Annotated in this window: 54 protein-coding genes (1 of these 54 running past the window's edge); 31 read left to right on the top strand and 23 right to left on the bottom strand. The window is 67.4% G+C overall.

Annotated elements, in window-relative coordinates:
• From AC07NY_RS10465 to AC07NY_RS10455, 3 genes are all read right to left on the bottom strand, one after another.
• Positions 1–1,529 carry the start of an acyl-[ACP]--phospholipid O-acyltransferase gene (locus AC07NY_RS10465; RefSeq protein WP_494584665.1) on the bottom strand. It extends 1,879 nt beyond the left edge of the window, so the window shows 1,529 of its 3,408 coding nt (coding positions 1–1,529); the start codon lies at positions 1,527–1,529; the stop codon falls past the left edge of the window.
• Between the two features lie 107 nt (positions 1,530–1,636).
• Positions 1,637–1,915, bottom strand: a complete 279-nt coding sequence (locus tag AC07NY_RS10460) for a YiaA/YiaB family inner membrane protein (RefSeq protein ID WP_494583779.1) — start codon at positions 1,913–1,915, stop codon at positions 1,637–1,639.
• Positions 1,916–1,951: 36 nt separating this feature from the next.
• Complete coding sequence (locus tag AC07NY_RS10455; protein ID WP_494583778.1) at positions 1,952–2,647, bottom strand: PspA/IM30 family protein; 696 nt, start codon at positions 2,645–2,647, stop codon at positions 1,952–1,954.
• A 121-nt stretch (positions 2,648–2,768) separates the two neighbouring features.
• Here AC07NY_RS10455 and AC07NY_RS10450 point away from each other — a divergent pair, with 121 nt between their 5' ends.
• Positions 2,769–3,380, top strand: coding sequence for a TetR/AcrR family transcriptional regulator (locus AC07NY_RS10450; RefSeq protein ID WP_494583777.1), 612 nt, complete (start codon positions 2,769–2,771; stop codon positions 3,378–3,380).
• Positions 3,381–3,444: 64 nt separating this feature from the next.
• Here AC07NY_RS10450 and AC07NY_RS10445 read toward each other — a convergent pair whose 3' ends face one another.
• The 7 genes from AC07NY_RS10445 to AC07NY_RS10415 form a co-directional block, all read right to left on the bottom strand.
• Entirely contained in the window at positions 3,445–4,260 is an 816-nt protein-coding gene (locus AC07NY_RS10445; protein ID WP_494583776.1) for an ABC transporter permease, read from the bottom strand.
• Position 4,261: 1 nt separating this feature from the next.
• Positions 4,262–5,176, bottom strand: coding sequence for an ABC transporter permease (locus tag AC07NY_RS10440; RefSeq protein WP_494583775.1), 915 nt, complete (start codon positions 5,174–5,176; stop codon positions 4,262–4,264).
• Positions 5,173–6,312: an ABC transporter ATP-binding protein gene (locus tag AC07NY_RS10435; RefSeq protein WP_494583774.1), complete on the bottom strand. Its 1,140-nt coding sequence runs from the start codon at positions 6,310–6,312 to the stop codon at positions 5,173–5,175. The genes AC07NY_RS10440 and AC07NY_RS10435 overlap by 4 nt, the downstream gene beginning before the upstream one ends.
• Complete coding sequence (locus AC07NY_RS10430; protein ID WP_492287692.1) at positions 6,309–7,370, bottom strand: ABC transporter substrate-binding protein; 1,062 nt, start codon at positions 7,368–7,370, stop codon at positions 6,309–6,311. The genes AC07NY_RS10435 and AC07NY_RS10430 overlap by 4 nt, the downstream gene beginning before the upstream one ends.
• A gap of 170 nt (positions 7,371–7,540) precedes the next feature.
• Positions 7,541–8,839 (bottom strand): NAD(P)/FAD-dependent oxidoreductase, encoded by a 1,299-nt coding sequence (locus AC07NY_RS10425; protein WP_494583773.1) that lies wholly within the window; start codon positions 8,837–8,839, stop codon positions 7,541–7,543.
• Positions 8,840–8,860: 21 nt separating this feature from the next.
• Positions 8,861–10,354, bottom strand: coding sequence for an aldehyde dehydrogenase family protein (locus AC07NY_RS10420; RefSeq protein WP_494583772.1), 1,494 nt, complete (start codon positions 10,352–10,354; stop codon positions 8,861–8,863).
• Positions 10,351–11,457, bottom strand: coding sequence for a mandelate racemase/muconate lactonizing enzyme family protein (locus tag AC07NY_RS10415; RefSeq protein WP_494583771.1), 1,107 nt, complete (start codon positions 11,455–11,457; stop codon positions 10,351–10,353). The genes AC07NY_RS10420 and AC07NY_RS10415 overlap by 4 nt, the downstream gene beginning before the upstream one ends.
• 133 nt (positions 11,458–11,590) lie before the next feature.
• On the opposite strand from AC07NY_RS10415, the gene pdxR reads away from it, so the two are divergent.
• From pdxR to AC07NY_RS10385, 6 genes are all read left to right on the top strand, one after another.
• Positions 11,591–13,132 carry a MocR-like pyridoxine biosynthesis transcription factor PdxR gene (gene pdxR / locus AC07NY_RS10410; RefSeq protein WP_494583770.1) on the top strand — a complete coding sequence of 514 codons (1,542 nt, stop codon included), beginning with the start codon at positions 11,591–11,593 and terminating at the stop codon, positions 13,130–13,132.
• Between the two features lie 57 nt (positions 13,133–13,189).
• Positions 13,190–14,800 carry a GMC family oxidoreductase gene (locus tag AC07NY_RS10405; RefSeq protein ID WP_494583769.1) on the top strand — a complete coding sequence of 537 codons (1,611 nt, stop codon included), beginning with the start codon at positions 13,190–13,192 and terminating at the stop codon, positions 14,798–14,800.
• 209 nt (positions 14,801–15,009) lie between these two features.
• Positions 15,010–15,201 carry a Rid family hydrolase gene (locus tag AC07NY_RS10400; RefSeq protein WP_494583768.1) on the top strand — a complete coding sequence of 64 codons (192 nt, stop codon included), beginning with the start codon at positions 15,010–15,012 and terminating at the stop codon, positions 15,199–15,201.
• A gap of 92 nt (positions 15,202–15,293) precedes the next feature.
• A complete protein-coding gene (locus AC07NY_RS10395) occupies positions 15,294–16,661 on the top strand; it encodes a glutamine synthetase family protein (RefSeq protein ID WP_494583767.1) in 1,368 nt (455 codons plus the stop codon).
• Between the two features lie 45 nt (positions 16,662–16,706).
• Complete coding sequence (locus AC07NY_RS10390; protein ID WP_494583766.1) at positions 16,707–18,089, top strand: aldehyde dehydrogenase family protein; 1,383 nt, start codon at positions 16,707–16,709, stop codon at positions 18,087–18,089.
• Positions 18,089–19,234, top strand: coding sequence for an iron-containing alcohol dehydrogenase (locus AC07NY_RS10385; RefSeq protein ID WP_494583765.1), 1,146 nt, complete (start codon positions 18,089–18,091; stop codon positions 19,232–19,234). The genes AC07NY_RS10390 and AC07NY_RS10385 overlap by 1 nt, the downstream gene beginning before the upstream one ends.
• Before the next feature lie 15 nt (positions 19,235–19,249).
• Here the strand turns inward: AC07NY_RS10385 and AC07NY_RS10380 are convergent, their stop codons facing one another.
• The 4 genes from AC07NY_RS10380 to AC07NY_RS10365 are packed head-to-tail and all read right to left on the bottom strand — an operon-like array spanning position 19,250 to position 21,866.
• Complete coding sequence (locus AC07NY_RS10380; RefSeq protein WP_494583764.1) at positions 19,250–19,891, bottom strand: CDP-alcohol phosphatidyltransferase family protein; 642 nt, start codon at positions 19,889–19,891, stop codon at positions 19,250–19,252.
• Between the two features lie 3 nt (positions 19,892–19,894).
• Positions 19,895–20,284: a hypothetical protein gene (locus AC07NY_RS10375; RefSeq protein WP_494583763.1), complete on the bottom strand. Its 390-nt coding sequence runs from the start codon at positions 20,282–20,284 to the stop codon at positions 19,895–19,897.
• The gene (locus tag AC07NY_RS10370; protein WP_494583762.1) at positions 20,281–21,231 is read right to left on the bottom strand and encodes a phosphatidate cytidylyltransferase; all 951 of its coding nucleotides are present in this window, start codon (positions 21,229–21,231) and stop codon (positions 20,281–20,283) included. Before AC07NY_RS10370 ends, AC07NY_RS10375 begins: the two co-directional genes overlap by 4 nt.
• On the bottom strand, positions 21,228–21,866 hold the full coding sequence (locus AC07NY_RS10365) for a lysophospholipid acyltransferase family protein (RefSeq protein ID WP_494583761.1): 639 nt from the start codon (positions 21,864–21,866) through the stop codon (positions 21,228–21,230). Before AC07NY_RS10365 ends, AC07NY_RS10370 begins: the two co-directional genes overlap by 4 nt.
• Positions 21,867–22,014: 148 nt before the next feature.
• Between AC07NY_RS10365 and AC07NY_RS10360 the strand changes: the two genes are divergently transcribed.
• Positions 22,015–22,731 carry a GntR family transcriptional regulator gene (locus AC07NY_RS10360; protein ID WP_492287705.1) on the top strand — a complete coding sequence of 239 codons (717 nt, stop codon included), beginning with the start codon at positions 22,015–22,017 and terminating at the stop codon, positions 22,729–22,731.
• A gap of 6 nt (positions 22,732–22,737) precedes the next feature.
• Here AC07NY_RS10360 and AC07NY_RS10355 read toward each other — a convergent pair whose 3' ends face one another.
• From AC07NY_RS10355 to AC07NY_RS10335, 5 genes are all read right to left on the bottom strand, one after another.
• Positions 22,738–24,258: a tripartite tricarboxylate transporter permease gene (locus AC07NY_RS10355; protein WP_494583760.1), complete on the bottom strand. Its 1,521-nt coding sequence runs from the start codon at positions 24,256–24,258 to the stop codon at positions 22,738–22,740.
• Between the two features lie 3 nt (positions 24,259–24,261).
• A complete protein-coding gene (locus AC07NY_RS10350) occupies positions 24,262–24,756 on the bottom strand; it encodes a tripartite tricarboxylate transporter TctB family protein (RefSeq protein ID WP_494583759.1) in 495 nt (164 codons plus the stop codon).
• A 171-nt stretch (positions 24,757–24,927) separates the two neighbouring features.
• Positions 24,928–25,878, bottom strand: coding sequence for a Bug family tripartite tricarboxylate transporter substrate binding protein (locus AC07NY_RS10345; protein ID WP_494583758.1), 951 nt, complete (start codon positions 25,876–25,878; stop codon positions 24,928–24,930).
• 105 nt (positions 25,879–25,983) lie between these two features.
• Positions 25,984–26,916 (bottom strand): methylisocitrate lyase, encoded by a 933-nt coding sequence (gene prpB / locus AC07NY_RS10340; protein WP_494583757.1) that lies wholly within the window; start codon positions 26,914–26,916, stop codon positions 25,984–25,986.
• A gap of 6 nt (positions 26,917–26,922) precedes the next feature.
• Complete coding sequence (locus AC07NY_RS10335) at positions 26,923–28,374, bottom strand: bifunctional 2-methylcitrate dehydratase/aconitate hydratase (protein ID WP_494583756.1); 1,452 nt, start codon at positions 28,372–28,374, stop codon at positions 26,923–26,925.
• Between the two features lie 212 nt (positions 28,375–28,586).
• Between AC07NY_RS10335 and AC07NY_RS10330 the strand changes: the two genes are divergently transcribed.
• The 3 genes from AC07NY_RS10330 to AC07NY_RS10320 are packed head-to-tail and all read left to right on the top strand — an operon-like array spanning position 28,587 to position 31,545.
• Complete coding sequence (locus AC07NY_RS10330; RefSeq protein ID WP_494583755.1) at positions 28,587–29,558, top strand: Bug family tripartite tricarboxylate transporter substrate binding protein; 972 nt, start codon at positions 28,587–28,589, stop codon at positions 29,556–29,558.
• Between the two features lie 42 nt (positions 29,559–29,600).
• Positions 29,601–30,026, top strand: coding sequence for a tripartite tricarboxylate transporter TctB family protein (locus tag AC07NY_RS10325; protein ID WP_494583754.1), 426 nt, complete (start codon positions 29,601–29,603; stop codon positions 30,024–30,026).
• Position 30,027: 1 nt separating this feature from the next.
• Positions 30,028–31,545, top strand: coding sequence for a tripartite tricarboxylate transporter permease (locus tag AC07NY_RS10320; protein ID WP_494583753.1), 1,518 nt, complete (start codon positions 30,028–30,030; stop codon positions 31,543–31,545).
• An 18-nt stretch (positions 31,546–31,563) separates the two neighbouring features.
• Here the strand turns inward: AC07NY_RS10320 and AC07NY_RS10315 are convergent, their stop codons facing one another.
• A complete protein-coding gene (locus AC07NY_RS10315; protein ID WP_494583752.1) occupies positions 31,564–32,268 on the bottom strand; it encodes an SDR family oxidoreductase in 705 nt (234 codons plus the stop codon).
• A gap of 131 nt (positions 32,269–32,399) precedes the next feature.
• Between AC07NY_RS10315 and AC07NY_RS10310 the strand changes: the two genes are divergently transcribed.
• Both AC07NY_RS10310 and AC07NY_RS10305 read left to right on the top strand, forming a co-directional pair.
• Positions 32,400–33,338 carry a LysR substrate-binding domain-containing protein gene (locus AC07NY_RS10310; protein ID WP_494583751.1) on the top strand — a complete coding sequence of 313 codons (939 nt, stop codon included), beginning with the start codon at positions 32,400–32,402 and terminating at the stop codon, positions 33,336–33,338.
• Positions 33,339–33,443: 105 nt separating this feature from the next.
• Positions 33,444–34,607: a M20 aminoacylase family protein gene (locus AC07NY_RS10305; protein ID WP_494583750.1), complete on the top strand. Its 1,164-nt coding sequence runs from the start codon at positions 33,444–33,446 to the stop codon at positions 34,605–34,607.
• A 159-nt stretch (positions 34,608–34,766) separates the two neighbouring features.
• Here AC07NY_RS10305 and AC07NY_RS10300 read toward each other — a convergent pair whose 3' ends face one another.
• Complete coding sequence (locus AC07NY_RS10300; protein ID WP_494583749.1) at positions 34,767–35,405, bottom strand: Vgb family protein; 639 nt, start codon at positions 35,403–35,405, stop codon at positions 34,767–34,769.
• Between the two features lie 34 nt (positions 35,406–35,439).
• On the bottom strand, positions 35,440–36,660 hold the full coding sequence (locus tag AC07NY_RS10295; protein WP_494583748.1) for a helix-turn-helix domain-containing protein: 1,221 nt from the start codon (positions 36,658–36,660) through the stop codon (positions 35,440–35,442).
• Between the two features lie 116 nt (positions 36,661–36,776).
• On the opposite strand from AC07NY_RS10295, the gene AC07NY_RS10290 reads away from it, so the two are divergent.
• The 18 genes from AC07NY_RS10290 (at position 36,777) to AC07NY_RS10205 (ending at position 54,702) form a co-directional block, all read left to right on the top strand.
• Positions 36,777–37,556 (top strand): DUF899 domain-containing protein, encoded by a 780-nt coding sequence (locus AC07NY_RS10290; RefSeq protein WP_494583747.1) that lies wholly within the window; start codon positions 36,777–36,779, stop codon positions 37,554–37,556.
• 146 nt (positions 37,557–37,702) lie between these two features.
• Positions 37,703–38,374, top strand: a complete 672-nt coding sequence (locus AC07NY_RS10285) for a DUF2182 domain-containing protein (RefSeq protein ID WP_494583746.1) — start codon at positions 37,703–37,705, stop codon at positions 38,372–38,374.
• Positions 38,375–38,509: 135 nt separating this feature from the next.
• Positions 38,510–38,986, top strand: coding sequence for a hypothetical protein (locus AC07NY_RS10280; protein WP_494583745.1), 477 nt, complete (start codon positions 38,510–38,512; stop codon positions 38,984–38,986).
• A complete protein-coding gene (locus tag AC07NY_RS10275) occupies positions 38,983–39,564 on the top strand; it encodes a peroxidase-related enzyme (RefSeq protein ID WP_492287722.1) in 582 nt (193 codons plus the stop codon). The genes AC07NY_RS10280 and AC07NY_RS10275 overlap by 4 nt, the downstream gene beginning before the upstream one ends.
• A gap of 1 nt (position 39,565) precedes the next feature.
• Complete coding sequence (locus tag AC07NY_RS10270) at positions 39,566–40,522, top strand: LysR family transcriptional regulator (protein ID WP_494583744.1); 957 nt, start codon at positions 39,566–39,568, stop codon at positions 40,520–40,522.
• The gene (locus AC07NY_RS10265) at positions 40,519–41,973 is read left to right on the top strand and encodes a SidA/IucD/PvdA family monooxygenase (RefSeq protein WP_494583743.1); all 1,455 of its coding nucleotides are present in this window, start codon (positions 40,519–40,521) and stop codon (positions 41,971–41,973) included. The genes AC07NY_RS10270 and AC07NY_RS10265 overlap by 4 nt, the downstream gene beginning before the upstream one ends.
• The gene (locus AC07NY_RS10260; protein WP_492287725.1) at positions 41,973–42,947 is read left to right on the top strand and encodes an ABC transporter permease; all 975 of its coding nucleotides are present in this window, start codon (positions 41,973–41,975) and stop codon (positions 42,945–42,947) included. Before AC07NY_RS10265 ends, AC07NY_RS10260 begins: the two co-directional genes overlap by 1 nt.
• Positions 42,944–43,846, top strand: a complete 903-nt coding sequence (locus tag AC07NY_RS10255) for an ABC transporter permease (protein WP_494583742.1) — start codon at positions 42,944–42,946, stop codon at positions 43,844–43,846. Before AC07NY_RS10260 ends, AC07NY_RS10255 begins: the two co-directional genes overlap by 4 nt.
• Positions 43,843–44,832, top strand: coding sequence for an ABC transporter ATP-binding protein (locus tag AC07NY_RS10250; protein ID WP_494583741.1), 990 nt, complete (start codon positions 43,843–43,845; stop codon positions 44,830–44,832). Before AC07NY_RS10255 ends, AC07NY_RS10250 begins: the two co-directional genes overlap by 4 nt.
• On the top strand, positions 44,829–45,854 hold the full coding sequence (locus AC07NY_RS10245; protein ID WP_494583740.1) for an ABC transporter ATP-binding protein: 1,026 nt from the start codon (positions 44,829–44,831) through the stop codon (positions 45,852–45,854). The genes AC07NY_RS10250 and AC07NY_RS10245 overlap by 4 nt, the downstream gene beginning before the upstream one ends.
• The gene (locus tag AC07NY_RS10240; protein WP_494583739.1) at positions 45,851–47,422 is read left to right on the top strand and encodes an ABC transporter substrate-binding protein; all 1,572 of its coding nucleotides are present in this window, start codon (positions 45,851–45,853) and stop codon (positions 47,420–47,422) included. Before AC07NY_RS10245 ends, AC07NY_RS10240 begins: the two co-directional genes overlap by 4 nt.
• 22 nt (positions 47,423–47,444) lie before the next feature.
• On the top strand, positions 47,445–48,725 hold the full coding sequence (locus AC07NY_RS10235) for an acyl-CoA thioester hydrolase/BAAT C-terminal domain-containing protein (protein ID WP_494583738.1): 1,281 nt from the start codon (positions 47,445–47,447) through the stop codon (positions 48,723–48,725).
• 165 nt (positions 48,726–48,890) lie between these two features.
• On the top strand, positions 48,891–49,928 hold the full coding sequence (locus AC07NY_RS10230) for an ABC transporter ATP-binding protein (RefSeq protein WP_494583737.1): 1,038 nt from the start codon (positions 48,891–48,893) through the stop codon (positions 49,926–49,928).
• A gap of 53 nt (positions 49,929–49,981) precedes the next feature.
• Positions 49,982–51,274: an ABC transporter substrate-binding protein gene (locus AC07NY_RS10225; RefSeq protein WP_494584663.1), complete on the top strand. Its 1,293-nt coding sequence runs from the start codon at positions 49,982–49,984 to the stop codon at positions 51,272–51,274.
• 10 nt (positions 51,275–51,284) lie between these two features.
• Positions 51,285–52,163 carry a carbohydrate ABC transporter permease gene (locus AC07NY_RS10220; protein ID WP_257735620.1) on the top strand — a complete coding sequence of 293 codons (879 nt, stop codon included), beginning with the start codon at positions 51,285–51,287 and terminating at the stop codon, positions 52,161–52,163.
• Positions 52,160–53,023, top strand: coding sequence for a carbohydrate ABC transporter permease (locus AC07NY_RS10215; protein WP_494583736.1), 864 nt, complete (start codon positions 52,160–52,162; stop codon positions 53,021–53,023). The genes AC07NY_RS10220 and AC07NY_RS10215 overlap by 4 nt, the downstream gene beginning before the upstream one ends.
• A gap of 15 nt (positions 53,024–53,038) precedes the next feature.
• The gene (locus tag AC07NY_RS10210; protein WP_494583735.1) at positions 53,039–53,881 is read left to right on the top strand and encodes an endonuclease/exonuclease/phosphatase family protein; all 843 of its coding nucleotides are present in this window, start codon (positions 53,039–53,041) and stop codon (positions 53,879–53,881) included.
• Positions 53,878–54,702 carry an inositol monophosphatase family protein gene (locus tag AC07NY_RS10205; RefSeq protein WP_494583734.1) on the top strand — a complete coding sequence of 275 codons (825 nt, stop codon included), beginning with the start codon at positions 53,878–53,880 and terminating at the stop codon, positions 54,700–54,702. The genes AC07NY_RS10210 and AC07NY_RS10205 overlap by 4 nt, the downstream gene beginning before the upstream one ends.
• 171 nt (positions 54,703–54,873) lie before the next feature.
• Here AC07NY_RS10205 and AC07NY_RS10200 read toward each other — a convergent pair.
• A partial coding sequence (locus tag AC07NY_RS10200) for a DNA translocase FtsK (RefSeq protein WP_494583733.1) occupies positions 54,874–55,751 on the bottom strand: 878 nt, incomplete at its 5' end.

Here is a 55,751-nt window from a genome sequence, read left to right as displayed (position 1 = left end):
GAACGCGTCGCCAGCGGGCGCGAGGGATCGAGCGGCATGGCGCGCGTCAGCTTCAGGAAGGGCTTCACCCACCAGCGCTGGGCGATGCCGTGGTCGATGGCGAAGACCGGCTCCTTGTCGAGGATCGAGAGCGCCAGCGCCGCATCGAGGAAGGAGACGTGGTTCAGCGCGATGATGGCGTTGTCGCCGGCCTTGGTGATGTTCTCGCGGCCAGTGACCTCGACGCGGTAGAAGGCGCGGAACAGGATCGAGAGGAAATCGCTGAGCGGATTGGTCGGCAGCGTCCGGAAGATCCAGATGGAGGCCGCGATGGTCAGGGCGCCGATCAGCAGGAAGAGATGGCTGAGCGTCAGGCCCGCCGCCTGCAGCACGGCGACGACCGCGGCGCCCGCGACCATGAAGGCGGCCGAGAGCACGTTGACGGCGGCGACGACTCGGGCGCGTTTCTCGGCAGGTGCCCAGGCCTGGGTTGCGGCGAAGGAGGGCACGATGAAGATGCCGCCGGCGATGGCAAGGCCGGCAAGGTCGATGCCGACGCGCCAGGCGGAGGAACTGCCGAAGAAGACGCCGATATCCTGCGCCGGCTGATGGGCGACGAGGCCGGACACCGCCCAGCCGAGATCGAGCGCGAACAGGCCCATGACGATGCCGGCGACCGGCACGGGCAGGAGCACGATCCGCCCGCTCGCCAGGAAGGAGCCGATGCCGGAACCGACGGCGATCGCGATGGCAAACGTCGCGAGATAGGCCGAGACGACCATTTCCGTGCCGCCCATGCCGTTCTTCACCAGTGCCGGCAGCAGCGCCATCACGACGGCGCCGATCAGCCAGAACAGCGAAACCATCACGCCCGTGCGCCAGAGCCGCGCATCGGCCCAGAGGTCTTTCAGGAGGTCGCGGGTCGAACGCAGGATGTTGCGGTCGATCGCGAGATCAGGCGCGGCCGCGCCGGTCTTCGGGATGAACAGAGTCGCGACCCAGCAGGCGAGCGCGAAGACCATGATCAGCAGGCTGAGCTGGGCGGCGTCGCCGCCCTCGCGCGCCGTCAGGCCGCCGGCGATGGTGCCGAGCAGGATCGCGATGAAGGTCGCGCCTTCGATCAGGGCGTTGCCGGCCGGCAATTCCTCGCGCTTCAGATGGTCGGGCAGAATGCCGTATTTGATCGGCCCGAACAGGGCGGCGATGACGCCGAACAGGAAGAGCGCGGCGAAGAGCATCGGCACGGAATGCAAAGTGAAACCGAGGGCCGCGACGCCGGCCGCGCCGATCTCGGCAAGCTTCAGGCGCTGCGCCATCATCGCCTTGTCGAAGCGGTCGGCCATCTGGCCGCCGATGCCGGAGAGCAGGAAGAAGGGCGCGATGAAGAGCCCGCCGGCCAGCGTCACCAGCGCCTCGCCATGCGGCCCTGCGAGCCGGTAGAGGATGATGAAGACCAGCGCATTCTTGAGGAAATTGTCGTTGAAGGCGGAGAAGAACTGCGCCCAGAACAGCGGCGCGAAGCGCCGTTTCAGCATCAAGGTGTCGAACATCATGCACTCGCGCGGTTCGAGGGAGGTTCGCATCGCCCGTGCAAAGCAATCCTTGCCGACGGCGGGCGATGCGATCTTGCGGTTAAGCGGGACTTACCGGCAGCGCTTCAAAGCGCCGGCTTGCCGGCATCCATCAGCAGGCGCTCGGTGCGGGCGTCCTCGATGCGGTTCACCAGCTTGGCGGCCTCGTGCATGTCGCGCACAGTCTTGGTCATGGTGATGCAGGACTGGACCAGCATGACGCAGCCCATGGCGAGATAGCCCTTGGCCCACCAGTCGAGCGGCAGGAACATGATCCCCGAGCCGACCATCACGGCGGCGGCGAAGAAGGAGGCGTAGGTGAAGCTGACCCAGGCGCCACTATGGGGCTGAACGTTCTGGTTCATGACGGCGATCTCCTGTTTGAAATGCGATTGTTGCGATCAGTTGGCTGGAGCGGCCGCGCGGCTGCGCAGGCGCTCCAGCACGTCCTCGGCGGTGGTGCGCAAGCGAGGCCCGAAACCCTTGGCCGCCAGCTTCTCGGTGACGGAGGCCGCAGCCGCGCCATCGAGTTCGTCGAGCGCCGTCTCGGCAGCCTCGGCTTCGACCTGGCGCTCGCGCAATCGCTTCAGCGTCTGCTCGGCCTCGGCCAGCGTCGCCTCATGAGCGGGGCCGGGCTCGATCCGGCCCTGCCGCATCTGGCGCACCGCCTCCGAGGCACGAGCGAGGCGCCGGCCGCGATCGAGCTCGGCGATCCGGGCCTGAGCCTGCGCGACATGCCGGCGCAGGCGGAGGATTTCCGCCGCGAAGAGCGCCTGCGCGCTCGCGGCAGCATCACGGTCGGCCTCCAGCGCGGCGATCGCCTCGGCGCCTTCGCGGGCAAGGCTTTCATCACCGGCCGCCAGCGCCGCCGCGACGCGGCTTTCCAGATCGGCTATGCGGGCCTTGCTGGCCGCCAAGCGATCGGTCTCTTGCCGGTCCTGCGCGATCGCGATCGCCAACGCCTTCTTGGCGCGTTCGAAAGCGCCGGCGGCATCGCGCATCTGCTGGTCGAGGATCAGGAGGGCGTTGCGGTCGGCAAAGCGCTCCTCAGCGATGGCAGCGCCGCCGCGAACGAAAGTGAGAAACATCTTGAGCATTGGCTTTCCCCTGCTATGAACATCGTTCACAGGAAGATAGATAACGCATCCTTGAACGACGTTCAAGATATATTTTGAACGTCGTTCAAATCACTAAAAAAGACATGACGAGAGCGACGAGATGACCAGCACCGCGGCGAGACGGGACCGGCAGCGCGAGCAATTGATCGAGGCGGCGGAACGGGCCATCGCCGTGAAAGGCCTCGCGGGCCTGAAGGCGCGCGAGCTCGCCCAGGAGATCGGCTGCTCGCTCGGCGCGATCTACAATCTGGTCGCGGATATGGACGAGCTCGTCCTGCGGGTCGGCTCGCGCACGCTCGCCCGGCTCGACGCGACGCTCAGCGCCGCATCGCCGCCCGTCTCGTCACGGGATGAGGCCACCGAGGCGCTCGTCGCGGTCGCCCTCGCCTACTCGGCTTTCGCCCGCGACAACCTCCAGCTTTGGCGCGTTCTGTTCGAACACCGGATGGTTGAGGGCTCGACCGTGCCCGACTGGGCCGTCACCGAACAGATGACGATGTTCCGGCACATCCTTGGACCGCTGGGCATGCTGGTGCCTGATCGCAGCGAGGACGACAGGAACCTGCTGGGCCGGACGCTGTTCTCGGCCGTCCATGGCGTCGTCGCGATCGGACTGGAAGAGAAGCTGATCGCGGTGCCCCGCCGCGAACTCGACCGCCAGATCGAGGGACTGGTGCGGCTGGCCTGCCGTGGTCTCGCGACCAGCGGCTGAGTGCATCGACTTGCCCCGGCGGCAGCCGCTTTGGCGCGCTGCAGCCAAGGTTACCGGTGATGCCTCAGCTCTCGCTCTTGCCGAAGAGCTGGGATACCGCCAGCAGCAGCGACGTGATCACGATCATGATCGTCGAGATCGCGGCGATGGTCGGGTCGATCTGGTCGCGCAACGCCAGGAACATCATCCGCGTCAGCGTCGCGTTGTCGCCGCCAGAAACGAAAAGCGCGACCACGACCTCATCGAAGGAGGTCAGGAAGGACAGCACCGCCGAGGTGACGAGGGCGAAGCCGATCTGCGGCGCCGTCACCTGCAGGAAGGCCTGCGCCCGCGTCGCGCCGAGGCTGCGCGCGACCCGCTCCTGATCGAGATCGAAGCTCTTCAGAGCCGAGCCGACGATCATCATCACGATCGGCACCGCCAGCATCGTATGCGCCAGCACGATGCCGAGGAACGAGTTGACCATCTTGAGCTGCACATAGGCGTAGAACAACGCGATGCCGACGAGAATGACCGGTACGATCGTCGGCGTCAGCAGGGCGAGGATCGCCAGCCCGGCGAAGCGCAGGCGCGCGGCGTGCAGGCCGTAGGCCGCAAGCGTGCCCATCGGCGTCGCCAGCAGCGCCGTGCAGAAGCCTGCCTTGAAGGAGGTCGCGGTCGCAGCCATCCAGCTCGACGAGGAAAAATAGGCCTCGTACCAGCGCAGCGACCATTCGCGCGGCGGGAACTCCAGGTACTGCGACTGGGAGAAGGACATCGGGATGACGATCAGCGTCGGGATGGCCAGGAAGGCCAGCACCAGCGCGCCGACCGCATAGAGCCAGAGCCGTGCACGGTGGCTGATCTGCGTGTCGCTGGCGGGACGATCGAGCCAGCTCATCTTAGTGCCCTGCCCCGAACAGGCCGGCGCCGCGCGACAATCGCGCCGCCAGTACGAGCACGACCAGCGTGATCACCAGCAGCACGACGCCGAGCGCGCTCGCCGCGCCCCAGTTGAAGAAGAGTTCGATATCGTTGGCGATGCGGTTCGAGACCATCGTCACCTTGCCGCCGCCGAGCATGGCCGGCGTCACGTAGAAGCCGAGGCAGAGCACGAAGACGAGAGAGGCGCCGGCCGCGAGCCCCGGCAGAGAAAGCGGGAAGAACACAGTCCAGAAGCCGTGGACCGGCGTGGAGCCGAGGCTGGCGGCGGCGCGCAGCAGGTTGCGGTCGATCGCGCGCATCGTGCCATAGAGCGGCAGCACCATGAAGGGCAGCATGATATGGACCATGCCGATCAGCGTGCCGCCCATGTTGTGCACGAGCTGCAAGGGCTCGCTCCACAGGCCGAGCTTCATGCCCCATGTGTTGATGAGGCCGCTGCGCTGGAGCAGCACGAGCCAGGCATAGGTGCGCACCAGCAATGAGGTCCAGAACGGGAGCAGCACCGCGATCATGCAGAGATTGGCGGCCCGGCGCGGCAGTTGCGACAGGAAATAAGCCAGGGGATAGCCGAGCAGGATGCAGATCAGCGTGGTGACGAAGCTGATCTCGAAGGTGGTGCGGAAGGTCCGGCCGTAGGAGGGCTCGGCCAGCATGCGCCGGTAATGCTCAAGACTCAGCGCGCCATTGTCGTCGAGGAAGGACAGGCCGAAGAGCCAGCCGACGGGCACGAGCATGGTGACGGTAACGAGCAGGAGCGCCGGCGCCGCGAGGCCTGCCAGCCCCATGCGCTCGCGCCACTGGTCGCGCCGCAGGCCGGCGGCGTGGTCGTCCCCGGCCGGACCGGCAGCATCCAAGGCGCTGACGGTCGTCACGGCGCGCCCCGCGCCTCATCGGGCAGCAGCACGGTATCGGAGACCGCGATGCCGATGCGGACGGGCGTTCCGGGTGCCGGCGGCGGGCCTTCGCCGCCGCGCGTCGTCAGGCGCAATGCGAGCGGGCTGCCGCCGTTCAGGACAGCCTGAAGGAGCAGCGTGTCACCCTGATAGACCGCGCCGGTGACGCGGCCATCGAAGCAGTTCATGCCCTCGCCCTCGCCCGGCCCGAGCAGATGCAGGCGCTCGGGCCGCAGCACCATCGTGCAGCGCCCCTGCCCCGTCGGCAGGTTGCCGGCGCGGATGGTCGCGCCGGCGGCGCGGGCGACGCCATCGGCCACCGCGACGTCGAGGAAGGAGGACTCGCCGATGAACTCGGCGACGAAGCGGCTGCCGGGATCGTCATAGATCGCGCGCGGCGTGTCGATGCGGGCGATGCGGCCGCGGTCGAGGATGGCGACGCGGTCCGACATGGTCAGCGCCTCGCGCTGGTCATGCGTGACATAGACGGTGGTGGTGCCCAAACGCTCATGGAGCTGGCGCAACTCGATCTGCATGCGCTCGCGCAGCTGCTTGTCCAGCGCCGAGAGCGGCTCGTCCATCAGGATGATGCGCGGCTCGAACACGATGGCGCGGGCGAGCGCGACGCGCTGGCGCTGGCCGCCGGAGAGCTGGTCGATGCGGCGGCTGCCGAAGCCGCCAAGCTGGAACATCTCCAGCGCCGCCTCGACGCGCCGGGCGGTCTCGGCCGCCGGCACGCGGCGCAACCGCAAGGGAAAGCCGACATTGCGGGCGACATCCATATGTGGGAACAGCGCGTAGTTCTGGAAAACCATGCCGATCTCGCGCTTATGCGGCGCGAGGCGTACGACCTCGCGCTCGCCGAAGCGGATCGAGCCCTTGTCGGGCCGCAGGAAGCCGGCGATCGCCATCAGCAGCGTCGTCTTGCCCGAGCCGGAGGGGCCGAGCAAGGTCAGGAACTCGCCGGGCCGGACATCGAGATCGATCTCGTCCAGCACAGACACCGCACCATAGGCCTTGCTCAGCCGCCGGACCGCGATGGGCAAGGCCGTCGCGGAACCCGAGGCCGAAGCGGCCGCATCGCGCGGCCGCTCGTGATCGCCGGCCAGTCTCATTCGGTCAGCATGTTCTGGTAGGCGGAGGAGGCCTGGGCCTCGAACTTGATGTACCAGTCCAGATCGATCGGCAGCTGCTTGCCGGCATTGTCGGGATGAGACGGCAGCGTCTTGGCAAAGGCCGCGTCGATCGCGCCGCCCTCATAGGCCTTCTTGTTGGTCGGGCCGTAGGTGATGTATTTCGTGAACTCGGCCTGGTATTGCGGCTTGCTGATCTCGGCGAGGAACTTCATCGCCAGGTCCTTGTTCGGCGCACCCTTGGCGATCGCGAAGCAATCATAGTCGAGCAGGCCCTGGTTGAAGGTATAGGCGACCTTGGCGCCGTCCTTGGCGGCGACGTCGAAGCGGCCGTTCCAGCCGGTGATCATATCGACCTCGCCGTCCTTCATCAGCTGGGCATGCTGCGCGCCCGAGCTCCACCAGACCGCGATATGCGGCTTCAACTCGCGGATCTTCTTGATCGCGCGCTCGATGCCGCCGGGCTGGGACAGCACCTCGTAGACCTTGTTGGCGGGAACTCCGTCGGCCATCAGGGCCGGCTCCAGCGCGCCGGCCACGCCCTTGCGGTAGGAGCGCTTGCCGGGGAACTTCTTGACGTCCCAGAAATCGGCCCAGCTCTGCGGGCCGTTCTGGCCATAGGTCTTGGTGTTCCAGGCGAGCACGGTCGAGAACACGTCGCCGCCGACGCAATAATCCTGCGCCGTGCCGGGCAGGAAGTTCGAGGTGTCGATGACCTTGTAGTCGAGCTTCTCGAGGATGCCCTCGGCACCGGCGCGGGCGGCGCTGCCGGAGCCGCTGGCGACCACGTCCCAGGTCACGGCGCCGGCCTTCACCTTGAGGCGCAGGTCCGCGATACTGGTATAGGTCTCCTCCTTGATCTTGATGCCCAGCGCCTTGGCGGCGGGCTGGAAGAGCGCCTTGCTCTGGCCCTCCTGATAGGAGCCGCCGAAGGAGACGACGGTCAGTTCCTGCGCCCAGGCGGGCGCAGCGCTCAACAGGCCAAGGCCCATGACGAGGGCAAGGGCCGTTCTCGTCGGCATGATCGGCTGGCGCGGCATGTGTCTGTTCTCCCGTTCGAACGTTGCGTTCTTGTTCAATGCGTTCCCTAGAGATGAGCGCGCGGTTGGCCTGCAAGCGGCGTCCGCACGTCTCGCCTCATGCAGGGTCCGGCGAAATTGGTCTGGCCATAAGGTCCACTCTGAGAATTCGGGGCGACCAATCCGATGAGTTAGCGCGCCAGCCGGTCGCGCCAGCTGTAGTAGAGAACCGACGGCGCGAGGAACCAGGGATTGCCGGTGTAGAAGGGGCGCGTCTGGAAGGGCAGCCCGTCGAAAGCGGTCTTGCCCTCGGCGAGGCCGAGCACCTGCTGGCCGAGCCGCATGCCGAGATAGCTCGCCATGCCGACGCCGGAGCCACAATAGCCCATGGCGTAATGCATGCCGTCGTGGCGGCCGATATGCATCAGCTCGTCGAAGCTGTAGGCGACGAGGCCGCACCAGGAATGGCTGATCTTGCGATTGGCGAGCTCCGGGAAGATGCCGCTCATCGCGGCGTGAAGCAGCGGGCCGCTGCGGCGCGGGTCGGTCTCGCTGAGCGAGACGCGGCCGCCGAACAGGATGCGCCGGCGATCCGGCGAGGCGCGGTAGTAATAGACGACCTTGCGGGTGTCGCTGACGATGCGGTTCTTCGGAATCAGCCTGTCGACCAGTTCCGGCTCCAGCGCCTCGGTCGCGATGACATAGCTGCCGATCGGGATGACGCGGCGGCGCAGCCAGCCGGTCAGGGGGCCGGTATAGCCGTTGGTGGCGATGACGGCATCGCGGGTGCGGATCGTGCCGCGCGGCGTCTGGACGAGGAAATCCTGCCCGATGCGCTCGATTCCCGTCGCCGGGCAATGCGGGACGAGTTCCGCACCGGCCGCGACGACGCGCTGCAAGAGCCCCTGATGGTAGCGGGCCGGATTAATCGAGGCGTGGCTCTCGTAGACGACGCCGCCATGATAGAGATCGGAGCCGATCTCGCTGCGCTGCTCGGAGCGCGGCACGACATGGCAGGCGACCTCCAATCCCTTCGGCTGGGTCCCGACGCTGCGGGCCAGTTCTTCGTATCTGCCGGGCGCATGGGCTGCATGGAAACGGCCGACGACGCCGAAATCGCAGTCGATCTCCTCGTCGCGGACGAAATCGCCGATATAGCGCAGCGAGTTCCGGCCTTCCTGCATGATCGCGAAGGCGCGCTCCCGGCCATGGCGGCGGCTGAGCTCGTCGAAGCCCGGCTTCACGCTGGTCGAAATCTGGCCGCCATTGCGGGTGCTGCAGCCGAAGCCCGCCGCCTCGGCATCGAGGACGACGGTATGGCGCCCGCCCCGCACCGTCTGGAGCGCCGCCTGCAAGCCGGTATAGCCGGAGCCGACGACGACGACTTCGGCCTGCTGGGGCGGATCGCTGCGCGGCAGGTCGGGCCGGGGCACCTCGTCCCACCAATAGGGCGCGGCCTTGAAATCACTGGCGAACAGATCGCTCGGCATCGTCTTCGTCTTTCCCCCGGATCAGATCCGCGCCACCACACTCTTGAGCTTGCAGTAGGAGCGCAAGCCCGCCATGCCCTTGGCGCGGCCGAAGCCGGATTTGCGGTTGCCGCCGAAGGGCATCGCGATGCCACCGGCGAAGAACTCGTTGATGTAGACCTGCCCCGCATCGACTGATCGAGCGAAGCGCCAAGCCTTGGCGTGATCGCGCGTGTAGATGCCGGCGACCAGCGCGTAGGAGGTGGCATTCGCCGCCGCGACAGCCGCCTCGAAATCGGGGACGATCTGCACCGTCAGCACCGGGCCGAAGATTTCCTCCTGCACCAGCGGATCGTCTGATCCACGCGCCAGCACGATGGTCGGCTGGTAGAACCAGCCGCCGGCGCAGTCCTCGGGCGGCACGACCGAGCCTCCGGTCAGGATGCGGTTGCCGGCGGCGCGGGCGCGGTCGACATGGCCAGCGACGCGCGCGAGCTGCGCCGGGGAATTGATCGGCCCGATCCCGGCCTCGCTAAGGCCATGGCCCGGCCGCAATGCCTGCGCGCTGGCGACGAGACGCTTCAGCAGAGGTTCGGCAATCGCCTCCTCGACGATCAGGCGCGAGCCGGCCGAGCAGATCTGCCCGGCATTCTCGAAGATCGCTTCCATGATGCCGGCCACGGCCGCGTCGACATCGCAATCGGCGAGCACGACGAGGGGAGACTTGCCGCCGAGTTCAAGCACGAGCCGGGTGACATGCTCGGCCGCCGCCCGCATCACGCGTTGCCCGGTCGCGACCGATCCGGTGAAGGTGATGTGGTCGATGTCGGGATGGGCGACGAGCGCCCCACCTGCCTCGGCACCGGTGCCGGCGACGACATTGAGCACGCCTGCGGGCAGGCCGGCCTCATGCAGCAATTCCGCCAGCATCAGTGTCGTGAAAGGCGTCTGCTCGGCCGGCTTCACGACGAGCGAGCACCCGGCCGCGAGGGCAGGTGCGATGCCGCGTGCTGCCGTCGAGAGCGGGTAGTTCCAGGGCACGATCTGGGCGGCGACGCCGACCGGCTCCTCGATGGTCAGCCCGACATGATCGGGGCCGAGCGGCATGCTGTCGCCATGCAGCTTGTCGGCCGCGCCGGCATAATAGGCGAAGGCCCTCACGACGCCCCCGACATCGCCCTCGGCTTCCGCCAGCCGCTTGCCGGAATCGAGGGTCTCGACCACGGCGAAACGAGCCGCGCGTTCGGCGATCAGGCGGCTCGCCCGCATCAGGATGTCGCCGCGCGCGGCCGGGCTCAGGCGCGACCACGGGCCGGAGAGCGCAGCGCGGGCGGCTGCGACCGCGCGGTCGATATCCTCGGCATCGCCGGCTGCGACCGCGGCGAAAGCCTTGCCCCGGCCGGGATCGAAACTCTCCATTCGCCGCCCAGAAGCGGACTCGACGAAGCGCCCGTCGATGAAATGCCCGCCCGGCAGGCCAGCGAGCGTCCCCGTCCTGATGGCTTCGGCGACGAGCTCGGCGCGGTCCACGATCACGCGCCGATCTCCGTGACCTGATAGGCCGCCTTGTCGAGCCAGGACGGCTCGATCTCGACGCCCCAGCCCGGCCCGTCGGGGATCGCGACCATGCCGTCTCGCGCCTGCGGCGGGTTGCGCAGCAGGCCCTGCTCCCAGGGGTAGTAATCCGGCCCTTCGATCGAGAATTCGACATAGGGGCCGGCATTGGCGAGCGCGCCCATGATGTGCAGCGTGAACACGGTCACCAGCGACTGGTTCGCGGAATGCGGCGTCACCGGGATGCCTGCGGCCTCGGCCCAGCGCGCGACTTTCAGCATGCGCCCGACACCGCCGATATAGCAGACGTCCGGCTGCACGACATCGACCACCCGGCCGTCGATCATGGCGCGCCAGACGGCGAGATCGCAGTCCTGCTCGCCACCGGTGACGTCGAGATCGAGCGCCTCACGGACCTCGCGGGTCCAGGCATGCTCCCAATAGGGACAGGGCTCCTCGAAATGGACGATGCCGTGATCCTGCAGCATCTTGCCGACCGCGATGGCCTTGGCCGGCGAATAGCCGCTATTGCCGTCGACGAGCAGCGTCGCCTCGGCGCCGAGCGCGCGCCTGATCTGCGGCACGATCGCATCCGTCCGGCCCGGCCATTCGTCGATGTCGCGGCCACATTCGCGCCCGACCCGGAACTTGAAGGCGCGGTAGCCATGGGCATCGCGCAGGCGCTGGAAGCGCTCGGCCTCCGCTTCGGGCGTGATCTCGCCGCGCTTCATGCTGGAGGCATAGACCGGGAAGGGACGCGGCGTGCCGCCGAGCAATTCGCAGACGCTTTTCCGCTCGCTCCGGCCGCGCAGATCCCACAAGGCGGTATCGAGCCCGGTCATGGCGCGGCAGAGATAGGAGCCGGGGAACTTGTGCTCGCGCTCGCCGATCGTCGCGATCAGTTCGTCGATGTCGAAGGCGTTCTCGCCGATCGCCCAGCGCGCGACCTGCCGGTGGAAGACGGTCGCGGTGATGTCGGCATTATAGGGCGAGAACTGGCCCCAGCCCTGGCTGCCATCCTCGCATGTGGCGCGGACGAAGCCGACGTCCTGCGTCGAGAAGCTTTCGAGCCGGGTGATCTTCATCGCTGCCGCTATCCGTTCCGGGAGCGCCGCCCGGCAGAACCGCGGGCAGCTTCGGCGCAAGAAGGGGCTTGAATTGGCCTGATCCCAAGGTCCATTCTCACCAAATCGACAGTCCACTCTCGCCGGGAGCATCATGGTCAAACGCGAGGAAGGCGCCCTGCTCCAATCGATCGTGCTGGACCGCGAGGGCGAGCATGGGCTCAGCGTCCAGATCTGCGCGGGCCTGCGCGAGCTGATTCTCGGCGGCACGCTCAAGGTCGGCGAGCGCCTGCCAGCGACGCGGACCCTGGCGCAGGAGTTCAGGGTCGCCCGCACCACCATCGTCGAGAGCTTCGAGCGCCTTGCAGCGGAAGGGCTGATCGAGACGCGCGTCGGGTCCGGCACCTATGTCAGCCAGGCGCTGGCGAACGAACGGCCGGCGCCTGCGGCTGCGGCCGTCGCCGCGCCGACCGCGCGGGTCAAGCTGGCGCAGGCGATGAACACGGCGTCAAAACTGTTCGGCACGCGCCTGCCGCATCAGCCCCGCGCCTTCACCACGGCGATGCCGGCCTTCGACGCCTTCCCGATGGCGCAATGGGCGCGGCTTTCGGGCAAACACTGGCGCAAGCCGCGCCATCAGGTGCTCGGTTATCCCGACCCGCATGGCGAGCGGGCCCTACGCCAGGCCATCGCCGCGCATCTCAGGCTCAATCGCGGCATCGCCTGCGAATGGCAGCAGGTCTTCGTGGTGGCCGGCGCGCAGCAGGCCTTCCAACTGATCGCCGCGACGCTGCTCGACCCCGGCGACAAGGTCTGGTTCGAGGACCCCGGCGCGATCGGCGCCCGCAACAGCATGATCCAGTCGGGCGTGGCGGTGGTGCCCGTCCCGGTCGACGAGGCCGGCCTCATCGTCGAGGAAGGCCTGCGCCGCGCGCCCGAATTCCGGCTCGCCTTCGTGACGCCGGCGCACCAGCAGCCGCTCGGCGCCAAGATGAGCCTGGAGCGCCGGCTCGCCCTGCTGGAGGCGGCCGAGGCCAGCGGCGCCTGGATCATCGAGGACGATTGGGACGGCGAGTTCTGCTTCCAGGGCGCGCCGATGGCGACGCTGACCAGCATCGATCGCAGCGGCCGGGTGATCTATGTCGGCACCTTCTCGAAGACGCTGTTCCCGTCGCTGCGGCTCGGCTTCCTCGTCGCACCGCCGCATCTCGTCGAGCAGATGGGCATCTGCCTCGAAGCCTTTTCGCCGGGCGTGCCGACGGCGCTGCAGGGGATCGTCGCCGATTTCATCGTCGAGGGGCATTTCGCGACGCATGTGCGCCGCATGCGCAAGCTCTATCAGGAGCGCTATCAGGCGCTGGAGGATGCGGCACGGGAGCATCTCGCCCCCGATCTGGAGATCGTGCCGACCCAGACCGGCATGCACACGATCGCCTATCTCCGCGACGGGCTCGAGGCCGTCGCGCTGACGCAGGCCGCAGCCCGGCGCAGCGTGACGGTCGCGCCGATCAGCCGCTTCTGCCTCGAACCCGTGGCGCGGGATGGGCTCGTGCTCGGCTTCAGCGGCTTCACGTCCGCGGAGATCAAGGCCGGCGTGCTTGACCTGCGCCGCGCCATCGACGACCTCGCGGCAGTCAACGAATGGACTGGTGCTTCGGCGGGAATGGCCCTTAGCGGGAAGCCCAATTCTCCCTAGGACTCGTGGCAGGCAAGCTAGCCAGATTGCCCTTGCAGCATCGGCAGGACGATCATCTTGACGGAATGGGACGTGATCATCGTCGGCGCGGGTTCAGCCGGCTGCGTGCTGGCCGGGCGACTTGCCGAGGCCGGCCAGGGCTCGATCCTGGTGATCGAGGCCGGGCCGCGCGATCTCAGCCCCTGGGTCCATCTGCCAATCGGCTACGGCAAGACCTTCTATCATCGCCGCATGAACTGGATGTACCGGACCACGCCGCAAGCCGGGCTGGACGGGCGGGAGATCTACCAGCCGCGCGGCAAGGTCGTCGGCGGCTCCAGCGCCATCAACGCGATGGTCTATGCGCGCGGCCAGGCCGAGGATTTCGACGAATGGAAGCGGCTCGGCAATCCCGGCTGGGGCTGGGCCGAGGTACTCGCCGCCTATAAGCGCATGGAGGACCATGCGCTGGGCGCCTCCCTCTGGCATGGCACTGGGGGCCCGCTCCATGTCGAGAACGTTGCCGGCGAGGTCCATCCGCTGACGCCCCTCTTCGTCAGGGCGGCCGGCGAAGCGGGCCTGCGCTTCAATCCGGACCTCAACGGCGCGACCAGCGAGGGCGCCGGCTTCTACCAGATCACCACGCGCAGCGGCCGGCGCGAATCGGCGGCGCGCGCCTTCCTGCATCCGGCAAGGCGGCGCGGGCGCGTGAAGCTCGAAACCGACATGCAGGTCACGCGCATCCTGTTCGACGGGCGGCGCGCCATCGGCGTCGAGGCACGACGCGGCGGCGAGACCTTGCGTTTCGGTGCCCGCAGGGAGGTCCTCCTCTCCGGTGGCGCGTTCAACTCGCCGCAATTGCTGCAGCTCTCCGGCATCGGCCCGGCTGATCTGTTGAAGCAGCACGGCATCGCGCCGCTGCTCGACCTGCCCGCCGTCGGGCGGAACCTGCAGGACCATCTCTGCTACGACCACGTCTATCGCTCGAAGCGGCCGAGCCTGAACGATGCGCTGCTGTCCTGGCCTGCCCGCATCGGCATGGCCACGAACTATCTGTTGCGGCGGCGCGGCCCGCTCTCGCTCAGCGTCAACCAGGGCGGCGGGTTCTACCGCACCCGGCCGGAGCTGACGCGACCGGACATGCAGCTTTATTTCTCGCCGCTGAGCTATGAGCGCGCCGTGCCGGGCGTGCGCGCCTTGATGAAGCCCGACCCCTTCCCCGGCTTCAGCTTGAGCGTCTCGCCCTGCCGGCCCTTGAGCCGCGGCCATGTCGCGATCCGCTCGCCCGATCCGCAGGTCGCGCCGGAGATCGCGCCGAACTATCTCTCCCAGCCCGAGGACCTGCGCCTCCTGCTGGACGGCGCCCGCTTCCTGCACCGGCTCGCCGCGACACCGACACTCTCCGCCGTGATCGACACCGCGATCCGGCCGGGGCCGGAAGCTGTGGGCGAAGCGGCGCATGTCGCCGCCATCCGCGCGAATGCCTATTCGGTCTTCCACCCGTGCGGGACCTGCCGGATGGGCCCCGATGCGAGCGAGGCCGTGGTCGATGCCAAATTGCGGGTGCATGGCATCGAAGGCTTGCGCGTCGTCGATGCCTCGATCTTCCCGACCATTCCCTCCGGCAACATCAACGCGCCGGCCATGATGGTCGGAGAGCGCGCCGCCGCCCTGATGGCGGAAGGCTGAGAGCGAATTCCCCTGCCCCGCCGGCCGTCGCCGGCATCATTCCCCGGAGGACAGACCATGATCACGCGCCATGAAGTGACCGGACGATTGAGCAAGGTGCTCGTCGCCAACGGCTTCGCCTTTCTTTCCGGCCTCACCGCCGCCGACCGCAGCGGCGGCGTGCGCGAGCAGACCGCCGATACCTCAAGCAGATCGACGGCTATCTGGCGATGGCCGGCACCGACAAGACCCGCATCGTCGTCGCCAATATCTGGCTGAAGGACATCGCGAATTTCAACGAGATGAACGCCGCCTGGGAGGCCTGGGTCGATCCGGCGCAGCCGCCGGCCCGCGCCACCGTCGAGTCGCGCCTGGCGCCCGAGAACATCCTGGTCGAGATCCAGGTCCAGGCGCTGGTCTGATCCCTGCATAAACCGCACGGGGACATGCGAGCCGGCTATTCCGCCGGGCGCATTCCCGTGTGAAGATCGCGCATCGGAGATGGATGACCGGCATGACGCAAGCCTACACGTTCGACGCTCTGAAAGAGGATGTCGCGGCCGGCCGCATCGACACGGTGTTGGCCTGTCTCGTCGACATGCAGGGGCGCCTGATGGGCAAGCGCTTCCATGCCGCCTTCTTCATCGAAAGCGGACATCATGAGACGCATAGCTGCAACTACCTGCTCGCGACCGACATGGAGATGGAAACCGTAGCCGGCTATGCGGCAACCAGCTGGGCCGCCGGCTATGGCGACTACACGATGAAGCCGGACCTTTCGACCTTGTGCCGGGTGCCCTGGCTCGAAGGGACGGCGCTCGTGCTCTGCGACGTGCTCGACCATCACGGCCATGACATCCCGCATTCGCCCCGCGCGGTGCTGAAGAAGCAGGTGAAGCGGCTCGAAGCCATGGGCCTCAAGGCCTATATGGCGACCGAGCTCGAATTCTTCCTGTTCGACCAGAGCTACGAGAATGCCTGCGCCAGCGGCTATCGCGATCTCAAGACCGCGAGCAGCTATAACGAGGATTACCACATCTTCCAGACGACCAAGGAAGAGGCGGTGATGCGGGCGATCCGCAACGGCTTGCAGGGCGCCGGCATCCCGGTCGAGAACTCCAAGGGCGAGGCTTCGGCCGGGCAGGAGGAGATCAATGTCCGCTATGCCGACGCGCTGACGATGGCGGACCGGCATGCGATCATCAAGAACGCCTGCAAGGAGATCGCCTGGTCGCAAGGCAAGTCGATCACCTTCCTCGCCAAGTGGAGCAACGCGCATGCCGGCTCCTCCTCGCATATCCACCAGTCGCTCTGGAGCGCCGACGGCAAGACGCCGCATTTCCTCGACGCGCAGGCGAAACACGGCATGTCGCCAATGATGCGGAACTATGTGGCGGGGCTTCTCGCCCACGCTTCCGACATCACCGGTTTCCTCGCGCCCTATATCAACTCCTACAAGCGCTTCGTCGCCGGTACCTTCGCGCCGACCAAGGCAGTCTGGAGCAGCGACAACCGCACCGCCGGCTACCGGCTCTGCGGCGCCGGGACCAAGGGCATCCGCATCGAATGCCGGGTCGGCGGCTCGGACCTCAACCCCTATCTCGCCATGGCGGCGCTGCTCGCGGCCGGCCTCGACGGCATCGAGAAGAAGATGGAACTGGAAGAGGCCTTCGTCGGTGATGCCTATGGCAGCCGCGACGTGCGCGAGATTCCGAAGACCCTGCGTGATGCGACCGTCGCGCTGAAGGGCTCGGCGATGCTGCGCAAGGCCTTCGGCGACGACGTGATCGACCACTATGTCCGCGCCGCCGAATGGGAGCAGGAGGAATACGACCGCCGGATCACCGATTGGGAAGTGAAGCGCGGCTTCGAACGCGCCTGAACCGGCTCCCTCCCGTAAAGAATCTCAGACAGACGGATAGTGACGATGACGATGATCCGATGCGTGTCGCCGGTGGACGGCTCGGTCTATGCCGAGCGGCCAGCCCTGAGCCTCGACGAGGCCAAGGCCGTGGTCGCGCGCGCCCGCAAGGCGCAGAAGGCCTGGGCGAAACGCCCGCTCGACGAGCGCATCGCGCTGGTGCTGAAGGGCGTCGCGCGCCTCAACGAGATGGGCCAGGAGGTCGTGACCGAGCTCGCCTGGCAAATGGGCCGGCCGGTCAAGTACGGCGGCGAGTTCAAGGGCTTCAACGAGCGCTCGAACTACATGGCCTCGATCGCCGGCGAGGCGCTGGCGCCGCTCGTTGTAGAGGACGGCGCCAGCTTCAAGCGCTTCATCGCGCGCGAACCGCATGGCGTCGTCTTCGTGATCGCACCGTGGAACTACCCCTATATGACCGCGATCAACTCGGTCGCGCCGGCCCTGATCGCTGGCAATGCGGTGATCCTCAAGCATGCCAGCCAGACGCTGCTGACCGGCGAGCGGCTGGCGCGCGCCTTCCATGAGGCCGGCGTACCGGAAGAGGTCTTCGCCAATGTCTTCCTCGACCATGAGACCTCCTCGCGCCTGATCGCCGAGAAGCAGTTCGACTTCATCAACTTCACCGGCTCGGTCGCGGGCGGGCAGGCAATCGAGCGTGCCGCGGCCGGCACCTTCACCGGGATCGGGCTGGAGCTCGGCGGCAAGGACCCCGGCTATGTCATGGAGGATGCCGATCTCGACAAGGCGGTCGACACGCTGATGGACGGCGCGACCTTCAACTCAGGGCAATGCTGCTGCGGCATCGAGCGCATCTATGTGCATGAGAGCCTCTACGATTCCTTCGTCGAGAAATCGGTTGCTTGGGTCTCGAACTACCGGCTCGGCAACCCGCTCGATCCCGAAACCTCGCTCGGCCCGATGGCGCATAAGCGCTTCGCCCAGGTGGTGCGCGAGCAGATCACTGAAGCGACCGCGAAGGGCGCACGCGCGTTGGTCGATCCCAAGCTGTTCCCGCAGGATGATGGCGGCGCCTATCTCGCACCGCAGATCCTGGTCGATGTCGACCATTCCATGACGATCATGCGCGAGGAGACTTTCGGCCCGGCGGTCGGCATCATGAAGGTGCGCGACGATGCCGAGGCCCTCGCGCTGATGAACGACTCCAAATACGGTCTCACCGCCTCGCTCTGGACCGGCGATGCCGAGCGTGCCGCCCGGCTCGGCGAGAGCCTCGAAACCGGTACCGTCTTCATGAACCGCGCCGATTATCTCGACCCGGCCCTGTGCTGGACCGGCGTCAAGGAGACCGGGCGCGGCGGCTCGCTCTCGATCATCGGCTTCCATAACCTCACCCGTCCGAAATCCTACCATCTGAAGAGAGCTGGCTGATGCCGATCACCGCGAACTGGAGCTATCCGACCGCCGTCAAGCTGGGCGCCGGGCGGATCAGGGAACTGGCCGATCACTGCAAGGCGCTCGGCATGAAGCGGCCATTGCTCGTGACCGACCGGGGGCTCGCGAGCATGGCGATCACCGCCAATGCGCTCGACATTCTTGAGGCCGGCGGCCTCGGCCGGGCGATCTTCGCTGATGTCGATCCCAACCCGAACGAGCGCAATCTCGACGCCGGCGTCCGGGCCTTCAAGGCGGGCGGGCATGACGGTGTCGTCGCCTTCGGCGGCGGCTCCGGCCTCGACCTCGGCAAATGCGTGGCCTTCATGGCCGGCCAGACCCGGCCGGTCTGGGATTTCGAGGATGTCGGCGACTGGTGGACGCGCGCCTCGATCGAAGGCATCGCGCCGATCGTCGCGGTGCCGACCACGGCCGGGACCGGTTCCGAGGTCGGGCGCGCCTCGGTCATCACCAATTCGCAGACCCATACCAAGAAGATCATCTTCCACCCGAAGTTCCTGCCGGGCGTGACGATCTGCGATCCCGAGCTCACCGTCGGCATGCCCAAGGCGATCACCGCCGGCACCGGCATGGACGCCTTCGCGCATTGCCTGGAGGCCTATTCCTCGCCCTTCTTCCACCCGATGAGCCAGGGCATCGCGCTCGAAGGCATGCGATTGGTGAAGACCTATCTGCCGCGTGCCTATGCCGATGGCGGGGATATCGAGGCGCGCACGCAAATGATGGCTGCCGCCGCGATGGGCGCCGTCGCCTTCCAGAAGGGGCTGGGCGCGATCCATTCGCTCTCCCACCCGGTCGGCGCGGTCTATCACACGCATCACGGCACCACGAATGCCGTGGTGATGCCGCCGGTGCTGCGCTTCAACCGCCCGGCGATCGAGGACAGGATCGCGGCGGCCGCCGCCTATCTCGGCATCGCCGGGGGCTTCGACGGCTTCTACGATTTCGTCCTGAAGCTGCGCTCCGATCTCGGCATTCCCGACAAGCTCGGCGCGCTCGGCGTCGGCACCGACCGGATCGACGAATTGGCCGAGGCCGCGGTGGCCGATCCCTCGACCGGCGGCAACCCGGTGGAGCTCACGGTCGATGCGGCGCGCAAGCTGCTGATCGAGTCGATCTGAGATCGACAGGCACTATCAGCCGGCGCGCAGATTGCGGACGATGTTCGTGGCGCGCCGGATCGCGGTGATCGCGGCGCCAACCGCGATCAGCCAAAGCGCCCCGACGAGCACCTGGTTGTGTCCGCTCCAGAGCGGCTCCAGCAGCGACAGCACGGCCGCAACGGTGATCACCGCCATGCGGTGCTGCTTCGCCATCGGCCCCGAGAAATCGGCCGGCAAGCCGCAATTGCGGCCGAGCTCGCGGGTATAGGCGGTCAGCACGGCGAAGGCCGCCGCCGCCCAACCCAGAGCCGGCTGCCCCACGCCATAGCCGACGCCGACGAGGATCAGGATATCTGCGACCCGGTCGGGGAATTCGTTCCAGAACGGCCCGTCCGGCGCCTGCTTGCCGCCCTCGATCGCCACCATCCCGTCGAAGAGGTTGCAGAGCAATCGGAACTGGCAGAACAGGGCTGCGACGAGCAGCAAGGCGACGCGAGAGCCGCCACCGGCCGTGCCCGCCTGCCAGAAGGCGATGCCGGCGATGGCCGCCATCACCATGCTCGCCATCGAGATCTGGTTCGGCGTCACGGAAGCCGCGCTCAAGCGGCGGGCGATGGCGCGGGCCCAGCCGGAATCGCGGCTGGCGAGCGGGCGTCTGTTCTCGTCCTGCGCCATGGGTCAGGCCTTCCGAATGCGCCAGAGCGAATAATTGTAGAGCGCGGCGTAGCTCGTCGCGACGGTGAGCGGCACGGCGATGGTCTTCGCGATCTCCGGCGTGCCACTGAGCGTGTGGAGGAGGGTCAGCAGCGTCGCGGAGACGAGGCCGGCGATCGCGGGCGGCGCCAGCAAGGCTGTCAGACCGGAGAAACGGCTGGCGAGATATTCGATCGCGCGCTTCAGGACCAGCGTGATCGTGGCCGAGATCGCGCCCTGCAGCAGGCCGGCGTATAGCGGCGCCGGCATCGGATGGGCGCGGTTGGCGAAGGCCGCCCAGCTCCCCATAGCGAGGAAGGCGAAGCCGACATGGACGATGCTGCTCCGCATCAGGCGCGCGAGCGGTCCGCTCATACGGCGGACCAGCCGTAGCGGACGAGATGGAAGAAGATCGGCGCCGAGAAGACGACGGAGTCGAGCCGGTCGATGAAGCCGCCATGGCCGGCAATCAGGTGGCCCCAGTCCTTGACGCCGCGGTCGCGCTTGATCGCCGACATGACGAGCCCACCGAAGAAGCCCATGAGGACGATGACCAGCGCGAGGAAAGCCGCCTGAAGGGCTGTGAACGGCGTCATCCAGGACAGGCCGGCGCCGACCGCGGTGGCGCTCAGCGCCCCGCCGACGAAGCCTTCGACGGTCTTCGAGGGCGAGAGCTTCGGAGCGATCTTGGTGCGGCCCAGAAGCTTGCCCCAGACATATTGCAGGACGTCGCTGATCTGCACGACGATGACCAGGAAGGCGATCAGCAGGACGTTGCGACCCTCGTAGCCGGCGATCTCGAGGCTGAGCAGCGCCGGCACATGCGAGGTGGCGAAGACGCAGATCATCAAGGCCCATTGCACCTCGGCGATGCGGATCAGGAAATGGTCGGTATCGCCGCGCGCCGCGGCGATGATCGGCATCAGCAGGAAGGCGTAGACGGGGATGAAGATCGAATAGAGCCCGTACCACTCGATCCAGATCAGGTAATACTGCACCGGCAGCACGACGAAGAAGGCTGCGGCCAGCGCCCAATGGTCGGCCCGGCGCGTGTCGGTCAGCGTGATGAATTCGCGCAGCGCCGCGAAGGAGCAGAAGCCGAAGAGCAGCGTCACTCCGGTCTTTCCGCCGATCAGCGCGAGCCCCATCAGCACGACCATGACCCACCAGGCCCGGATACGGTCGTTGAGGTTCTCGACCACGGCATTCGAGCCGTCAGGCGAGAGGCGGCGCTGCAGCACGAAGCCGATGGTCGAGGCGACGACGAGAACGCCGAGGATGCCGGCGAGCACGGTCACGAGATCGGGATGCGGCATCGTCATGACGCGTTCGCCTTTGGGGACAGGGCGAGCAGCGCCGCTTCGGCCCGCGCCAGGAAATCGGGCTTCATCTCGCCGTCAGCGAGGCGCAGCGGCGCGCCGAAAGTGACCGTGCAGATCAGCGGGATCGGCACGAACTCGCCCTTCGGCATGACGCGGTTGAGATTGTCGATCCAGGCCGGCACGAGCGCCACGTTCGGCCGCGCCTGCGCCAGATGGAACAAGCCGCTCTTGAACGGCAGCAGGCGCGCCTCGGTGGTGTTGCGCGTGCCCTCCGGGAAGACGATCAGCGAGGAGCCGGCATCGAGCGCCTCGGTCATCTGCGCGATCGGGTCGCTGGTGCGGCTCTCGCGATCGCGGTCGATCAGCACGGCATTGAAGACGTCGCAGCCGATGAAGCGGCGGAGGTCGCTTTTCAGCCAGTAATCGCTGCCGGCGACGGGCCGGGTCGAAAAGCGCAGGCGCCGCGGCAGCACCGTCCAGATCAACACGAAATCGCCGTGGCTGGCATGGTTGGCGAAATAGATGCGCTGCTCGTCCGTGGGCTCGACACCCGCCCAGCGGCCACGCACGGCAGTGATGAAACGAGCGAAGAAGAGGATGAGCGCGCCCGCCAGACCTGCCGCTATCCCACGCATTCCGCTGGTCCCACCCTCGTTAGCCACCCAGACGAGGTAGCGCCTGTCACCCGCCCTGTCGATATCGGCGGCCAGGCGATGAACAGGCTCGGCAATTGCGGCTGCTGCGCTATACTCCGCACAACAGAAGCAGATAGGCACCCGCTCGATGCTGGCCGAGACTTTGCCCCCCGCGAGCGTGGGCGTCACCGTCAAACTCTATGACGATCTCACCTCGGCCATCGTCTCCGGGGAGATCGCGCCCGGCGCCAAGTTGAGCGAGCCGGCGATCGCCCGCCATTTCGGCGTCAGCCGTGCGCCGGTGCGCGAGGCGATCCGGCGCCTGCAGGAGCGCGGGCTTGTCACCTATGTCGCGAACCAGGGCGCCCGCGTCGCCGAGCCGAGCGCGGCCGAGTTCCTTGCGCTGCTCGACGTGCGCGAGGCGACCGAGGGCATGGCCGCACGCCTCGCGGCGGAAAGCATGAGCGACGACGAGATCGCGGCGCTGGAAGCGCTGGTAACCGGCCATCGCGACGAGATCGAGCGCAACCCGATGGGCGCCTATCTCCAGGACGAACCCGAGGCGGATTTCCACCGCCGGATCGCCAAAGGCAGCGGCAACCCGATCCTGGCCGAGCTGCTCTGCGAGCAGTTCTATCCGCGCCTGCGCCTGTGCCGGCGCCTGCATTCCACCGTCCCGGGGCGGGGCCGCGAGGCGTGGCGCGAGCATATGCGGATCACCGAGGCGATCAGCCATCGCGACGGCGAACTGGCCGAAATCCTGATGCGACGCCATATCCGCGCCGCGCGCATGGCGCTTCAGGCTGCGCTTACGGCAAGCGAGAGCGCCAAGCCGGGAAAACGTCGCAACGGCGCGAAGCGCTGATCCGACTCAGCTGGCAGCAGTAGCCGACTGCCCTTCCGCCTCGGCGCGACGACGGCGATAGGCGAGCAGCGGCGGCACGATCAGGATCAGAGCCGCGATCCCGAGCAGCGTCGCCGCGATCGGCGTGCCGACCAGCACGCTCCAGTCGCCCTGGCTGACGGCGAGCGCGCGCCGGAGCTGGATTTCCGCCTGCGGACCGAGGATCAGCCCGATCAGGGCCGGCGCAATCGGGAAGTCGTGGACGCGCGCGACATAGCCGACGAGGCCAAGGCCGCACATCAGCGCGAGGTCCATCCAGGAGGTCGACAGCCCCCAGACGCCGACCATCGCGAAGACGACGATGCCGCCATAGATGTAGTGCCGGGGGATCAGCAAAAGCCGGACCCAGATGCCGACCAGCGGCAGGTTGAGGATCAGCAGGATGACGTTGCCGATATAGAGCGAGGCGATCAGGCCCCAGAGCAGATCGGGATTGGTCGCGAAGAGCAGCGGGCCGGGCTGGAGGCCGTAGTTCTGGAAAGCGGCGAGCAGCACGGCCGCCGTCGCTGTCGAGGGCAGGCCGAGCGTCAGGAGCGGCACGAGGATGCCGGCAGCGGCTGCATTATTGGCGGCCTCCGGTCCCGCGACGCCCTCGATCGCGCCCTGCCCGAATTCCTCCGGATGCTTGGTCAGGCGGCGCTCCAGCGCATAGGAGAGGAAGGTCGGGATTTCCGTCCCGCCGGCCGGCAGAGCACCGATCGGGAAGCCGATGACGCTGCCGCGCAGCCAGGGCTTCCAGGAGCGTTTCCAGTCCTGCCTCGTCATCCAGCTGCCGCCGGAGAGCGGGTTGATGGCTGCGGGCGCGGCGCTGTGCCGGCTCGCGACATAGAGCGTCTCCCCGATGGCGAAGAGCGAGACCAGCACGACGGTGAAGGAGATGCCGTCGAGCAGTTCGAGCGAGCCGAAGACCATGCGGGTCTGGCCAGTCTGGGTGTCGATGCCGATCGTCCCGAGCGCGAGCCCGAAGAACAGGGCGGCGAAGCCGCGCACCATCGAGCGCCCCATCACCACGGCGACCGAGGTGAAGGACAGCATCATCAGCGCGAAGTAATCCTCGGGGCCGAAGACGAAGGCGAGCTCAGCGATAGCGGGCGCGAGGAAGGTCAGCGCCAGCGTGCCGATCGTGCCGGCGACGAAGGAACCGATCGCGGCCGTCGCCAGCGCCGCGGCGCCACGGCCGCGGCGAGCCATGCGATTGCCTTCGAGCGCCGTCATCACCGAGCCGCTCTCACCCGGCGTGTTCAGCAGGATCGAGGTGGTCGAGCCGCCATAGAGCGCGCCATAGAGGATGCCGGCGAACATGATGAAGGCCGAGGCCGGATTGACCTGCGCGGTGACGGGCAGGAGCAGCGCGATGGTCAGCGCCGGGCCGATGCCGGGCAAGACGCCAACCGCCGTGCCGAGGCCGCAGCCGATGAAGGCCCAGAACAGGTTCATCGGCTGCAATGCAACCGCGAACCCGCCGAGCAATTGGTTCAGGATGTCCATGCTTCAGCCCAGCAGCGGGAAGAAGGGACCAAGGCTGATGCCGAGGCGGGAGAAGCCGAACCAGGCGAGGCTGGCGATCAGCGCACCGATCCCGAGATCAAGCAATGTCCGGCGTGAGCCGAAGGCATGGGTCACCAGCGTGAAGGCCAGCATCGCGCTGAACGGAAAACCGAGCCAGCGGATCGTCAGCAAGGGCACGCCGACGCCGGCCAGAGCCATCAGGAAGGCGGGGCGCGAGAACGGCGCCTCCTCCTCATCCTCGCTGGCCGGCGCCAACTGCCCCTTCAGCGCCTGCACGATCAGCAGGAAGCCGAGCAGGACGAGGCCGAGCCCGACGGCGAGCACGATCGCCGCCGGCCCGACGCCGACATAGTTGGTGGTCGAGGCGATGCTGCGCGCGCCGTTGAGCCAGAGCGCGCCCATGATCAGGATGGCGAGCCCGAGCCACCAGGGTCGCCCGGCGCCGAGCGCTGCGGAATTGGTCTTCGTCGACGACATCTGCCTTGCCCCGCCCTTCGCGATGGATGGCGGGCGGCGCTCAGGTGCGCCGCCCGGCTTCGACGGAGGCTGGAGGATCGAACTGAATACCTTATTCAGTTCGATCCTCCAGCTCTTTGATCTTGCATCGGCTTTGCCCGAAAACCGCGGACCACTTTTCGGGCCGATGCTCTATTTCAGGATGCCGACTTCCTTGAGCGCGCTCGTCCAGTTCGCTTCCTCGCTCTTGAGGAAGGCGTTGAAGGCGTCGCCCGGCAGATAGGCGTCCTCCCACCCTTGCGTCTTCAGCGTCTCCTTCCACTCCTTGGTGGCGTGGAGCTTGGCGAAGCGGTCGAGCCAGGTCTTCTTGGCCGCGTCGCTCATGCCGGGCGCGCCGACGAAGCCGCGCCAGTTGCCGATTTCGACGGGGATGCCGGCTTCCTTCAGCGTCGGGGCGTTGAGGCCTTCGACCCGCGTCGGGCCGGAGGTCGCGATGATGCGAATGCGGCCGGATTCGGCGAAGGCGCGGAATTCCGAGGCGCCGGAGATCGCCGCCTTGATCTTGCCGCCGCCGAGCGCAGCCAGAATCTCGCCGCCGGAGAAGGCGACGAAGTTGATCTTCGCGACGGGCGCACCGGCATGCTTGGCGAGCAGCGCCAGCATGACATGGTCGGCACCGCCGGCCGAGCCGCCACCGACCGAGAGCGCGCCGGGATCAGCCTTGAGCGCGGCGATGAAGTCCGCCGGGGTCTTGATCGGCGAGTTCGCGGGCACGGCGATGGCGTTGTATTCGTTGGTCAGGCGCAAGAGCGGCGTCGTGTCCTTGAGCGAGACCGGCGTCTGGTTGGTGATGACGCCGCCGACCATGATGACGCCGGTAACCAGCAGGGCGTTGTCGTCGCCCTTGGCGGTGCGGACGAATTCGGCGAGGCCGATCGTACCTGCCGCACCACCCTTGTTGGTGAAGGAAGCCCCGTCCGTGAAGACCTTGGACTGGGCGAAGGCCGCCATGGTGTGGCGCCCGGCTCCGTCCCAGCCGCCACCGGGATTGGCGGGGATCATCACCTTGGCAGGCTCCGCCAAGGCCGCGCCGGTGCCGAGCCCCAGGGCCAGGACGCCGGCCATCGTCAAACGCTTCAGCATCTTTCATCTCCTCCCGTTGTCGCTACGCCGCCCTTTTTGAGCTGGTCGTTTCTTGCCGCGTCATTTGCGGTTCGGGCGCCGGGTCGTTCCGGCGCCCTGATGTTCTCATGCGCTGCGCTCGCGCTGCGGCATGCCTTCCGGCGCGATGGTCGCGACGATCGAGGCGTCGAGCGCCTCGTAATCGGCGAGCCCGATGGTCTTGTAGAGCTCGACCCGCGTCTGCATCTGGTCGACCATCGCATGGGTGCCGCCGTCGCGGGCGAGCGCCGCGTAGAGCTTCTCCTGAGCCTTGTTGGCGACGCGCAGCGAGGAGACCGGCCAGATCACCATGCGATAGCCCATCGCCTCGAATTCGGAGGCTGTGAAGAAGGGCGTCCGGCCGAACTCGGTCATGTTGGCGAGCAGCGGCACGCCGGGCATGCGGCGGGCAAACTCGCGGAACATCTCGGCCGTGGTCAGCGCTTCCGGGAAGATCGCATCAGCGCCGGCCTCAAGGTAAAGTTTGGCGCGCTCGACCGCGCCGTCGATGCCCTCGCTCGCGGCGGCATCGGTGCGGGCGATGACGTAGAGGTGGCGGCGGGCCCTGGCGGCAGCCGCGACCTTCGCCGCCATGTCGTGGGCGTCGGCGAGCTTCTTGTCGTTGAGATGGCCGCATTTCTTCGGCAGCAGCTGATCCTCGATATGGACGGCGCCGGCGCCGGCCTCCTCGAAGACGCGGACCATGTGCATGACATTGAGCGCCTCGCCATAGCCGGTATCGCCATCGACCAGGAGCGGCAGGCCCGAGGCCCGCGCGATCTGGCGGATGAAGAAAGCGACCTCGTCGACAGTGATCATCCCGAGATCGGGAATTCCCATCGAGGCGGTCATCGCCGCACCCGAGAGATACAGGCCCTCGAAGCCGGCCATCCTGGCCTGAATGCCGGCCATGCCGTTATGGGCGCCGGGCAGGCGGGCGATGCCGCCGCGCTCGACCAGCGCCCGGAAGCGCTGGCCGGCCGGCTCGGAGGGAAGATCGGAGGCGACGAGATAGGGCATGGGCGCTCAGTTGCAGTAGAGATCGACGTAGTCGTTGACGGGCATCGCTTCGAGCCTGGCCTGATCCAAGGAAACGTCGAGGATCTGGCGCTGGCGCTTCTCGACGAAGCGGCGGGCGAGGTTGGTGCGGAACTTGGCTTCCAGCAGCGGAATGCCGTCGGCGCGGCGACGCTTGTGACCGATCGGGTATTCGACGACGAGCTCGGGCAGCACCGTGCCATCCTTCAGAGTCACCGTCATGCCATTGGCGATCGAGCGCTTCTCGGGGTCATGGTAATCCCTGGTGAAGGCCGGATCCTCGACGCATTCGATCTTGTCGCGCAGCACGTCGATGCGCGGATCGGCGGCGACATCGTCCTCGTAATCGGCGGCGGTGAGGCGCCCGAAGATGAAGGGCACGGCGACCATGTACTGGATCGTGTGGTCGCGATCGGCCGGGTTATGCAGCGGCCCCCGCTTGTCGATGATGCGGATGCAAGCCTCGTGCGTGCGGATCTTGATCGAGGCAATGTCGTCGCTGCTGCGGCCCATCGCCTTGAGCTGCCCGTGCAGCGTCATCGCCGCCTCGACCGCGGTCTGCGAGTGGAACTCGGCCGGGTAGGAAATCTTGAACAGCACGTGCTCCATCACATAGGAGCCGTAGGGGCGCTGGAACTTGAAGCTCTGGCCGCGGAACGAGGCGTCGTAGAAGCCCCAGGTCTTCGCGGTGAGCGCTGACGGATAGCCCATCTCGCCGGTGCGGGCGATCAGGGCGAGCCTGACGGCGCGGCTGGTGGCGTCGCCCGCCGCCCAGCTCTTGCGCGAGCCGGCATTGGGGGCGTGGCGATAGGTGCGCAGCGCCTGACCGTCGACGAAGGCAAGCGAGAGCGCGTTGACGATCTCGTCGCGGTCGAGCCCGAGCATGCCGGCGACCACCGCGGTCGAGGCGACCTTGACCAGGATGACATGGTCGATGCCGACCTTGTTGAAGGCGTTCTCCAGCGCCAGGCAGCCCTGGATCTCGTGCGCCTTGATCATCGCGGTGAGCACGTCGCGCATGGTCAGTGGCGCCTTGCCGGCCGCGACCGCGGTACGCGACAGCCAGTCGGCGACGGCGAGGATGCCGCCGAGATTGTCGGACGGGTGGCCCCATTCGGCCGCGAGCCAGCAATCGTTGAAATCGAGCCAGCGGATCATCGTGCCGAAATTGAACGCCGCCTGGATCGGATCGAGCTGATAGGGCGTGCCCGGCACGCGGGCACCGTTCGGCACGGTGGTGCCGGGAACGACGGGACCGAGCAGCTTGGTGCAAGCGGGGTATTCGAGCGCCTCCATGCCGCAGCCCATCGTGTCGATCAGGCAGTTGCGGGCGGTCTCGTAGGCGAGCGCGCTGTCGACGCGATAGTTCAGCACGTAATCGGCGATATCGACCAGCACGCCGTCCGGAGCCGGACGCTCATTGTTGTTGAATGTCGCCATTTTGGGCCGTTCCTCGCATCGATCGCTCGCCTTTTCAGCCTGGCCAGCGTTTATTGTCGACACAAATTACATTGACAGGCCCGTTTGACAAGCGCCCCCGGCTCGTTAATCTAAAAATTGTCGACAATCGAACCAGGCCAACCATGAGCCCGGACTGGCGACGGAACCCCGCCACCGACAGGCGGGAGCAACAAGACTTTCGGAGGAACGCCATGAGGACAACGATCGCCACCTGCTGCGCGCTGCTGCTCTCGGCAACCGCCCACGCGCAGGACTTCCAGCCGCAGAACCCGGAATGCATCGCGCCTGCCGCGCCCGGCGGCGGCTTCGACCTGACCTGCCGGCTCACCAGCCGCATGCTGAACGAGACCGGGCTGGTCGGCCCGTCGATCCGCACCACCAACATGCCGGGCGGCATCGGCGCCATCGCCTATAACAACATCCAGGCGCAGCGCGCCGCCGATGCCAATATCATCGTCGCGGTCTCGACCGGCTCCTGGGTCAATCTCGCCCAGGGCAAGTTCGGCCGTTTCAGCGAATCCGACGTGCGCTGGCTCGGCGCGATCGGCGCCGATTACGGCGTGCTCGCCGTGCGTAAGGACAGCCGCTTCAAGACCCTCGCCGAGGTCGTCGAGGCCCTGAAGAAGGACCCGACCTCGGTCAAGGTCGGCGCCGGCGGCACCGTCGGCAGCCAGGACTGGATGAAGCCGGCGCTCGTCCTGAAGGCGGCCGGCGTCGATCCGCGCAAGATGCGCTATCTCGCCTATGAGGGCGGCGGCGAGGCGATCGGCGCCCTGATCGGCGGGCATATCGACCTCTTCCCCGGCGATGCCTCCGAGGTGCGCGGCCAGCTCGAAGCGGGCGAAATCCGCCTGCTCGCGACCTTCTCGGACAAGCGCCTGCCCGGCGCCTTCGCGCAGGTGCCGACCGCCAAGGAACAGGGCTACGACGTGCAATGGCCGATCGTGCGCGGCTTCTACGCCCCGCCGAAGGCGCCCGAAGCGTCCTATACCTACTGGACGGGCGTGCTGACCAAGCTCAACGCCGATCCGCGCTGGCAGAAGGCGCGCGGCGAGCAGGGGCTGTTCGAGTTCAGCATGGTCGGCGCGGAGTTCGACGCTTTCGCCAAGAAGCGGACCGCCGATTTCCGGGCGCTGGCGGCCGAGGTCGGCCTCGCAAAGTAAGGGCAAAAGCCCTTCGCGACGACAGCAGGACGGGAGAGGATCATGATCGATCGCCTGGTCGGGTTGATCTGTGCGCTCATCGGCGCGGGCGCGATCTGGCACGCGCAAACCCTGCACGTGCCGTTCGCGGCCGACCCGGTCGGGCCGCGCTTATTCCCGACGATCATCGGCGGCGTGCTGATCCTGGGCGGGTGCATCTTGATGCTGCGCCCGGGGCCGGTGACGATGGAGTTCGGGACATGGCCGCGGGCGCTCGCCGTGCTCGTAGCCAGCCTGATTTATCCGCTGCTCCTGCTGCCGATCGGCTTCATCGCCGCCACGAGCCTGCTCTGCTTCGTGGCGGCGCTGGCCTTCCATGCGCGGCCGCTGCCGGCCGCGGCCTCAGCGGTCGCCACGGCGATCGTCTTCTTCGTGCTGCTCGACAAGGTGCTCGACCTGCCGCTGCCGCGCGGGCCTCTGGGGATTTGAGATGGACGCATTCGCCGCCCTCCTCGCCGGTTTCCAGGTCGCGCTTACGCCGCTCAATCTCACTGTGGCCTTCGCGGGCGTAGCGCTGGGGACCGCGATCGGCGCGCTGCCCGGCATCGGGCCGATCAATGCGGTCGCCCTACTGCTGCCGCTCTGCTTCGCCCTGAAGCTGCCGCCGGAAACGGCGCTGATCCTGCTCGCCGGGCTCTATTACGGCAGCGGCTATGGCGGCCGCATCTCCTCGATCCTGCTCAACATCCCCGGCGACCCCGGGCTGGTGATGACGACGCTCGACGGCTATCCGCTGGCCAAATCCGGGCGCGGCGCCGCAGCGCTGGCGATCAGCGGCATCGGCAGCTTCGTCGGCGGCACCAGCGCCGTCATCCTGATGACCTTCCTCGCCGTGCCGCTGACAAGGCTCGCGCTATCCTTCGGCCCGGCCGATTATGTCGCGCTGATGGTGCTGTCCTTCGCCCTGCTCGGCACGATGAGCGAGGGCAAGGCGGTGAAGACCTGGATCGCGGTCGCGCTCGGCCTGCTCTTCGCCATGGTCGGCATCGACGGCGGCACCGGCGTCGAGCGCTTCACCTTCGGCTCGCTGGAGCTGCTGGGCGGCATCGACTTCACCAGCCTGACCATCGGCCTTTTCGCCGTCGCCGAGATCCTCTTCCTGGCGGAAGGCATGATCAGCGGCGCGGTCTCCCGCACCGGCAACGGCGCCCGGCTGAGCTTCCGTGAAATCATCTACTGCATCCCGGCGATGCTGCGCGCGACCGGGCTCGGCTTCTTCCTCGGCGTGCTGCCGGGCACCGGCGCCTCCGTCGCGTCGGCCATGGCCTATACCGCCGAGAAGCGCATCTCGGACAAGGGCACCTTCGGCAAAGGCGACATGCGCGGCCTTGCCGCCCCGGAAACCGCCGACAATGCCGCGCAGACCGGCTCGATGGTGCCGATGCTGGCGCTCGGCATTCCCGGCTCCGGTACCACCGCCGTGATGCTCGGCGCCTTCCTGATGTATTCGATCACGCCCGGCCCGCTGCTGTTCACGCAGCGCCCCGAGGTCGCCTGGGGCCTGATCGCCTCGATGTATATCGGCAACCTGATGCTGCTGGTGCTGAACCTGCCGCTGGTCGGGCTGTTCGCGCGGCTGCTGCTGGTGCCGGCCTGGATTCTCTATCCCGGCATCCTCGCGCTGTCCTATGCCGGGGTCTACGCCGTCTCGAACTCGGCCTTCGAGCTGATCATCACCACCGGTATCGGCATCCTCGCCTATGGCTTGCGCAAGGTCGGCATCCCGCTGATCCCGTTGATGCTGGCCTTCGTGCTGGCGCGGCTGCTGGAGGACAATTTCCGCCGGGCGCTGTCGCTCTCGGATGGCGGCTACGAGATCCTGTTCTCGACGCCGACCAGCATCGTGCTCTGGTTGCTGGCGCTCGTCGCGATCGGCCTGCCATTGATCCGCAAGCCCGCGCTCCATCCGGCCGTGCCGGCGACCGAGGGCGGGAAGCCGAGCGCCTGAGTGGCGCCCGGCATAGCCTCAGATCGAGCGGGTGATGCCGCCGTCGACACGCAGGTTCTGGCCGGTGATATAGGCCGCGTCCTTCGAGGCAAGGAAGGCGATGGTGCCGGCGATCTCGTCGCTGGTGCCGTAGCGCTGCATCGGCACGCCCTGCCGCCGTTCCTCGGTCGCCGGCAGGCTGTCGATCCAGCCCGGCAGCACGTTGTTCATGCGGATATTATCGGCCGCATAGGTGTCGGCGAAGATCTTGGTGAAGGAGGCGAGCCCGGCCCGGAACACAGCCGAGGTCGGGAACATCGAACTCGGCTCGAAGGCCCAGGCCGTCGAGATGTTGATGATCGCGCCGGCCTTCTGCTTCTGCATGATCGGCGTCACCAGGCGCGTCGGGCGGATGGCATTCAGCAGATAGACGTCCATGCCGCGATGCCAGTCCTCGTCGGTGATGTCGAGGATCGGGGCGCGCGGCCCGTGGCCGGCGCTGTTGACGAGCACGTCGACACGGCCCCAGCGCTCCATGGCGAGATCGACGAGGCGCTTCAGGTCGTCGTTCGACTGGTTGGAGCCGGTGATGCCGATGCCTCCGAGCTCGGCGGCCAGCGCCTCGCCCTTGCCGGAGGAGGAGAGGATGGCGACGGCGAAGCCGTCCTGCGCGAGACGCTTCGCCGCCGCGGCGCCCATGCCGCTTCCGCCCGCGGTGACCAGGGCCACTTTTTCTACCGACATGCTATTATCCTCCAGCTTGATACCGCAGCGGTCAACGCCGCTACACAAAGATCATTCACTTGCCTTCTAGCATTGAAGGCGCCACGCAGCGAACCAGTTCCACACAGCATAGCCAGTAGAAAAACTATCGCATGGCCTCTTTCTCTCGCCGCTTGCCGCCGTTGAACGGCCTCCGCGTTTTCGAGGTCGTGTCCCGCCATCTCAACTTCAGGCTCGCCGCCGAGGAGATCGGGGTGACGCAAGGCGCCGTCGCGCAGTTGATCCGCGCCCTCGAGGCCGAGCTTGGGCTGAAGCTCTTCCTGCGCCGCCCCCAGGGTCTGGAGCCGACGGAGGCCGGCCAGCAATATGCGACCAGGGTCCGGCGCGCCTTCGAACTGATCGCGGAAGCGACGCGGGAGCTTCGCGCCGAGCCGCAGCGCCTCACGATCAGCGTGACGCCGAGCCTGGCCTCGCGCTGGCTCATCCCGCGCCTTCCCGACTTCACGGCCGCCCACCCGACCATCGACCTGCGGATCGTCGCGACCGATCGCCTCTCTAATTTCGAGACGGATGATGTCGATCTGGCGGTCCGACTCGGTCAGCCGCCATTCGGGGCGGGGCTGAATGCGGAGTTGCTGCACGAGCAGACCATCATCGCCATCGGCAGCCCCCTGCTCATCGAGAAGCTTGGCGATCCCGGCGAGCCCCGGAACTGGGCGCGCTATCCGTTACTGCACGATGCCCACGACTTCTGGCCGGCCTTCCTCGGCAAGGCATTCCCGGCCGGTGCGCCGGCCTCGGCGCAGAATGTACGCTTCAACCAGACCTCGCTCGCGGTCGAGGCGGCAATTGCCGGGCAGGGCCTCGCGCTGGCCAGCCTTTTCCTTGTGGCCGACGACATCGCATCAGGCCGCTTGGTCCGTGTCCTCCCGGCGGAGCTACCGGTCGACGCAGGCTTCCATATCGTCTTCCCGCGCAAGCCGAGGCATCCGGAGCCGGTCGAAGAGGTGTGCCGCTGGCTGGTCGAGGCTGCAGCCGGCGACCGCCCTGCCCGGCCGGACGGCGCGCGACCGGGCACGCGCCGCGAATAACTTGAGGCTCGCGAAACAAACTTGCACCCCGCGGGCAGGATTGCAGCGCTTCTTTCGACGCGTCTGGATTATCCGTTCTCAACTCCGCGGAACGAGGCCGTATCGATGTCCAAGCTCGATCTCGACGATCTCCAGTCGCAGATGACCGCATGGCGCCGTCACCTGCATGCCCATCCCGAATTCGGCTTCGAGGAGAAGCGGACGGCGGCCTTCGTCGCCGCAAAGCTGCGTGAATTCGGCCTCGACGAGGTCGTCGAGGGCGTCGGCGGCACCGGCGTGGTCGGGACGCTGAAGCGCGGCAGCGGCAACCGCGCCATCGCCTTGCGCGCCGACATGGACGCCCTGCGCATCGCCGAGCAAGGCGAGCTGCCCTATCGCTCGCAGACGCCCGGCGTGATGCATGCCTGCGGCCATGACGGCCATACCAGCATGCTGCTCGGCGCGGCCAAGCTGCTGGCGGAGGAAGGCGACTTCGACGGCACCGTGCGCTTCCTGTTCCAGCCGGCGGAGGAATGGGGTCGCGGCGCGCTCGCCATGCTCGACGACGGTTTGATGGAACGCTTCCCCTTCGACGAGATCTACGGCCTGCACAACATGCCGGGCCTCGGCATCGGGCAGTTCCAGACGCGCGCCGGCTCCTTCATGTCGGCCGAGGATAATTTCGAGATCGTGCTGAAGGGTGTCGGCGGCCATGCCGCGAAACCCCATGCTGGAAGCGAGGTCCTCGTCGCCGCATGCGCGCTCGTGATGCAGCTTCAGACCATCGTCTCGCGCCGCCTGAGCCCGGCCGATATCGCCGTCGTCTCCGTCACCGAACTGCTGACGGACGGCACCCGCAACGTGCTGCCGGGGACGGCGCGCATTCTCGGCGATGCCCGCAGCTTCCGCCCCGAGGTCAGCGCCGCAATCGAGCGCCAGATGGGCATCATCGCGCGCGGTACGGCCGAGAGCTACAACCTCAGCCACGAACTGACCTATACGCGCGAATTCGTGCCACTGGTGAACGATGCCGCGCTCTCGCAGGAAGCGCTCGCCGCCGCGCGAACCGTACTGGGCGAGGACAATGTCGCGGTCGCCGCGGAGCCGATGACAGGCTCGGAGGATTTCGCCCGCTTCCTCGACCATGTGCCCGGCTGCTTCGCCTATGTCGGCAATGGCGACGGCTCAGCCCCGCTGCACAATGCGTCCTATGATTTCGACGATCGCGGGCTGATCCACGGCGCGCGATTCCACGCCGGAATCGTCAGGCACAGGCTGCCCGCCGGCTGAACTTCTGCCGACGAGAGACGAAAGCTCTCCTGCGGCACGCTCTCGGGGAAGAGCCTTCCGAAAATTCCCCGATCTATGGAGCCAAACACTCCGCCGGCCGGCGTAGAGATGAGCCCGAACTCGCCTCACCGGCTGTCGAACAGGCTCATGATTCAAGATTCAGGCGCGCTTCGGCCGGCGCACGGCCCGCAGCGTGCTCTTGCCGCCATCGCCGCAATAGAACAGGTCGGCGCCATCCGACTCCATGCCGGAGAGACCTGCACCCGGCGGCATCGCGAGCGCATCGAGGACCTTGCCGGATACGGGATCGATCCGCCGCAATTCGCACTCGTCGTCCTCCCAAGTGCCGTGCCACAGCTCGCCCTCGACCCAGGTCACGCCGGTAACGAAACGGTTGGTCTCGATGCTGCGCAGCACCTTGCCCGTGGCCGGGTCGATCTGGTGGATCTTGCGCTCGCGGTAATGGCCGACCCAGAGCGAGCCCTCGGCCCAGGCGAGGCCGGAATCGCCGCCCTTGCCCGGCGCGGGAATTGTGCCCAGCACCGAGCCGGTCCGCGGATCGATCTTCTGGATGCGGTCCTCCGCGATCTGAAAGAGATGCGTGCCGTCGAAGGCCGTACCGGCATGGGCGGCCACGTTGATGGTGCGGGTGACCTCGCCGCTGGCGGTGTCGAGCGCATTCAAGCGGTCGCCGGAGGCGAACCAGACATTGGCGCCGTCGAAGCTGACGCCATGGACCTTCTCGACGCCCGGGAACGGGCCGTAGGTACGGGCAATCTCGGCAGTGGGGATCGTCATGGCTTGGCTCCTGCGTCTGATGCGATGCCGGACCCTAGCCATCCGGCCAGGGGACCGGGAGTAACAAACTCGTCGCGAAACCCGGCATCGGCGGCATCACCCAGCGGCGCGCCCGCGCCTGCCCGAAGGACTGGATCTTACCGGACTCGGCAAGCGCCTCCAGCGCGCGCTGGACGCTACGCTGACTCGCGCCAAGTGCCAGCGCCAGCGCGGAACTCGACCATGTCTCGCCATCGGCCATGAGGGCGAGCACCGTGGCATGCTTCTCCTCGACAGGGCGCGCCAGCACGACGATTCCCGTCGCGCGACGTGGCGCGATGGCGAAGCCGCGCTCGGTCGCGCTGATCCGCGCCAGCGGCCGCAAGGCAGCGCGCAGACGACCGATCTCGACGCGCAATCGCGCCCGATACGTTTCATCGGTGAAGCGCGAGCCGAAGGCTCGTGCGATCAGCGCCTCGCGCGGCGCATCTTGCGGCCAAGCCTCGGTCAGTGCCCGCAACAAAGCGAAAAGCACGGGGCGCGTCGCCAGCGAAACGGCGCTGGCCCGGTCGCGAACGGCATGGCGGCAGGCATCGACGATCAATCCCCCCGAGCTCTGCAGGTCCTCGATCTCGTCGAGCAATAGCGGACGCTCGGCGCCGTCAGCGATCAAACGCGCAGCGGGCTCGTCGAGCAGGCGGCGTGCGGCTTCGACCTCGGCGATCAGCGCAGGGATGCCGGCTCGGCGGGCGGCATCACTCGCTCCTGACAGCGCAGATTTCGCAGCGCGGGCTTCCATCCGGCGCAAGGCGATCCCGGCCCTCGCCAACCCGTGGATGGCTCGCAGCGCGGCAGGCAGGCGCGCCAGGTCGATGCCGGCGAGCCGCTCACCCGCATGGTCGAGCCGGCCGATCAGCAGCAGCCGGCGAATGTCGAGCAGGCGCGCATGGGCGGCGTTGGCGCGGTCGTCATGCGCCTCAAGCACGGAGGCAGCCTCATCGAGCCTGCCCGGCGCCCAGCCGAGGTCACGCGCCGCCAGGGCGACCTCCGCCTCGGCGACGGTGCAGCGCGCCTGCGCGACGGCTTCCCTCACCCCGAAGGCGCGGCCAGCCCGGCGCAGCAAAATCTTGGCGCGAGCGAAATCGCCGAGCTGCGCCATGGCGATGCCGCGCAGCGCCAAAGCGGGCGCATCGTCGCGCAAGGCGACCCGGTTCAGCGCCCCCAGCGGGTCGCCTTTCGCCAAGGCCTGCGCCGCGGCCGTGATCAGCGAGTCCATCGGAATCCCGCCAAACTTGTCACTCCCACCGTCTGCCGCCTCCGCCTTACCACCGATCGCGACGCCGCATCGAGTGTCGAAGCGGCGCGGACATCCGACGACAGGAGTGAAACACCATGACCAGTCATGCGATTGGAACACGCGAGGAATGGCTCGCCGCCCGGCTCGAACTGCTGGAGGCCGAGAAGGCGTATACGCGGCAGGGCGATGCGCTGGCCGAAAGGCGGCAGGCCCTGCCCTGGGTCAAGGTCGAGAAGGACTATCTTTTCCAGACCGAGCAGGGCGACGCCTCACTCACCGACCTCTTCCAGGGGCGCTCGCAGCTCCTCGTCTACCATTTCATGTTCGGGCCGGACTACACGGCCGGCTGCCCGTCCTGTTCGGCGATCGCCGACGGGTTCAACGGCTCGACCACCCATCTCGCCAATCACGACGTGATGCTCTGGGCGATCTCGCGGGCGCCGCTCGACAAGCTCCTCGCCTTCCGCGAGCGGATGGGCTGGAGCTTTCCCTGGGCCTCGGCCGGCCAGACCGATTTCAATTTCGACTACAACGTCTCCTTCACCGAGATGCAGGAGCGGACGCAGGGCATCGACTACAATTTCCGCCACAAGCCGAAATTCGAGTGGCGGACCTCCGGCAACGAGATCGAGCGCTCGCTCGCCGCGATGTCCGGCGTGGACGTGCCGACCTATCACCGCGACCGGCCGGGCATGAGCGCCTTCATCCGCGAGAATGGCGCGATCTACCACACCTATTCCAGCTATTCGCGCGGGGTGGACGGCGTCTGGGGCATGTATGCCTGGCTCGACCGGGCGCCAAAGGGCCGCAACGAGGCGCAGGGCCCGTGGTGGCTCCATCGCGACCGCTACACCGCCCGCCAAGCTGTGTCGTGAGTGCAGCTCACATCGCTACGGAGAAGAGCCCCGCATCAGGTCGAGAGACCGGGCGTGGGGCCAAGCTCGTCTTCTTCGGAACGGCCGGCCTGCTCTTCTTCGCTGCAACGACCATCACGATCCTGTCCGGCGCGGCGATGGAGACGATGGGCGCCGTGCCGATGGCAGGCGGCTGGCTGCTCTCGGGCATCTGGCTGCCGCTCTGCGGCCAGTCCTGGTTCGAGACCGCCGCCTGCTTCCTCGGCATGTGGCTGGTGATGACGGTCGCGATGATGCTGCCGTCGCTGACGCCGGTGCTCTGGCGCCATCGGCTGGCGGCGTTCGAGATCGGAGCGATGCAGCCCGGCGGATTCGCAGCCTTGGTCGGCACCTGCTACTTCGCAGTCTGGACCGGCTTCGGCCTTCTCGTTTTCCTCACCGGCGCGGCTCTGGCGCAGGCAGCCATGCTCTGGCCCGCGCTTGGGCACCTCGGCCCGATCGCAGGCGGGTTCCTCGTCCTGATCGCCGGGCTCTTGCAATTCTCCCCATGGAAAGTGCGGCTCCTCACAAGCTGTCGAGCTGCCTTCCCTCGCGGTTTACGTGACCGGCCCGTTCCGCTGCGGGCCGGCCTCATGCTCGGCCTGCGCTGCTGCGCCTCCTGTGTCGGGCCCATGGCTGTCCTGATCGTGGGCGGTGTCATGGATCTGCCGTTGATGATCGGCGTGACGATTGCCGTCACGGCGGAGCGCCTGCTGCCGGCGAAAGCGCGGATTGCCGAAGCGACCGGCATGGTCATGGCCGCCGCCGGCATTCTCCTGCTCGCGCAGGCCCTCCAATGAGTCCGCGAACCCAACGAAGCGCCCGCGGAGCGCGGCCTACCACGCTGCCGGCAAAGCTCCTTGACGCAGCGCAAATTCGTTGCTTCATTCATCTGAAGCATCAAGCAGCGAAGTTGATGCATGAAAGGGATTGCCATGGCCCAACCCGCCAACCCTGAGGCGTCTCCCTGGCTCGGCGCCACATCGGCCGCCGCACAGTCGCGCAGCAACATCTTCGAGATGAGCCGGCAGGCCGAAAGCGCGGTGATCGATCCACGCGATGCCGGCGGCTTCCCCTCGCCCTGGCGCCGCGCGATCTCGGCCCGGATCGCGCTTCAGAACGCGTTGCCGGAGCTGGCCGCGCATTACCTCGCCGGCGTGACCGAGCCGGCGCTGCGCATCCTCGCCGACCCGACCGAACCCGGCCGCGATGACCGCGAGCGCAGCGTCATCACCTTCATGGACCGGGTCGCGACCCAGCCACGGGCCGTGCAGGCCGAGGAGATCGAGGGGCTCAAGGCAGCCGGCGTGACTGATGCCGATATCGTGCGGCTCTGCGAACTCAACGCCTTCATGAGCTACCAGTGCCGCGTCCTTGCCGGGCTCGCCGTTCTCAAGGGAGCATCCGCATGAGCCGGGTCGTGCATCGCTTCACCCGCAACGTGCCGGATTGGCAGCCGCGGGTAACCCCGGTCGATCTCGCCAAGGCGAGCCCCGAGCAGCTCGACGCGCTGAAGGTCACGCCGTCCAACACCAAGGTCTCGGACTATGTGCTGGTGCTGGCGCATGATCCGGAAACGCTCAACGTGCGTTCGCCGCTGTTCAACGGGATCATGTACGATCCAGGCGGCTTGAGCCGGGCCGAGCGCGAGCTCGGCGCGATCGGCGCCTCGGTGGTCAATCGCTGCATCTATTGCGCCGCCGTGCATGCCGCCCGCCATGCGCAGCTCAGCAAGGACACGGCCGTCACCGACGAATTGTTCGCCAATGGCGAGAAGGCCAGGCTCGGCGCGCGCGACCAGGCGATCTTCGACTATTCCGTCAAGCTCTCGCAATCGCCGCCCGCCGTCACCGAGGCCGACACCGCCCGCCTGCGCGAGGCCGGGCTGGACGAGGCCGAGATCGTCGATCTCATCCTGTCCACGGCCCTGTTCGGCTGGGCCAACCGGCTGATGCACATCCTCGGCGACCCCGTCCGCAAAGACGGGTGAGATGAGCCGTCTCAAGATCCTCGAAGCCTATCTGCAGGTCGCCTCGCTCGGCAGCGTCACCGCGGCGGCGAAGCATCTGGGCGTGTCCCAGCCTTCGGTCAGCCGCATGATCCAGGAGCTGGAGCGCGATCTCGGCCAGCCGCTGTTCGAGCGCGTCGGCCAGCGTCTCGTGCTGACGCAGAAGGGCATGGTGCTACGCGACGATGTCGAGCGGGCGCTGGCCGGCTTCGTGAATCTGTGGGAGCGCGCCCGCGAGGTGATCGGCGAGGCCGAGCCGCCGATCCGGATATCGGCGGTGTCCTCGCTCGCCTTCGGCCTGCTCACCGATGCCTGGAACGGAGCGGACGCGCCAAGACTCGCGATCGAGGTCGAGAATCCCGATCGCGTGCAGAACGCGGTGATCTCCGGCAACGCGCAGCTCGGCGCGACCAGCGCGCCCTTGCTGCATCGCGATCTCGCGCTCGAATGGCTGGGAACCGCGCCTTGCGTGCTCGCCGTGCCCGAGACCGATCCGCTCGCCCAGAACGAAGGGCCGATCGATCTCAACGCCCTCTCCGGGCGGGACCTCGTCGGCATGTCCCTGCGCCGGGGCGTCCCGGCGCGCATCCGCGCGGCACTCAACGAAGCCGGCGTCGAGGTCCGGGTCAGGGTCCGCACGACCTCGACGATGAATGTATTGTCCTTCATCCGGGCCGGAGCTGGCATCGCCATCGTCGAGCCGCTGACGCTGACCGGCAACCCGACGCCCGGCATCCGCTTCCTGCCGCTGGCAACCTCGATCCCCTATTGCTTCGGCGTCGTGACCGCGCGCGGCGTCACCGTCTCCGACAGAGCCCGCGACCTGATCGCGGCGCTCAAGACGAGCGCGCAGAAGCGGCTCGCCGATTTCACCCTGATCCCGCCCGAAGAGCACCACGCGCTACTCGCCTCGCTGACCAAACAGGAGACGCGGCTGTGACGACGAAACAGGCCGGGGCGCCGGAAGGGCTGGAGGCGCTGAACCGCCGCGTCGCCCGCGAGCTGGACTTGCTGACCCTGCCGGCCGCGCCCTGGGTGCCGGAGACAAAAGTCGGCGGCGAGCCGGTGCTCGATGTCGCGATCATCGGCGCGGGCATGGCCGGACTCGCCGCGGCCGCAGCCTTCCGTAATATCGGCCTGCGCGCCGTCAATTTCGACCGCCGACCACAGGGCCTCGAAGGTCCCTGGGCGACGACGGCGCGGATGGAGACGCTGCGTTCGCCGAAGACCCTGACCGGGCCGGCACTCGGCATTCCCTCGCTGACCTTCCGCGCCTGGTTCGAGGCGCAGTTCTGCGCTGCCGACTGGGAGGCGCTCGACAAGATCCCGCGCCTGATGTGGATGGACTATCTGCGCTGGTTCCGCGAGGTTCTCGCTCTCGATGTCCGCAACGGCCATGAGATCGCGATGATCCATCCCGGCCCCGAGCATGCGACGCTGGAGATCGACGCCGCCGGCAAGCGCCAGCGCGTGCTCGCCCGCCATGTCGTGCTCGCGACCGGCCGCGACGGGCTCGGCGGCCCGGCCGTGCCGGAGATCGCGGAGAGCCTGCCGCGCGAACGCTGGGCGCATTCCTCGGATGAGAACGACTACGCCTTGCTGCGCGGCAAGCGCGTCGCGGTGATCGGCGCCGGCGCCTCGGCGATGGACAGCGCCGGCACGGCGCTCGAAGCCGGCGCGGCCAGCGTCGATCTCCTGATCCGCCGCCGCGACATCCCCCGCATCAACCGCGGCAAGGGCATGGGCCATCCGGGTTCCATCGCCGGCTATCGCCATCTGCCCGATGCCTGGAAATGGCGCATCAACAGCTATATCGCCCGCGAGCAGGTGCCGCCGCCGCGCGCCAGCGTGCTGCGCGTCTCGCGCCATCCCAACGCCTTCTTCCGGCAAGGCACGGCGCTGATCTCGGCCCGTATGGAGGGCCACGAGATCGTGGTCGAGACCAGCACTGGCGCGGTGCGCTTCGACTTCATGATCTTCTCGACCGGCTTCAAGGTCGATTGGGGCAGCCGGCCCTTCCTCCGGGAGATCGCGGCCAGCGCCCGCAACTGGGTCGATCGCGGCGTGCCCGCTGATGCCGAACCCAGCCTCAGTGCCATGCCCGATCTCGGGCCGGCCTTCGAGTTCCAGCCGAAAGTACCGGGCACCTGCCCCGGACTCGCGCGCATCCACTGCTTCTGCTACCCGGCGATGATGTCGCATGGCACGGTTTCCGGCGATATCCCGGCGATCAGCGACGGCGCCGAGCGATTGTCGCAGGCCATCGCGTCCAGCCTCTTCCGCGAGGATATCGAGGTCCACTTCCAGCGTGGCCAGGAGTATTCGGAGCCCGAAATCTTCGGCGACGAATGGGTGCCGATCCTGCCCGAACCCGCGAAGGTTCCGGTCTGATGCTCGGGTGGCTGCTCCAGCGCGTCGCGCAGGCGCTCCTCGTGATCATCGCCATGTCGCTCGTGGTCTTCCTCGGGCTGCATGCCGTCGGCAATCCCGCCGACCTCCTGCTCGCACCGGACGCGACCCAGATCGACCGGGCCGAGCTCGTGGCCCGGCTCGGCCTCGACCGGCCGCTCTGGGAGCAGTACCTGAACTTCGTGGGCAGCGCCCTGCGGGGCGATCTCGGGCGCAGCTTCGTCTACAACGTGCCGGCCGTGACGCTGATCCTGCAGCGCCTGCCGGCGACGCTGGAACTCGCCTTCGCGGCAATGATCTTCGCGGTCATCATCGGCGTGCCGCTCGGGCTCTATGCCGGGCTCTATCCAGAGCGCCTGCTGTCGAAGCTGATCCAGACCGGCAGCATCCTCGGCTTCTCGCTGCCGACCTTCTGGGTCGGGCTCCTGCTGATCATGACCTTCAGCGTCTCGCTCGGCTGGCTGCCGGCGAGCGGGCGCGGCGAGACGGTGCGCGTCTTCGGCGTTGAATGGTCGTTCCTGACGCTGAACGGCTGGCGCCACCTGCTCTTGCCGGCGATCAACCTGTCGCTGTTCAAGGTCTCGCTGGTGATCCGCCTGACGCGGGCCGGCGTGCGCGAGGTGCTGCCGCTCGACTATGTCCGCTTCGCACGGGCCAAGGGCCTGCGCCGCGGCCGGATCGTGATGATGCATATCCTGCGCAACATCATGATCCCGCTGGTCACCGTGCTCGGGCTCGAACTCGGCTCGACCATCGCGTTTGCCGTGGTGACCGAAAGCATCTTCGCCTGGCCGGGCTCGGGCAAGCTCATCCTCGACAGCATCAACGCGCTCGATCGGCCGGTGGTGATGGCCTACCTGCTGGTCGTGGTGACGCTCTTCGTCATCATCAACCTCATCGTCGACATTCTCTATCGCGTGCTCGACCCGCGCGTCCGCGAGGAGGCCTCGGCATGACCACGGTTCCCGCCGCCGCCTCCGCCCGTCGCCCATCGAGCAGCGCGCTCCGCCGCTTTCTGCGCGCGCCCTCGGCCTGGATCGGGCTCGGCCTGATGACCCTGCTCGTCATCGGCGCGGTGTTCGCGCCGCAGATCGCGCCGCAGAACCCGTTCGACCTCGCCGCGATCGACGTGCTCGACGCCCGGATGACGCCGGGCTCCGTCTCCTCAACCGGCGACATAACCTATCTGCTCGGCACCGACGGACAGGGCCGCGACCTGTTCTCGGCGATCCTCTATGGATTGCGCACCAGCCTTACCGTCGGCGTCGGCTCAGCCGTGCTCGCCGGCATCATCGGCATCCTGCTCGGGCTGATCGCGGCCTGGAGCGGCGGGCTGATCGACGCGCTGATCATGCGGCTCGTCGACCTCCTGATGTCGCTGCCTTCGATCCTGGTCGCGCTCCTGATGCTGGCGCTGCTCGGTAAGGGCATCGGCAATGTCGTGCTGACGCTGGTGCTGCTGGAATGGGCCTATTATGCCCGCACCGCCCGCGCCCAGGCGCTGGTCGAGCGCAAGCGCGACTATTTCGAAGCTGCGCGAGGGCTGGGCCTGCCGACCTCGCGCATCCTGCTGCGCCATGTCCTGCCGAATTGCTTGCCGCCGCTCCTGGTCATCGGCGCCTTGCAGGTCGCGCGCGCCATCACGCTGGAAGCGACGCTCTCCTTCCTCGGGCTGGGCGCCCCGGTGACGCAGCCCTCGCTCGGCCTGCTGATCGCCAACGGCTTCCAGTTCATGCTCTCGGGCGAATACTGGATCAGCTTCTTCCCGGGGCTGACGCTGCTGACGGCGATCGTCGCGATCAACCTCGTCGGCGACCGCCTGCGCGAGGTGCTCGATCCGAGGGCGCTGAAATGACCGCGCCGCTGCTCGAAATCCGCAACCTGCGCACCCGCTTCCGCACCGATCGCGGCGACCTCGACGCCGTGCGCGACGTCTCCTTCACCTTGCGGGCCGGCGAGACGCTCGGCCTCGTCGGCGAGAGCGGCTCGGGCAAGTCGGTCACTGGCTTCTCGATCATGGGATTGATCGACCCGCCCGGCCAGGTCGTGGGCGGCGAGATCCTGTTCCGCGGGCAGGACCTGACGAAGCTCGACGAGGAGGCGATGCGCCGCCTGCGCGGTAATCGCATCGCCATGGTCTTCCAGGACCCGATGATGACGCTGAATCCGGTGCTGCGGATCAGCACGCAGATGATCGAGACGATCCGGGCGCATGAGGTGATCGACGACATCACCGCGCGCGGCCGGGCGCGGGACCTGCTCGGCACCATGGGCATCCCGAGCCCGGAAGCTCGGCTCGACGCCTATCCGCACCAGCTCTCGGGCGGCATGCGCCAGCGCGTCGCCATCGCGATCGCGCTGATCAACAAGCCCGACCTGATCATCGCCGACGAGCCGACCACCGCGCTCGACGTCTCGATCCAGGCGCAGATCCTGGCCGAGGTGCAGCAATTGACCCGCGAGAGCGGCACCGCCCTGCTCTGGATCACGCATGACCTCTCGGTCATCGCCGGCATCGCCGACGAGATCGCCGTGATGTATGCCGGGCGCATCGTCGAGCATGGCGGAATCGATGCCGTCCTCGACCAGCCCAGCCATCCCTATACGGCCGGGCTGATCGGCAGCCTGCCCGGCGCAAGCGCGCCGGGTTCGATGCTGGTGCAGATCCCCGGCACGACGCCGGACATGGTCGACCCTCCGCAAGGCTGCGCCTTCGGGCCGCGCTGCGCTCGCCGCGACGACGCCTGCGAGCGCCAGCCCGCCTTCACGGAGAGCGCACACCGCCTGCGCTGTTTCCATCCTTTGTCCGGCCCCGCCTCGGCCGCCGAGGTGTCGGCATGACCGTGACCGCCACTCCCTCCGCCCCCGCGTTGGAGACGCGCAAGCTGACCCGGCATTTCGGCCGCCCGGCCGGGCTTGCGGTCAAGCTGCATCTGGCCAAGCACCAGCCGATCATCCGGGCGCTCGACGGCATCGACCTGACCATCCCGACCGGCGAGTTCGTCGGGCTCGTCGGCGAATCCGGCTCGGGCAAGTCGACGCTCGGGCGCATCGCGGCCGGCCTGCTGCCGCCGAGCACGGGCGAGGTCGAAGTCTTCGGGCGCTCGCCGCAGGGCGACCGCTCGGTCCATCGCGACGTGCAACTGATCTTCCAGGACCCGCAGGCCAGCCTCAACCCGCGCATGCGGGTGGCGGAAGCGATCGGCGAGGCGCCGCTCGTCCATGGCATCGCTGGCCGTTCCGAGATCGACGCGTATGTCTGCGCGCAGATGCGCCGGGCCGGGCTCGACCCCGCCTATCGCCAGCGCTTCCCGCACCAGTTCTCCGGCGGCCAGCGCCAGCGCATCTCGATCGCGCGGGCGCTCGCCCTGCAGCCGCGCTTCCTGGTCTGCGACGAGTCGGTCGCCTCGCTCGACGTCTCGATCCAGGCGCAGATCCTCAACCTGTTCATGCAGCTCCGGCGCGAGCTCGACCTGACCTATCTCTTCATCAGCCACGACCTGCGCGTCGTGCAGCACATCGCCGACCGCGTCGTGATCATGTATCTCGGCCGCATCGTCGAGGATGCGCCGGCCGCCCGGTTCTTCGCCCATCCGAACCACCCCTATACACAGGGGCTGCTGGCGGAGATTCCCGATCTCAAGCAGCGGCGGCGTGTGTATGCGCCCGTCAAGGGCGAGATCCCGAGCCCGGCCGCGCCGCCACCCGGCTGCCATTTCCACCCGCGCTGCCCGGCTGCCTTCGACCGCTGCCGCGTCGAAAGACCCGCCCTGCGCGAAATCGTGCCGGGCCACCGTTCTGCCTGCCACCTCAACGACGTCGCAGCGGCCCCGGCCCGCGCGCAAACAGGAGAGATCGCATGACGACCAAACTGAGCACCTTCGCCCTCTCGGCGGCGCTGATCGTCGCCGCGGGAACCGCCCATGCGGAAGACCTGCGCATCGCCTTCGCCGATCCGGTCTCGGCGATCGATCCGCAGCTCAACAACCATGCCGGCGACCATTCGGTCTCGCAGCATTTCTGGTCGCGCCTCGTGGCGCAGAAGACCGAGGGCGGCGTGGTGCCCGATATCGCCGCCTCCTGGAAGAACCTCGCGCCCAATACCTGGGAGTTCAAGCTGCGCGAGAACGCGGTCTGGAGCGACGGCAAGCCGGTCACGGCCGAGGATATCGCCTTCTCCTATGAGCGCGCCCAGAACGTGCCGGGCACCGTCGCGAGCTACAAGGGCTTCCTGCGCAATGTCGCCAAGGTCGAGATCAAGGACCCGCATACGCTGGTGATCACCAGCCATGCGCCCGATCCGCTGCTGCCGATCAACATCTCCAGCATCTATATCGTCAGCAAGCATGTCGGCCAGAGCGCCACGACCGACGACTACAACAGCGGCAAGGCGATGGTCAGCGAGGGACCCTATTCCTTCGTCAGCTATACGCCCGGCGACCGCATCGAGATGAAGCGCAACGAGCGCTTCTGGGGTCCGAAGCCCGAATGGGAGAAGGTCAACTACCGCTATATCGCCAATCCGGCGGCGCGCACCGCCGCCCTGCTCTCGGGCGATGTCGACGTCATCGACAAGGTCTCCTTCTCCGACATCGAGAAGCTGGAGAAGAACCCGAAGGTCAAGGTCTGGTCCTATCCGGGCCTGCGCGCACTGATCATGCAGCCGAGCTTCAACCCGGCTCCGTCCAAGTTCCTCACCGACAAGGCCGGCAAGCCGCTCGAGAAGAACCCGCTGCTCGATGTCCGCGTCCGCAAGGCGCTCAACATGGCGATCAACCGCGAGGCGATCGCCGACCGCGTCGCGCGCGGCGGCGTCACCGTCGCGACGCAGTGGATGCCGGCCGGCAGCTTCGGCTACGACCCCGACCGTTCCAAGATCGACGTCGATCCCAACAAGGCCAAGGCGCTGCTGACTGAGGCCGGCTATCCCAACGGCTTCAAGCTGACCATGCATGTGCCGGGCGAGCGCTATCCGCTGGCGCCCGAGACGGCGCAGGCGATCGCGCAGTTCTGGACCCGCATCGGCGTCGAGACGCAGGTCGAGGTCGTGCCCTTCTCGGTCTATTCCGGCGCGGCCAACAAGAACGAATACGCGATGAGCATGATCGGCTGGGGCAACGGCACCGGCGAGGGCACCTATGCGATGCTGGCGATCCTCGCGACCGTCGATCCGGCCAAGGGGCTGGGTGCCTCGAACTGGGGCCGCTACAGCAATCCGAAGCTGGACGAGGCCCTCGCCAAGGCCAGCGCCGAGTTCGACGACGCCAAGCGCGAGGCGATCATCAAGGACGCGGTCAAGGTGGTGATGGACGATGTCGGGATCATGCCGCTCTACCATTACAAGAACATCTGGGCGAGCCGGCCGGACCTGAAGGTCGTGCCCTGGCACAGCGACCGCACCGTCGCGATGCAGGTCAGCAAGGCCAAGTAGGGCCAAGTGCAAGGACGCCGCCATGCCCGCCGCCTTCGCGATCAGCCCCGCCATCGACCTGATCGACGTGCCCCGCCGGATCGCTCTTACGGGGCTGCCGGCGGGCGCGGAGGTGACCATCGCTGCGGAGACCGCGCGCGACGGTCATCCCTGGCGGGCTGAGGCGGTGTTCGCGGCCGGGGCCGATGGCAGCATCGACCTCGAACGCGATGCGCCCGTGCGCGGCGACTACGCGGGCGTCGCGGGAATGGGGCTGGTCTGGGCGCAGACCGGCAACGGGGAACTTTTCCCCGCCGACCTGTCCCGCCCGCTCGAAACCACACTCATCGCCGCAATCGGCGGTGAGACCGTCGCAACCGGACGCTTCAGCCAGACACTGATGGCGGACGGTGTGGCGCGGCACCCGCTCGCCGAGGACGGGCTCGTCGGGACGCTGTTCCTGCCGGCCGGCGCTGGCCCGCACCCGGCGATCATGATCCTCAACGGCTCGGGCGGCGGCATCAACGAGCCGCGTGCCGCGCTCTGGGCCTCGCGCGGGGTCGCGGCGCTGGCGCTCGGCTATTTCGGCGCGCCCGGCCTGCCAAAATACATCTCGAACACGCCGCTAGAGTATTTCGCCAGGGGTCTCGACTGGCTGCGTGCCCGCGTGCGGCCGCTCAATGATTTCGTCGCCGTCGCCGGGCAGTCGCGCGGCGGTGAGCTCGCACTCCTGCTTGGCGCGACCTTCCCCGAAAAGGTCTCGGCGGTATTGGGTTATGTGCCGAGCGCCTTCGTCCATGGTGGGCAGGCCGCGGCCGATCCGGCCTTCGGCCGCGACGGCCCCGGCTGGACGCTCGACGACAAGCCGCTTGTCCATCAATGGCAGGGCAACGCCACGGCGAGCTGGAAGCCCTATGACGAGGCGACCGACACCCGCCGCAATGCCGACGCGATGCGGACAGCGCTCGGCGACCCCGTCGCCATGGCCCGCGCCCGCATCCCGGTCGAGCGGATCGCCGGGCCGGTGCTGCTGCTGTCCGGGGGCGATGACGGTGCCTGGCCTTCCGATCTCTATTCGCTGATCGTGCAGTCGAGCCTGCTCGCGGCCGGCCATCCGCACGAGGTTATCTGGAAGAACTGGCCTGCGGCCGGCCATTCCATCCTGTTTCCCCATACGCCGGCGACCCGCATCGCTCATCGCCACCCGGTCAGCGGCATCGTCACGACCATGGGCGGCACGCCGACCGCCAATGGCGGGGCCAATGCGGGCGCCTGGGAGGCGGCGCTTGCCTTCGTCAGGCGCCATGGCGGGCAGGCCGGCTGAAGCAGCAACAATAGGGGCAATCCGATCCCTCGAAAGCCCGGTCGTCAGCCGGCAGGCAGCCTCTTGTGCGCAAAAGAATTTTCGCGTCATGGTCGCGCTGACTTCACGCTGGCGGCAGGTTATTGCTGTGCCGGCTCAACATGACCTCGGCTCACCGGATCGCGAATGGTTTCTGTAGCGCTGAAGACGGTTTCGAAGACCTGGGGCGGCATGGCCGCCGTCGATGCCATCAGCTTCACCGTCGAAGGCGGCAATCTCGTCGCGCTGCTCGGCCCGTCCGGCTGCGGCAAGTCGACGACGCTGCGGCTGATCGCCGGCCTGGAAGACACCAGCAGCGGCACGATCGAGATCGGCGGGCGCGACGTCACCCATGCCTCGCCCTCGCAGCGCGGCATCGCCATGGTCTTCCAGAGCTATGCGCTGTTCCCGCATCTGAGCGTCGCCGAGAATATCCTGTTCGGGCTCAAGGTCCGCAAGGTCTCGCGCGCCGAGCGTGACGAGCGCCTCGCCCGCGCCGCCTCGATCCTGGGCCTCTCCGCGCTGCTGGAGCGCAAGCCCTCGCAGCTCTCCGGCGGCCAGCAGCAGCGCGTCGCGCTCGGCCGCGCCATCGTCGCCGAGGCGCCGGTCTGCCTGATGGACGAGCCGCTTTCCAATCTCGACGCCCAGCTGCGCGTCGAGATGCGCCGCGAGATCCGCGAATTGCAGCAGCGGCTCGGCATGACCATGGTCTATGTCACGCATGATCAAGTCGAGGCCATGACCATGGCCGATCAGGTCGTGCTGATGCGCAACGGCCGGATCGAGCAGGACGCCCCGCCGGACGTGCTCTACGAAAATCCCGCGACGATCTTCGCAGCCCGCTTCGTCGGCACGCCGCCGATGAACGTGCTGCCGCTGGCGACCGTGCAGGCGCGGGGTGGCGCGATCACCGCTCCTGACGGCATCGATCCCGCCAGCCTCGCGGTCGGCATCCGTCCCGAGATGGTCGAGATCACCAGTGGCGGCGTCGCCGCCGATGTCGTCGCGGTCGAATATCTCGGCTCCGACACATTGCTCGAAACCCGCATCGACGGGCATTCCTTCATCGTCAAGCGGCCCGGCAAAGTACGGACCACAGCCGGCGAACAGATCTACATCACGTTGTCACAATCGGCGCTGCACTGGTTCGACCAGGCGTCGGAACGGAAGGTGGTTCGCAACTGAACCGGCCGGAGCGTCGGACGTGCGGACCATCCCAACAAGGGAGAGAGGACATGATGGACAGGCGTGAATTTCTTGGCGGCACGGCCGCCCTTGCGGGCGCGACGGCGCTACCCGGCATCGCCCGGGCGCAGAGCACCACCGAGCTCTCGTTCTTCTACCCGGTTGCCGTCGGCGGGCCGATCACCAAGCTGATCGACGCCTATGCCGCCGGCTTCGAGAAGGAGAACCCCACGATCAAGCTGAAGCCGATCTATGCCGGCACCTATCAGGAGACCATCGTCAAGGCGCTGACCGCGCATAAGAGCGGCACGCCGCCGGTGCTCTCGGTCCTGCTCTCGACCGACATGTACACGCTGATCGACGAAGAGGCGATCGTGCCCTTCGACGACTTCATCAAGACCGACGAGGACAAGAAGTGGCTTTCCAGCTTCTTCCCCGGCTTCATGGAAAACAGCCAGACCGGCGGCAAGACCTGGGGCATCCCGTTCCAGCGTTCCACGGTGGTGCTCTACTGGAACAAGGAGCTCTTCAAGGAAGCCGGGCTAGACCCCGAGAAGCCGCCGAAGACCTGGGCCGAGCAGCTCGAATTCGCGCAGAAGCTGACCAAGCGCGACGCCGCCGGCAATGTCACGCAATGGGGCATCCAGATCCCCTCCTCCGGCTTCCCCTACTGGCTGTTCCAGGGGCTCTCGACGCAAGCCGGCGCGATCCTCGCCAATCCGGCCGGCGACAAAACCGATTACGCCAATCCCGCCGTGGTCGAGGCGCTGCAGTACTGGGTCGACCTCGCGCAGAAGCACAAGGTCCATCCGCCTGGCATCGTCGAGTGGGGCACCACGCCGCGCGACTTCTTCGAGCGCAAGGTCGCGATGATGTGGACCACCACCGGCAACCTCACCAATGTCCGCGCCAACGCCAAGTTCCCCTTCGGCGTCGCGGTTCTGCCGGCCGGCAAGAAGCCGGGCAGCCCGACCGGCGGCGGCAATTTCTACCTCTCCAAGAAGGCGACCAAGGCCGAGCAGGAAGCCGCCTTCAAGTTCGTGCGCTGGATCACCACGCCCGAGCGCGCAGCGCAGTGGAGCGCCGAGACCGGCTATGTCGCGGTGACGCCGGCCTCCTACGAGACCGAGGCGATGAAGAAATACGTCGCCGACTTCCCGCAGGCGCTGGTCGCGCGCGATCAGCTGCCGAGCGCGGTGGCGGAGCTCTCGACCCACGAGAACCAGCGCGTCACCAAAGCGCTGAACGACGGGTTGCAGGCGGCGCTGACCGGCACCAAGACGCCGCAGAAGGCAATGGAGGACGCGCAGGCCGAGGCCGAGCGCATCCTCAAGGCCTATCGCTGATCCCGCCGCGATGACGAACCGCGCGACCGCGACGATCCATGGCTGGCTGCTCCTGCTGCCGGCCATGGCTTGCCTGGCCCTGTTCACGCACTGGCCTGCGGTCGCGAGCTTCATCGAGAGCTTCTACTCGACCCCGAAGGCGCGCCGCCCGGCGCGCTTCATCGGGCTCGAGAACTACCAGCAGATGCTCGCCGATCCGATCTTCTGGAAGGCGATGAGCAACAATCTCTGGTTCGCGCTCGGCACGATACCGACCTCGATCGCGCTGGCGCTCCTGATGGCGGTCTGGGTCAACGACAAGATCGCGGGCCGCACGCTCGTCCGCATGGCCTTCTTCACGCCGACGATCCTGCCGATGATCGCCGTCGCCAACATCTGGCTGTTCTTCTACACGCCGCAATACGGTTTGCTGGAGCAGATCACCGGCCTGTTCGGCGCACGCTCGACCAACTGGCTGGGTTCGCAGGACACCGCGCTCTACGCCATCACCATCGTCGCGATCTGGAAGGAAGCCGGCTTCTTCATGATCTTCTACCTCGCGGCGCTGCAGGCGATTCCGCCCAGCCTCGGCGAGGCGGCGGCGATCGAGGGCGCCTCGCGCTGGACCTTCTTCCGGCGCATCCAGTTCCCCCTCCTGATGCCGACGACGCTGTTCGTGCTGATCAATGCCGTGATCAACGCCTTCCGCATGGTCGACCATGTCTTCGTGATGACGCGCGGCGGCCCGGACAACGCGACGACGCTGCTGCTCTTCTACATCTACCAGGTCGGCTTCGGCTTCTGGGACACGGCCTATGCGGCGACGCTGACCTGCGTGCTGCTGGCGCTCCTCGCGCTCGTCGCCTTCGTCCAGTACGGCTGGCTCGAACGCAGGACGCATTATCAATGAGCGCTGCGACGCAACCCGCCCCGGCCGCGACGCGGACCGACCCTTATGCGCCCAAGGGCCTCGCACTCACGCTGGAATCGACGGGGGCGATCCTGCTCGCGCTCATCTGGGTGCTGCCGCTGGCCTATGCCGTCTGGGCGGCGTTCCACCCGGCCGAATACACCACGCGCTTCGTGCTGACAGCGCCATTGACGCTCGACAATTTCACGCGCGCCTGGGCGGCCGCGCCCTTCGCCCGCTATTTCCTCAACACCTTCATCCTGGTCACCCTGATCCTCGCCTTCCAGATCGTGCTGGGGACGCTCGCGGCCTATGCGCTGGCACGGCAGGATTTCTGGGGTCGCGACGTCGCTTTCGTACTGATCCTGGCGCAGCTGATGATCATGCCGGATGCGCTGATCGTCGAGAACTACCGTACCCTCGCCAAGCTGAACCTGATCGACACGATCCCCGCGATCGCCCTGCCCTATATCGCCTCGGCCTTCGGCATCTTCCTGCTACGGCAGACCTTCAAGACCGTGCCGAAGGAACTCGACGATGCCGCCCGCGTCGAGGGCGCGAGCCCGTTGCAGGTGCTGATGAAGGTCTATGTGCCGCTCGCGAAGCCGACCTATGTCGCCTATGGCCTTGTCTCGGTCAGCTATCACTGGAACAACTTCCTCTGGCCATTGCTGGTAACCAATTCCGTGGAGTCGCGGCCGCTGACGGTGGGCTTGCAGGTGTTCTCCTCGGCCGACCAGGGCATCGACTGGGCGGTGATCTGCGCGGCGACATTGATGACCTCGGCACCGCTGCTCGTCGGCTTCCTGTTGTTCCAGCGCCAGTTCGTGCAGAGCTTCATGCGCGCCGGCATCAAATAAGGACCGGCCGGCCGCATGAAGCTGATCACCTGGAACATCCAGTGGGCCCGCGGCGTCGACGACAAGGTCGATCCGCGCCGCATCATCGATCACGTCAAGCAGATGGCGGATTTCGACGTGCTCTGCCTGCAGGAGGTCGCGGCCAATTTCCCCGATCTCGACGGGAATGACCGCACCGACCAGTTCGCGCTGTTCAGCGAACTCCTGCCCGGCTTCACTGCGATCGAAGCGATTGGCGTCGACATCCCGGATGGCGCCGGCGGCCGCAAGCGCTTCGGCAATCTCGTCCTGTCGCGATTGCCGGTGGCGCAGGCGCTGCGCCATGTCCTGCCCTGGGAAGCGGCGGCGACACGCAACATGCCGCGCGTGCTGGTCGAGGCGATGGTCGAGACGCCCTTCGGCCCGATCCGGGTGATGACGACGCATCTGGAATATTCCTCGCCAAGCTTACGCGCCGCACAGGTCGAGGGCATCCGGCAGATCCATCGCATGGCCGCCGCGCGGCAGGCGACGCCGCGCCTGCCCGGCCCACACACCTATGCGCCGACGCCGAACGCGGCGAGCGCGATCCTGACCGGCGATTTCAACATGCGGCCCGACGATGCCGGGCTGGCACAATTGCTCGCGCCCTTCGAGGGCGATGTTCCGCCGCTGGTCGATCTCTGGCCGGTGTTGAAAGGCAAGGAGCCGCATCCACCCTCCGCCTTCATCTGCGACCAGACCTATGGCCCGCCCGGCTGCCTCGACTTCGTGCTGGCGACGCCGGACCTCGCCGAACGAGCGCGCTCCATCGTCTACGATATCGAGACGCGGGCTTCCGACCACCAGCCCATATTGGTCGAGTTCGACCTCGGATGATCTTCACGCGGCAGGACCATGAGCGGCTCGACGCCATCCTGCGCGAAGCGGCACGGCGCGAGGTAATGCCGCGTTTCGGCCGGTTGTCGGCTGACGATATCCGCGCCAAGCAGAACCCCGTCGATGTCGTGACCGAAGCCGACGAGGCGGCCGAGCGTTTCATCTGCGCCGAGCTGGCCAAGGCCTTTCCGGGGGCGGCGCTGATCGGGGAAGAGGCCGTGACACAAGACCCCTCCCTTCTCGAAAAGCTGGCGCAAGCCGAGCTCGCCTTCGTCATCGATCCGATCGACGGCACGCTGAACTATGCCAGCGACCTCTCTCTCTTCGCCGTGATGGCCGCCGTCGTCATCCGGGGCGAGATCACCGCAGCCGTGATCCATGATCCGACAGCCGATGACAGCGCCATGGCCCTGCGCGGCGAAGGCGCCTGGATGGGCTCGGCAGATGGTGCGAGCCGCGACCTGCGCGTCGCGCCGGCCGTCGCGGCACGGCAGATGAACGGCATGGCGAGCTGGCAGTATTTCCCCGAGCCATTGCGCAGCACGCTTCCCGGCCGCTTCCCGGCCTTCCTCGAAGTCGGTTCGCTGCGCTGCTGCGGGCAGGAATATCGGCAGGCGGCGGCAGGGCGCCTGCAGTTCCTGCTCTACGGCGTCCTTAACCCCTGGGACCACGCGCCGGGCGTGCTGCTTTACAGCGAAGCTGGCGGCCATGCGCGCCTGCTCGACGGTCGCCCCTATGCACCGACCGAGCGCCCAGCCGGCCTGCTTTGCGCGCCCGACGAAGCGAGCTGGCAGGAGATCAGGTCGATCCTGCTGGATTGAGCAGCAAAATCGGCTCGCCGCACCGTCGTCACAACCACATCGTCATCCCGGACAAGCCGCGAAGCGGCGCTGATCCGGGATCCATGCCGGAGCGTTTCCGGCAGAGGTTCAGGCAGAATTCCGGGCCTGCGCTGCGCTCCCGCCCGGAATGACACCCACTTCGAACGGCGTTCAGTCTTCCTCATCACGCGGACGGGCGCTTTCCCCGAGGATTTCGCGCTTTCCTGCGTGATTAGCCGGCCCGACGATGCCCTCGTTCTCCATGCGCTCCATGATGGATGCGGCGCGATTGTAGCCGATCTGGAGGCGTCGCTGGATGTAGGAGGTCGAAGCCTTCTTGTCGCGCAGCACGACCGCGACCGCCTGCTCGTAGGGGTCGTCGCTCTCGACCGAACCCATGCCGGTCTTGTCGAAGACGGCGCCGTCCTCGTCCTCGCCAGCTTCCTCCTCCTCGGAGGTGACGGCGTCGAGGTACTGCGGCCGGCCTTGCGTCTTGAGATGGGCGACGACCTTCTCGACCTCGGCGTCCGAGACGAAGGGGCCGTGGACGCGGGTGATGCGCCCGCCGCCGGCCATGTAGAGCATGTCGCCCTGGCCGAGCAGCTGCTCGGCGCCCATCTCGCCCAGGATCGTGCGGCTATCGATCTTCGAGGTAACCTGGAAGGAAATCCGGGTCGGGAAGTTCGCCTTGATCGTGCCGGTGATGACGTCGACCGAGGGGCGCTGCGTGGCGAGGACCACGTGGATGCCCGCCGCACGCGCCATCTGGGCGAGGCGCTGGATCGTGCCCTCGATCTCCTTGCCGGCGACCATCATCAGGTCGGCCATCTCGTCGACGATGACGACGATATAGGGCAGAGGCTCGAGGTCCATGACCTCCTCCTCGTAGATCGCCTCGCCCGAGTGCTTGTCGAAGCCGGTCTGGACGGTCCGGGTGATGACCTCGCCGGCGGCCTTGGCCTCGCCGACCCGGGCGTTGAAGCCGTCGATGTTGCGCACCGAGAGCTTCGACATCTTCTTGTAGCGCTCCTCCATCTCGCGCACCGCCC

The organism is Allobosea sp. GW821-FHT09G06, assembly GCF_059416005.1.
The sequence above is the reverse complement of the archived record's forward strand: the minus strand, read 5'-3'. Positions and strand labels throughout refer to the sequence as shown.

Excerpts from the sequence above, each read along its gene's own strand:
- pdxR (WP_494583770.1), top strand. The coding sequence starts at position 11,591 with ATGGTCAAACGCGAGGAAGGCGCCCTGCTCCAATCGATCGTGCTGGAC.
- AC07NY_RS10345 (WP_494583758.1), bottom strand. The coding sequence starts at position 25,878 with ATGCTGAAGCGTTTGACGATGGCCGGCGTCCTGGCCCTGGGGCTCGGC.
- AC07NY_RS10215 (WP_494583736.1), top strand. The coding sequence starts at position 52,160 with ATGAGCGCTGCGACGCAACCCGCCCCGGCCGCGACGCGGACCGACCCT.
- AC07NY_RS10360 (WP_492287705.1), top strand. The coding sequence starts at position 22,015 with ATGCTGGCCGAGACTTTGCCCCCCGCGAGCGTGGGCGTCACCGTCAAA.
- AC07NY_RS10415 (WP_494583771.1), bottom strand. The coding sequence starts at position 11,457 with ATGAAGATCACCCGGCTCGAAAGCTTCTCGACGCAGGACGTCGGCTTC.
- AC07NY_RS10335 (WP_494583756.1), bottom strand. The coding sequence starts at position 28,374 with ATGGCGACATTCAACAACAATGAGCGTCCGGCTCCGGACGGCGTGCTG.
- AC07NY_RS10370 (WP_494583762.1), bottom strand. The coding sequence starts at position 21,231 with ATGACGATGCCGCATCCCGATCTCGTGACCGTGCTCGCCGGCATCCTC.
- AC07NY_RS10365 (WP_494583761.1), bottom strand. The coding sequence starts at position 21,866 with ATGCGTGGGATAGCGGCAGGTCTGGCGGGCGCGCTCATCCTCTTCTTC.
- AC07NY_RS10280 (WP_494583745.1), top strand. The coding sequence starts at position 38,510 with ATGGCCCAACCCGCCAACCCTGAGGCGTCTCCCTGGCTCGGCGCCACA.
- AC07NY_RS10355 (WP_494583760.1), bottom strand. The coding sequence starts at position 24,258 with ATGGACATCCTGAACCAATTGCTCGGCGGGTTCGCGGTTGCATTGCAG.
- AC07NY_RS10390 (WP_494583766.1), top strand. The coding sequence starts at position 16,707 with ATGACGATGATCCGATGCGTGTCGCCGGTGGACGGCTCGGTCTATGCC.
- AC07NY_RS10250 (WP_494583741.1), top strand. The coding sequence starts at position 43,843 with ATGACCGCGCCGCTGCTCGAAATCCGCAACCTGCGCACCCGCTTCCGC.
- AC07NY_RS10445 (WP_494583776.1), bottom strand. The coding sequence starts at position 4,260 with ATGAGCTGGCTCGATCGTCCCGCCAGCGACACGCAGATCAGCCACCGT.
- AC07NY_RS10305 (WP_494583750.1), top strand. The coding sequence starts at position 33,444 with ATGTCCAAGCTCGATCTCGACGATCTCCAGTCGCAGATGACCGCATGG.
- AC07NY_RS10285 (WP_494583746.1), top strand. The coding sequence starts at position 37,703 with ATGGGCGCCGTGCCGATGGCAGGCGGCTGGCTGCTCTCGGGCATCTGG.
- AC07NY_RS10460 (WP_494583779.1), bottom strand. The coding sequence starts at position 1,915 with ATGAACCAGAACGTTCAGCCCCATAGTGGCGCCTGGGTCAGCTTCACC.
- AC07NY_RS10395 (WP_494583767.1), top strand. The coding sequence starts at position 15,294 with ATGACGCAAGCCTACACGTTCGACGCTCTGAAAGAGGATGTCGCGGCC.
- AC07NY_RS10245 (WP_494583740.1), top strand. The coding sequence starts at position 44,829 with ATGACCGTGACCGCCACTCCCTCCGCCCCCGCGTTGGAGACGCGCAAG.
- AC07NY_RS10380 (WP_494583764.1), bottom strand. The coding sequence starts at position 19,891 with ATGGCGCAGGACGAGAACAGACGCCCGCTCGCCAGCCGCGATTCCGGC.
- AC07NY_RS10295 (WP_494583748.1), bottom strand. The coding sequence starts at position 36,660 with ATGGACTCGCTGATCACGGCCGCGGCGCAGGCCTTGGCGAAAGGCGAC.
- AC07NY_RS10210 (WP_494583735.1), top strand. The coding sequence starts at position 53,039 with ATGAAGCTGATCACCTGGAACATCCAGTGGGCCCGCGGCGTCGACGAC.
- AC07NY_RS10350 (WP_494583759.1), bottom strand. The coding sequence starts at position 24,756 with ATGTCGTCGACGAAGACCAATTCCGCAGCGCTCGGCGCCGGGCGACCC.
- AC07NY_RS10315 (WP_494583752.1), bottom strand. The coding sequence starts at position 32,268 with ATGTCGGTAGAAAAAGTGGCCCTGGTCACCGCGGGCGGAAGCGGCATG.
- AC07NY_RS10425 (WP_494583773.1), bottom strand. The coding sequence starts at position 8,839 with ATGCCGAGCGATCTGTTCGCCAGTGATTTCAAGGCCGCGCCCTATTGG.
- AC07NY_RS10385 (WP_494583765.1), top strand. The coding sequence starts at position 18,089 with ATGCCGATCACCGCGAACTGGAGCTATCCGACCGCCGTCAAGCTGGGC.
- AC07NY_RS10220 (WP_257735620.1), top strand. The coding sequence starts at position 51,285 with ATGACGAACCGCGCGACCGCGACGATCCATGGCTGGCTGCTCCTGCTG.
- AC07NY_RS10275 (WP_492287722.1), top strand. The coding sequence starts at position 38,983 with ATGAGCCGGGTCGTGCATCGCTTCACCCGCAACGTGCCGGATTGGCAG.
- AC07NY_RS10430 (WP_492287692.1), bottom strand. The coding sequence starts at position 7,370 with ATGCCGCGCCAGCCGATCATGCCGACGAGAACGGCCCTTGCCCTCGTC.
- AC07NY_RS10290 (WP_494583747.1), top strand. The coding sequence starts at position 36,777 with ATGACCAGTCATGCGATTGGAACACGCGAGGAATGGCTCGCCGCCCGG.
- AC07NY_RS10240 (WP_494583739.1), top strand. The coding sequence starts at position 45,851 with ATGACGACCAAACTGAGCACCTTCGCCCTCTCGGCGGCGCTGATCGTC.
- AC07NY_RS10205 (WP_494583734.1), top strand. The coding sequence starts at position 53,878 with ATGATCTTCACGCGGCAGGACCATGAGCGGCTCGACGCCATCCTGCGC.
- AC07NY_RS10225 (WP_494584663.1), top strand. The coding sequence starts at position 49,982 with ATGGACAGGCGTGAATTTCTTGGCGGCACGGCCGCCCTTGCGGGCGCG.
- AC07NY_RS10375 (WP_494583763.1), bottom strand. The coding sequence starts at position 20,284 with ATGAGCGGACCGCTCGCGCGCCTGATGCGGAGCAGCATCGTCCATGTC.
- AC07NY_RS10455 (WP_494583778.1), bottom strand. The coding sequence starts at position 2,647 with ATGCTCAAGATGTTTCTCACTTTCGTTCGCGGCGGCGCTGCCATCGCT.
- AC07NY_RS10300 (WP_494583749.1), bottom strand. The coding sequence starts at position 35,405 with ATGACGATCCCCACTGCCGAGATTGCCCGTACCTACGGCCCGTTCCCG.
- AC07NY_RS10330 (WP_494583755.1), top strand. The coding sequence starts at position 28,587 with ATGAGGACAACGATCGCCACCTGCTGCGCGCTGCTGCTCTCGGCAACC.
- AC07NY_RS10235 (WP_494583738.1), top strand. The coding sequence starts at position 47,445 with ATGCCCGCCGCCTTCGCGATCAGCCCCGCCATCGACCTGATCGACGTG.
- AC07NY_RS10310 (WP_494583751.1), top strand. The coding sequence starts at position 32,400 with ATGGCCTCTTTCTCTCGCCGCTTGCCGCCGTTGAACGGCCTCCGCGTT.
- AC07NY_RS10255 (WP_494583742.1), top strand. The coding sequence starts at position 42,944 with ATGACCACGGTTCCCGCCGCCGCCTCCGCCCGTCGCCCATCGAGCAGC.
- AC07NY_RS10260 (WP_492287725.1), top strand. The coding sequence starts at position 41,973 with ATGCTCGGGTGGCTGCTCCAGCGCGTCGCGCAGGCGCTCCTCGTGATC.
- AC07NY_RS10230 (WP_494583737.1), top strand. The coding sequence starts at position 48,891 with ATGGTTTCTGTAGCGCTGAAGACGGTTTCGAAGACCTGGGGCGGCATG.
- AC07NY_RS10320 (WP_494583753.1), top strand. The coding sequence starts at position 30,028 with ATGGACGCATTCGCCGCCCTCCTCGCCGGTTTCCAGGTCGCGCTTACG.
- AC07NY_RS10435 (WP_494583774.1), bottom strand. The coding sequence starts at position 6,312 with ATGAGACTGGCCGGCGATCACGAGCGGCCGCGCGATGCGGCCGCTTCG.
- AC07NY_RS10270 (WP_494583744.1), top strand. The coding sequence starts at position 39,566 with ATGAGCCGTCTCAAGATCCTCGAAGCCTATCTGCAGGTCGCCTCGCTC.
- AC07NY_RS10450 (WP_494583777.1), top strand. The coding sequence starts at position 2,769 with ATGACCAGCACCGCGGCGAGACGGGACCGGCAGCGCGAGCAATTGATC.
- AC07NY_RS10400 (WP_494583768.1), top strand. The coding sequence starts at position 15,010 with ATGGCCGGCACCGACAAGACCCGCATCGTCGTCGCCAATATCTGGCTG.
- AC07NY_RS10325 (WP_494583754.1), top strand. The coding sequence starts at position 29,601 with ATGATCGATCGCCTGGTCGGGTTGATCTGTGCGCTCATCGGCGCGGGC.
- prpB (WP_494583757.1), bottom strand. The coding sequence starts at position 26,916 with ATGCCCTATCTCGTCGCCTCCGATCTTCCCTCCGAGCCGGCCGGCCAG.